A 57671-nucleotide genomic window follows, 5' to 3' on the forward strand; every position below is an offset into this window, starting at 1 on the left:
GTTTATCCAGGGTATATTCCTCAAAATCACGGACCGCAAAAAGGAGATGTTCAAGACCTCCAACGGTAAGTACGTGGCCCCGCAGCCCTTGGAGTCCAAGATTTCGGAGTCGCCGCTGGTGGAGCAGGTGATGGTAGTGGGCGAGGGAGAGAAGTACGCGGCGGCTCTGTTGGTGCCAGCCTTTGCCGAGCTGCGGGCCTGGGCCAAAAGTCACAACCTGCCCACTGACCTCTCCGACGCCGCCCTAGCCGCCCACACCCAGGTGCAGCAGCTCTACGAGCAGCTCGTGCAGCAGGCCAACGCGGCCTTCGCCCAGTGGGAGCAAATCAAGAAAGTAGCCCTGATACCCACCCTCTGGAGCGTAGAGTCGGGTGAGCTGACGCCCACTATGAAAGTGAAGCGCAAAATCGTGAGTCAGAATAATCAGCAGCGGATCGAGTCGCTGTTTCGGTAGGGCTAGTCAAACCGTTGTCCTTCCGAGCGGAGCGAAGAATCTGGGTCAATCTACTGTTAGGCTAGCCCAGATTCCTCGCTCCGCTCGGAAGGACAATGCCCTTCTTTCGACCCTCGATATAGGCGAATGAATATCTTGCGGATTGTAAATCTTTCTGCCCCGGCGGATGTTATTAAAGCGTACCAGACAGCACTCCCATCATGCGCAAAGACCTGTTTAACTTCGGTCCGGCTCTCGGTTACTTCTTCCGCAAGCCCGATCCTACCCGCCACACCAATTTCAACCTGCGCACCATGCACTTCATCAATAAGCTGAGCATGGCCATGTTCCTGGTGGGCTTTATCATTCTGCTCTACCGCTGGTTTCTCCGCTAGTTGCCAGCCTTTCTACTAGAAGACCGCCCGGCTCCTCTCTCCAGCCCGGCGGTCTTTTTTGCGTGGATGCGTTTACTTAGCGGCCATGAACATTGAAGACTTCCGCGACTACTGCCTGCTGAAAGCCGGCGTCACCGAAGAAACCCCCTTTGGGCCTGACACGCTGGTATTTAAAGTAGGAGGCAAGGTGTTCGCTCTTACCGACATCAATACCTTCGGCAGCATTAACCTGAAGTGTGACCCGGAGCGAGCCCAGGAACTGCGCGAGCAGCACGACTACGTGCTACCTGGTTTCCACATGAATAAGAAGCACTGGAATACCGTGCTCATGGGTACAGGCATTCCCGGCCGGCAGTTGCGCGAGCTGATTGATCATTCCTACGACTTGGTCCGCGCTTCCCTACCCCGGAAACAGCGAGAGGAGCTGGCCGCTGCTGAGCAGGAAGGGGAGTCGTCTTCGGAAATATAGATAGGAAGAAAGATTAGTGCCATCCTGAGCGTAGCGAAGGACCTTACCACGTCTGCATGAGGCGAAAGGCGACCTGTTCTGGCGTGATAAGGTCCTTCGCTGCGCTCAGGATGACAGGTGGGCTTGGTATTGATTATAACAAGTGCCTACTGCTTTTTCGTGAGCTTTTCAGCTTGCTCAAAACCTTGCTGTAACTATTGTGGTTACAGCTATATAGTTGCCCCGCCGCGCGGTAGCAATTACCAAGGCGAAGATGCCGCTTACCATCCATCATGCAGATTAGCAGCCGTTTCTCCGTCGCCGTACACGTTCTTTCCCTGCTGGCCTTGCAGCAGGAAGATGACGTATTGCTGACCTCAGAACGGATGGCGGGGAGCGTGAATACCAACCCCGTTGTGATACGGCGCTTACTAGGGCAGCTCAAAAAGGCGGGGCTGGTGGAAGTGCGTCCTGCTTCGGGCGGCACCTTCCTGACGCGCCAACCGGCGGCCATTTCTCTGCTCGATGTGTACCGGGCGGTAGAGGTAGTAGGGGAAGGACAGCTGTTCAGCGTTCATGACAAGCCCCTGCAGGCCTGCTTGGTAGGCCGCAATATTCAGTCGGCGCTCGATGCTACCCTGCAGCGCGCTCAAAACGCGCTGGAACAGGTATTGGCCGGTGTCACCCTGCAACAAGTCACCACCGAAATCATGTCGCAGGAAAACCTGAAAAATTAAATTTTTTTGCCCTGAACTGTAACAATGATAGTTACAGCCAGTTTCCGTTTCTCACTTCACTTACCTACCCCATGAAAATTGCCCTCATTGGTGCTACCGGCTTTGTTGGTCCGAAACTGCTGCGCGAAGCCCTCAACCGCGGTCATCAGGTAACGGCCATCGTGCGCGACCCCGCCAAACTCACCGAGCAACACGAAAACCTGACGGTAGTAACCGGCGACGTAAACCAGGTGGACGAGCTGGCCCAGCAGCTGGCCGGCCACGACGTAGTGCTAAGCTCCTTTAACGCTGGCTGGACCAACCCCAACCTGTACGAGGATTTCCTGCAGGGCTCCCGCAACATTCAAGCGGCCACCGAAAAATCGGGGGTGAAGCGCCTGATAGCCATTGGCGGCGCGGGCAGCCTCTACATCAACGGCCAGCAGTTGGTGGATGGCCCGGAGTTTCCGGCCAACATCAAGCCCGGCGCCACCGCCGCCCGCGACTACCTCACCGAGCTCAAGCAGAACGATACGCTGGACTGGACGTTCTTCAGCCCCGCCATTGAGATGCACCAGGGTATCACCACGGGCCGCACCGGGCACTACCGCCTCGGCACTGAAAGCCCCGTCTTCAACGAAGAAGGCCGCAGCGTCCTCTCCGCTGAAGACCTGGCCATTGCCCTCCTCGACGAGGTAGAACACCCCAAGCACATCCGCCAACGCTTCACGGCGGCGTATTAGAAACTAAAGCTAGAAAGTTAGTTCCCCTCCTCAGATGAGGAGGGGTTAGGGGTGGTTGATGAATGGTCGAACGATACTAGAGCTAGAAGCTAAATAACGTTCAACGAGTAGTCAACCACCCCTAACCCCTCCTCATCTGAGGAGGGGAACTAACTTTCTAGCTCTAGCTAGAAACTAAAAGGCCCACCAGAGAAATCCGGCAGGCCTTTGTTTTAACCAATGAGGGTAGGGGTTACACTACCACGTTCACCATGCGGCCGGGCACTACAATTACCTTCTTGGCTTCTTTGCCTTCGGCGTAGCGGGCCAAAATGTCGGTGGCACGTACGGCTGCCTCTATTTCGGCGGCGGTAGCGGTGGCCGGGAATTGCAGCTGCTCGCGCACCTTGCCGTTGATGGCTACCGGGTAGTTCACGGTATCTTCCACCAAGTATTCCTCCCGGAACTCGGGGTAGGAAGCCGAGCTGATGGAGCCAGCTTCATGACCGAGCTTCTGCCACAGCTCCTCGGCCAAGTGCGGGGCGTAGGGAGAAATGAGCACCACTAGCGGCTCGAGAACGGCGCGGTTGTGCGTGTTCAGGGCCGTCAGCTCGTTCACTGTAATCATCAGGGCGCTGACGGTGGTGTTGAACGAGAACTTCTCGATGTCTTCTTCTACCTTCTTGATGGCCTTGTGCAAGGCCTTCAGCTCAGCAGGTTTCGGCGTTTCGTCGGTTACGGCGAAGTCGCCATCCTGGGGGTGGTAGAGGCGCCAGAGCTTCTTGAGGAAGCCCGCTACCCCGCTCATGCCATTGGTATTCCAGGGCTTGAACTGTTCCAGCGGCCCGAGGAACATCTCGTACAAGCGCAGCGCATCGGCCCCGAACTTCTCAATGAGCGTGTCCGGATTCACCACGTTATACTTCGACTTCGACATCTTCTCGACTTCAACACCGCATACATAGGCGCCGTTGTCCTCAAGAATAAACTCCGCGTTGGCGTACTCCTCGCGCCAGTTTTTGAAAGCGTTAATGTCGAGTACGTCGTTCTCCACGATGTTCACGTCCACATGCAAAGCGGTGGTTTCATACTGATCTTTTTTGCCTAGTGTCACGAACGTGTTGGTGCCGTTGATGCGATACACGAAGTTCGAGCGGCCCAGAATCATGCCTTGGTTGATGAGCTTTTGGAAGGGCTCATGAGCGGTTACCAGGCCGAGGTCTTTGAGGAAGAGGTGCCAGAAGCGGGAGTAGAGCAAGTGGCCCGTAGCATGCTCTGCACCACCGAGATATAGATCTACTTGCTGCCAGTATTGCTCAGCCTCCTGGCCCACGAAACGCTCGTTATTCTGTGGGTCCATGTAACGCAGGAAGTACCAGGAGGAGCCAGCCCAGCCGGGCATGGTGCTCAGCTCGTAGTCGTACTGGCCCTTGTACTTCCAGTCCTTGGCGCGGGCCAGGGGCGGCTCGCCGGTTTCGGTAGGCTTGTACTCATCGATTTCCGGGAGCACCAGGGGTAGGTCGGCCTCGGCCACGCCGTAGGCCACACCGTCCTTGTAGTAGATTGGGATGGGCTCGCCCCAGTAGCGCTGGCGGCCGAAGATGGCGTCGCGGAGGCGGAAGTTCACCTTGCCTTTGCCGATGCCGCTCTCTTCCAGCTGCTGAATCAGGGTTTGCGTAGCTTCCTTGTAGCCCATGCCCTGAATAAGGCCGTGCAGGTAGGTGCCTTCCTTGGTCGGGTCGGCCTGCTCCTCAATCTGCTGCTGATCCACTACCTGCACGATGGGCAGGTGGAAGTGCTTGGCAAACACGTAGTCGCGCTGGTCGCCGCTGGGCACGGCCATCACGGCGCCGGTGCCGTAGCCGGCCAGCACATAATCGGCAATCCAGATCTGGATGGGCTCGTTGGTGAAGGGATTCAGGGCGTACGCGCCGGTAAAAGCGCCCGATACGGTTTTAGTATCGGCCATCCGGTCGCGCTCCGAGCGACGCTTCGTAGCGTCGATGTATTCCTGAATAGTAGCTTGCTGCTCAGGGGTAGTCAACTCGGCAACCAGCTCGTGCTCCGGCGCCAGCACCAGGAAGGTAGCGCCGTAAATGGTGTCCACGCGGGTGGTGTACACCTTGATCTGCGCCTGCTCGTGGCCCTGCACCGCGAAGGTTACCTCGGCCCCGATGCTCTTGCCAATCCAGTTGCGCTGCATTTCCTTTACCGCCTCGGGCCAGTCGATGGTATCGAGGCCCTGGAGCAAACGGTCGGCGTAGGCCGTGATGCGCAGGTTCCACTGCGGCATTAACCGACGTTCCACGGGGAACCCGCCGCGCTCCGAGAGGCCATCTTTCACCTCATCATTGCTGAGCACCGTGCCCAGGCCGGCGCACCAGTTCACGTAGGTGTCTGACTGGTAGGCGAGTCGGTAGGAGTGGACGGCCTGGAGCTTCTGCTTTTCGTTAAATAGCTGCCACTGGCCCGCCGTGAAAACCTGCCGCTCTTCCTCGTCGCCGGCCGCGCGAATTTCCTCGCTGCCCGATTCGGCAAACCGCTTCGTAAGCTCCGAAATCGGCTCGGCACGGTCAGTGTCGAGGTTATACCAGCTATTGAACAGCTTGAGGAAAATCCACTGCGTCCATTTGTAGTAGCTGGGGTCAGAGGTGCGCACCTCCCGGCTCCAGTCGTAGCTGAACCCCAGGGAGTTAAGCTGCCGGATGTAGGTGTCGATGTTCTGCTCGGTGGTAATAGCAGGGTGCTGACCGGTCTGGATGGCGTACTGCTCGGCGGGCAGGCCAAACGAGTCGAAGCCCATGGGATGCAGCACGTTAAAGCCCTGCAGGCGCTTGTAGCGCGACACAATATCGGAGGCGATGTACCCTAGTGGGTGGCCTACGTGCAGCCCTGCCCCGGAGGGGTAGGGGAACATATCCAGTACGTAGTATTTGGGCTTATCCGGCTGGTTTTCAGCCTTAAAGGTATTGTGCTCTTTCCAGTGGGCTTGCCACTTCTTCTCGATATCCTGGGGATGGTAACCGGGCATGATGTACAGCTTCGTTGTAGCCGGCGAAAATACGGGCAATTGGCGGGAATGGCTAATGCTGTTCCATACCGGGCTCAGCTGCGGGTTCTCCCAGGGGTAGGAAACGGACTGGACCGGGGTAGTGGCGCTATTATGAGAGCTGTTCGTTACAACCCGGCAGTGGTGTAGCCTAGTACGGCCGTTTCGCCGGTGTCGGACAGGACGAAAGATTCGCTGCTAGGAGCCATTTCGTAGCGCATCACCACGTCGGTTTCAAAGGCAATAAAATACCGGCACAGCAGGTCCAGTGCCCGCGACTGCCAGGAGGTAGTATCTAAGTACACCTCCAGTTCGGCGGTCGAGAGGTGAAGCAAGCGGATTTCCAGCGCCGGCAGGGTTTCCTGGTAGCCCCCGCTCAGCACGAAGTCGCGGCCCAGCTCGCCAAAGCCGAGGGTTGCGCCCTGGCTCGTTGAACCCGCAGGTAAGGCTTCGGGGGCGAAATGCAGCGGGGCCACCGGGCGCAGGCGCACGGGCACGCCCAGAATGCTTTCAAATACTTGCTGGGTGCGGGGCAGGTCGCCGACAATCCGGTGGGCCAGGGGTAGCAGGTAGAGCAGGGTGGCAATATGCTGAGCAGGAAACGTACGGTCCAGCTCCCAGAAGCGCGCCAGTACCTCATTATACCACTGCCCCGAAATACTGGTCATGTAGTGCCGCTCTTCTTCCTCCAGCAGCACCCGGAAGCGGTAGAACTCCTGCTCAAAAGGCGCGAAAAAGCGGCGCGTAGCCTTTTCGCGGCGGCGTTGGGCCTGAATATCTTCCACCATGCTGCGCACGCCGTGCTGGTTGGGGTTGCCAGGCTGGTGAAACAGCTGCTGGGGTAAAGCGTCGTAGAGGCCTTCGCGGTGTACCTCCACCACGGTTTTAGGGTCTTGCCACCGCTCGGCCTGCTCCTCGCTTACCGTACCAATATCAGCCCGGTAGCGGCGGGCAAACAGGCTCACCGGCCGGATAATGAAGTCATTGAAGCGGTAGCCATGGGCCAGCAAATCGCCGAGGACTACCTCCAGGCGCAGATCAAACCCTTGGCGACGCAGCTGCTGCAGGAGGACCACGGGTGTAGCAGTTGGGGCCGAAGCAGGGGGTAGGGCGGCACGAATCAATCGAGTATCAAAATGAAATACATCCGCGCTGGGGTTTGGCATACTATCTTTTTTCTGACAACTTACAATCGATTGGCTAGTACTGAAAAAGCCGGAACCAACGCTCTGATTCTCTTAACTCAGGTAAGCGGAGTACGTTAATCAGGCTTTCAGGTCGTCAATATTATACAATCGGCCAGAAGTTCGGGCGGCATTCTTTCCGCGCCGGCTTTCTCCCCGACCTCATCCTTATCCATTACCCATAGTAGCACAAATGCTGAATAGTAACCCCCAAGCACAGGCCCGCAGCGCGGCAGGCAATCTGCTGTCGAATGCACGCTCGAGCCTGCAGCAGAACCCTACCTTCATCAGCGTTTTTCTGTATCTGCTGGGCAGCTTGCTGTTGTTTGCCCTGATGGGGGCCGGAGCCGTTTACAGCCCGTTTTCCTACAAAGTCACTTTCCTGCTGGTGCAGGCGGTTTCCTTGCTGCTCGGAACCCTTCACCTGTTTGCGCAGCGCCGCTGGCTTGCCTGGTTTGACGAGGACAACTGGGTGCACGGCACCGTTATGACGGTGCTGGCCTGGATGGCCGGAGCCCTGGGCATAGCTCTGCTGGTCTGGGTACCCAACCTGGAAGACCGCACTCCGCCCACAGCCTTTATTACGGCCACGCTGGCCGCCGTTATTCCGTACTTCTTCCACGAGGCGTACCGGGCCTGGAACCGGATTCCGATGAAGTACTACAAGCTCTGGCACTACCAGGCCAACGCGCAGGGCCCCGATCTGGCGCGCATGGATCTGAGCAACTTTATGGTGCTGCACTTCTGGATGTCGCGCCGCTTTGGGGAGTCGCTCTACCACGATTTTTCGTCGAAGGCGCCGTATGAAATGCACCTGGGCGACCTGTTCCACATCTTCCTGACCGACTACAACGCTCTGAAGCCCGATCAGTCGCTGCAGTACCTGGATGAGCAGGGGCAGCCGTTTGGGTGGATTTTCTACGCCAAGCAGGCCTGGTGGAAGCCCCGCCGCTACCTCGACCCCGACTATAGCTTCCGCGACAACTTCCTGAAGCAGGGCGACATTATCGTGGCCCGGCGCGTGCCCCGCTAGGCTCGGCCTGGTTCCGCCGCCGCTTGCCTAACTTGCCCCGCTCTCTATCCTTCCTTTCTGTTTTACTATGCTACCCGAAATCAAGCACTACCCCGTGAACTGGGTTGATGGGATGAAAATATCCCGCCGTCATTTCACCGAGCTTGAACAGTTTACCACCGAGCACCTCCGCGACGCTACCGCCGTGGGGCTTAGCGCCCACCGCTACGGCCTGCTCCCCGCCAATAGCCACGGGCTGCCTTCCCTGGAATTGCTGTTGAACGTAAATCAGCAGCAGGAAATACAGGCTAGGTTGCTGTACTGCCGGGCCATTACGGCCGGCGGCGCCCGCATTGAAATTACCAGTGCCAACGAGCCCCTGACCCTGCACACCAGCCTGGCTCAGCTGCTGCAGGACTTTAACCTGACCGCTACGGAGCAGCTGCGTTTCAGTGTCGTCGTATCCGTAAACCCCTACGTGCGCGTGCCCATGGGGCAGCCGGCGGTAGAGGAGGTGCCGCCCCGGCACCCCTACACCCGCCCGGAGTACCAGCTTAGCATTGTGCCTACCCAGCAGGTGAATACGTCGGCGGTCAGCTCGTTTCATCTGGTGATAGGGGAGCTGCTCTACGCCGAAGGAGCGCTGCGCGTGGTGGCGGGCTACATTCCGCCCAGCACGGCCCTGTCCAGCCACCCCGACCTGCTGAAGTGGCTACACCAGCTGGAGCATGTGCTGCAGGAGGTGGAAACGGACGCCTTCAAAGTCATTCATAAAGTGAAGCTGCGCGCCGATAAAAAAAGCGCCCTCAGCGAGCATGTGCATTTCCTGGCCGAGCGTACCGTGTTTGCTTTGGCTCAGCACCTGACCAGCTTCTCGCTGAGTGCCGCCGAGCAGCCGCCGATTTATCTGCTGGATGCCCTGATGCGGATGGGCAAGCAGGTGAAAACCACCCTGGAGTGCCTGACGGAAGCTGAGCGGGAAGAGCTACTGAAATACATCGAGCAATGGTCGGAAACGGTGCCGGCCATCCTGCTCAACGCCTTGCAGGGGGTAGTCACCATGCGCTACGACCATCACCGCGTGCACGAGCACCTGGCCCAGCACTTGTCGCTCTGGCAGCTGCTGGCTACTATTTTTCGGCAGCTCACCCAGCTGGAGTACATCGGTAAGAACAAGGAAGGCTGGAAAACCTTCATCAACGAAAACCCCGTGGCCCCGGCCGTTGCGCCGGAAAAGCCCGTTTCGCGGTGGAATCCTTTCTAAGCTCTCTGGCCCGTTAGCCCGCCCCCTCGCATGAAACCCCTCAACCACGCCGAACGCAATACCCGCCTCTGGAAATTCGCGCTGTTTTACGTGCTGGCCCTGGCCCTGCCCCTGGTAGCCTCCTACTACCTGTTCTCCGACGGCTCCATTGCCGAAGAAAACCAAAAGCTGAAGCGAGAATTGGAGCGCACCCGCGACGAGCAGCACAAGCTGCTGGTACAGCTGGATACCCTTACCTCGCACCTGCAGCGCATTGAATTGACCGACCGCCAGCTGCGTACGGAAAGCAACGACCTGGTAGTGGGCGACCTGAACAAGCGCACCCAGGACTACCTCAACGCCATTGCCGTAACCCTGAGCGAGCTGCGCCGCGACTCCACCCAGATGCAGTTCCTGACCAACAAGCGCCTGGCTCACAACATCCTGCGCGACTTCGACCTGTTCCGCAGCAACCGCAGTACCGTTGATTTCCTGCGCCAGTCCCTGGATAAAAAGGGCATTGACGTGTCGGGCAAGGAAGAAATGGCTGCCGAGCTGGCGCAAACCAAGCAGCTGCTGGCTACCTACCAGGCGGCCGCCGCCAACCGGCCGGCCCCAGTGATGATGGGTGGCGGGGGGGGAGGCAGCGGCTCCGGCGGCGGAGGTGGGGGTAGCGCCCGCGCGGCCGACCTGCAGCGCCGCCTGCAGGAGAGCCTCACGCAAGTAGCGCTGCTCTCCGACCAGGTAAACTTTGCCAATGCCGACTGCCTGCGCCTGCGGTCAGCGGGCATGAGCAAAGAGCAGCGCAAGGAAATGCTGGAACAGTCGCGGAAGGGGTTTGTGGCTATTCTGCAGAACCCCAGCTCCGAGGATATGAAAGCCAGCGTGGAGAAGATGATTGACTCCATTGACAAGGAGCTGGGCCGCAAACGGGGCATTTTTGGCTATAAATAGCCCGACCGTTCCGACCTGCCGCTACCCCCAGAACAACCGCGCATGAGCAACGAGTATTACCGCCTGCCGCTGAATTTCGAGGACTTGCTGCAGCGCCAGCCTTTGGCCCGCTGCTCGGTGCAGGAGTCCATTGCCCAGCACCTGTACCTGATGCTGACCACCCACTTCGGCGAATCACGATTTGACCCGGGCTTTGGCTGCGTGGTGTGGCAGCAGGATTTCGAGGCCATGACCAACATGCGCTGGAAAGACAACGTGCAGCGCTCCGTGGAGCAACTGGTGGCCGACCGTGAGCCGCGCCTGGAGCAAGTGAAGGTGCTCGTGGGCATTGAGGATTTTGAGCTGAAAGGCGTCAATCAGCGCATCCGGAAAAGGCTGGAGGTGACCGTGCGCGCCGTGCTGCGCCGCACCAACGAGCCCTTTGCCTTCCGGGCCAGCCTGTTTGTGGCGCCGCTCTCCGTTGTATAGAAAGAAGCTCTGCTTCTAGTTTGCTACCTGCTCGTTATGCACCCATCCGAGGATTTTACTAAAGCCGGAATTAAAAGTCGCCTGACCCAGAAAGCGGCCGAAATGTGGGGCTACAGCGAGGCAGATCTGGATGGTTTTGACCCCCTGGTGCAGCTGCTGCTGGAAGCCTGCGCCGTAGAGCTGGAAAAAATCGGGCAGGAAATCAATAACACCCAGTACCGGCTAGTAGAGCGCCTGGCGGGCCTGCTGAACCCCGATGTAATAGATGCGCCCCGGCCCGCCCACGCCATTGCGCAGGCCTCGCCCCGGGAGCCCGTATTGCAACTGCCCGCCGACGCGCAATTTGCTTTTCAGCGGCCCGTGCTGGGGCGCTCGGCCAGTGCTTCGGCCACCTTCTTTTCGCCTCTGCAGCAGACGCGCCTGGTGGATGGGGCCGTGCGCTACCTCGCCACCGACGACCACGTGTGGCGGGTGGAGCAAGTAGGGCAGAAGCGGCCCCTGGCCGCGGCCACCCGCCCCGAGCCCGCCGAGCACCGCCGCCTCTGGATAGGGTTGGAGCTCACCCCCGAGGTAGCATCCCTGGCCGACCTGTCCTTTTACTTCGACTGGCTGAACGAGCCCCGCCGTGAGGCCTACCTGACCTACCTGCCCGGCGAAACGTGGCTGTTGGGTGGGCTTCCGCTGAACGCAGCCCAGGGCCTGCGGGCGGCCGCCCCAGATGCGGAGCCCTTGCTTCACCAGGAGTATGATTTTCTGCAGCGGGTAGAAGAACAGGTCCGGCAGCTGTATGCGCCGGGCTTTGTGCGGATGCAGTCGGGTCCGGGCACCGAGCTGCAGTTATATCTGCGCGAAACCTTCCCGGCGGCCCTGGCCGCTCGCTTTGCCCCGGAAGTGCTGGAAACGCTGACGCAGCCGCTGATCTGGCTGGAGGTGCGCTTCTCGCACGCCCTACCCCCCGAAGCGCTGGCAACCGTTACCTGCGGAGTCAACTGCTTTCCGGTGCTGAACCGCCGGCTCAACAAGCAGCTATTCCGTTTGCAACCCGCCCTGAACATCTTTCCGCTGGCCTCCGAGGAAGCGTTTCTGGCCATCAAGGAGATATACAGCCTGCGCAACGTCGTATTCCGCTCTACCACCCTCAGCACGCTTGACGAGCACGACACCGACACCTACACCCTGCGGTACGGGGCGGGGCGGTTTGATGCGCGCTCGGGCAAGGAGGCTCTGCTGGAATTGTTGGAGCTGCTTCGCGACGAAAGCCGCGCCTTCACAGCCACCGGCACCGATTTCGTGGCCAACACCCTGCGGGAACTCAACCAAAGTCTGGCCCGGCTGGAAGAACGCATGGGCCAAGCCGACATCGGGCAAACCGGCGACCCGGCTCCTTACGTCATGCTTCGCCCCCGCGACGCCACCGACAGCGTGTACCTGGAATACTGGTCGAGCGACGGGGAGGCTGGCAACCGCATTCCCAACGGCAGCCTTCTGCAGGTGTACGATGGGCACTATGTGGATGCCGTGCAGTTAGTAACTACTACCACCGGGGGGCGGGAACGGCCCCGGCCCGAGGAACGGGTTTTCGCCTTGCGCAGAAACCTGCTCAGCCGCAACCGCATCGTTACGCTGGAGGACATCCGGGCCGCTTGCTGGGCCGAGCTGGGCAGCCAGCTCGGCCAGGTGCACATCGAGAAAGGCTTCCGCACGGGCGGCTCGCCCACGGCCGGTTTTGTGCGCTGCATCCGGGTGCAGCTGACTCCCGCAGCTACCAGCCGCATGTCGGGGCCGGAGTGGCAGCGCGCCGCCCACGAGCTACAGGTGCTGCTAGCCAGCCAATCGGCCATGAACCTGCCCTACGAGGTGAGTTTACTGCCCGCGGCGGGGTAGTAAAGTCAGCGACAGACAACAAGCGAAATCAGCCGCCGGGCCGTTACAACAACGGTGGCCCAACGGCTGATTTCGCTTTGTTGGAAAAGCGGTGGTTATTAAATGCTTCAAGCCAAGAGCTTGCCTCCGGTAATGGCAGCCACCGGGCTAGCCGATTGACTCGGCTACGCTGGGCTGTTCTGCGGGTTCTTCGGAGGCTTCAATCTGCCAGGTGAGGTCTTCGGCGTCCGGCAGCTTATCCAGCGAGATGACGGAGCCTTTGCCTACCTCGCCGGCAATAATCATCCGGGAAATGGGGCGGCGGAGCTGCTGCCGAATGACGCCTTTGATGGGGCGGGCTCCGTAGCGCGGCGTAAAGCCCAGCAGGGCCAGGTAGCTGCGGGCTTCGGGCGTGAGCTCCAGCGTAATGCCCTGGCGCTTGAGCTGCTCCTGCAGGGGGCGCAGGTGAATGTCGAAGATCTGGACCACGTTTTCCTCCGAAATCGGCGCGAAGGGCACTATTTCCGTGAGGCGGGCCAGAAACTCGGGACGGAAGTAGCGGCTCATGGTTTCCATGAGCGTGCTGGTAGCCGGTATCTGCCCCGCGCCAAACGACTGGATAATCTGCTCACTGCCAATGTTGGAGGTGAACAGGATGACGGCATTCGAAAAGTCACCTTCCCGCCCCAGCCGGTCGTGCAGGCGGCCTTCGTCCAGAATCTGCAGGAAGATGTCGAACACCGAGCTATGGGCCTTCTCGATTTCATCAAAGAGCACCACCGAGTACGGCTTCTCCCGAATTTTATTGACCAGCAAACCGCCTTCCTCGTAGCCCACGTAGCCGGGAGGGGCTCCGTAAAGCAGGGCCGCCGAGTGCTCTTCCTTGAACTCCGACATATCAAAACGAATCAGGAAGGACTCGTCGTTGAACAGGAAGTCGGCCAAAGACTTAGCCAGCTCGGTTTTGCCCGTGCCGGTAGGGCCCAGCAGGAAAAAGGAGCCAATGGGTTGCCCGGCCTTCGTGAGGCCGGAGCGCGACTCCAGAATGGCCTCGCACAGGGCCTTCACGGCATGGTTTTGGCCTACTACGCGCTGCTGCAGGGTTTGGTCCATGTTCAGCAGCTTGTCCCGCTCATTGCTCTGCAGCTTGCCCAGCGGAATACCCGTTTTGCCCGACACAACGGCGGCAATATCCGTCCGCTCCACCCGGTCCTTCTTGGTGCCTGAAAGGTTTACCACGGCTGCCAGCAATTCCCGCACGTAGGCTTCCAGGGCTTCAGCAGTTTCCAAAGCCTCGGGCTGCTGTTCCTGGTCGAGCTGATTGAGCCATAGGTGACTAACCTGGTTCTGCACCTGATAGAGAAACCAGCGCAGCTCTTTCAGGTAATCGGGGGCTGTAAGCTCGGGCTGCCGGGCCACCAAGGTGTCGAAATCCTGCTGGAGCTGCCGCAGCTCGGCGCTGGCATGCTCGTCCAGCATCCGGATAGCGGCCATGGTGCGGTCCACCAGATCAATGGCCGAGTCGGGTAGCTGCCGGTCTTTGAGGTAGCGTTTGGCCAGGCGCACGGCCTCGGCCACCGTGCCTTCGCCTACCTGCAGGCCGTGGTGAGCAGCGTAGTAGGGTAGCACACTTTCCACCATGCGCTCGGCCACCACCATGCTCGGCTCTTCCACCCGCAGCACATCGAAGCGGCGGTTGAAGGCCTCATCGGCCTCCATGTATTGGCGGTACTCGTCGTTGGTAGTGGCCCCAATTACCGTGATTTCGCCGCGGGCCAGCTCCGGCTTCAGCAGCTGGGCTATGCCCGCGCCCGCTGAGCCTTTGGGGTCAAGCAGCACATGGATTTCGTCGATAAAGAGGATGGCCCGGTGGTACTGCTTGATTTCGCTCAGTACGCTTTTAATGCGGTCCTCTACCTCGCCTTTGTACGACGCTCCCGCCACCAGCGTACCCAGGTCCAGCTCAAACAGCGCTACCTGCTGCAGGTGGCCAGGCACTTTCTTCTGCACAATCTGCTGGGCAAAGCCTTCCACCAGCGCCGATTTTCCTACCCCCGGCTCGCCTACCAGCAGTACGTTAGGCTTGGTGCGCCGCCCCAGAATCTCGGCCATTTGCCGCGTTTCCCGGTCACGCCCCACAATGGGGTCCAGCTTTCCGCTTTCCGCCTGAGTTGTTTTGTTGACGCAGTACGTGGCCAGGGCGCCAGCCTTACCGGTGGGGGTACGGTCTGAGAGGGGGGTAGTAGCCTGCCCATCAGCGCCTACGGCTACCGGCTGCAAGCTGGCCGGCTCGGCCGCTTCCATCACTTCACGCTGGGTGAGGGGGAGGGATTTTAGCTGCTCGGGCGTGTACACCAGGCCCGGCCGCAGCACAGCGGCCAAGGCGCACAGCGGGTCCGTTTCTTCTTTGGAGAGCTGCAGCGCTACTAAGTCAGCTACTTCCAGAATGGCCTTTATTTCCTTGTCGGCACCGGGCAGCTCCGGGGGGCGCACGGCTTTCGGCAGGCTTTCCAGTCGTACTTCGGCCCATTCGCGCAGGTAGTGAATATCCTTGCCCAGCTCCACCGCCAGCCACGAAGCCAACCCTATTTCATTGTGGAGCAGGGCCGTAAATAGGTGAGAGGCGGCGTAGTATTCGTGCCGATATTCGTGGGCTACTGCCTGAGCGATATGCAGCGCGCGCTTTAACTCATCGGTGTAAGACATTACTAGAAAGCAGGATAAAAGGAAAGATAGAGTGGCCTTAAAGCAAGCAAGGCCAGGGGCTGGCATATAACCGGCGCGGTAAGGTAGGAGAATATCCGTATTGGCAGGTAATTCGATGTAAATACATGGTTTTTCTTTTACATAATAGCATCTTGCCAATAGGCTAGCATATAGGATTTTGTATATTATTTAATTGAGATTTGTGTGTTTTATTTTAGGTAGTTTTTCAAATTCCTGTACCTTACGGCCGGAAAAGCACGTAAAGCTTTCTGCCAATACCCTGATACAGGTTGGTTTAGCTTAAACACTACAACGTATGTTTAATTACGGAATAGGAGGGCAGGAGCGGAAGCAGGATGGTGCCCAGGAGTCCATTTCAGATATTCCATTGAACCGCACCCTGCTGGTGCAAAAGCTCACCTCTGATCCACCGCTGCGCGCCCAGATTGTAGAAGGCCTGCGTACTCCCGAAGCTGTATTTGCCCACTTCAAGCCCTCCGTAGAAGTAGAGTTTGACCGGGAAGATGGCTCTACCGTAACGGAGAACCTGCAATTCGAGTCGCTCGGCGACTTCGGCAAGAAAGGCATCATCAACCAGAGCAATTTTCTGCAGGACCTGAGCACGCAGACCGACGATCTGCAGAAGCTGCTACGGCAGCTAAAGTCCAACAAAATCTTGAAATCGGCGCTGGAAACCCCTGAAACCAAGGCCGCCTTCCTGGCGGCCATTCAGGCCATGATCAGCGAGCTGGACTAGCTGGCCCGGATTATTGTATCCGCTCGCCCTATTCGCTCATCATCCGATAGAAATTCCCCTCTATGGCAACCGAACAAAACGCTTCTTCTGCTACCCACTCACGGGAGCGGGAGCTTGCCCCTCGTCTTGAAGAAAACGCCCAGGCTTTAGCCAAATTTGGCGGTTTCGATTTGCTGGAAACTACCATCGATGGCGCTTCCAACCTCAACCCTGAGAAAAAGGCTCGCAAAAAGATTTTCCTGACGGAAGACAGCAAAAAGGCCGACCGCCAGCAGCTGAAAAAGCGCTTGGCCCTCTGGCACGAGATGCTGAGCAAGGCCGATTCCGTAGCCGACGCCGTGCAGCAATGCGAGGATCAGGTAGAGTCTTCTACCAACCAGCTGACGGATAACCTGCGCAAGGCCATTGAGGCCACGCACGATATGGAGCAGTCGTACCGCTCCGTGGCGCTGTTCTACCGCAACACCGATCAGGACGAGGTGAAGAACATTTCCATCCTGAACGCGGATAAAGACCAGCTGCAGGACCTGGACAATACCACCTTTATTGATGCGGTGTCCAATGAGTTGGAACAGAATTACGACCGCCTCGATCTGCGCGACAACTACTCGCTGCTGGTAGTGCCCGGTTACCTGGGTTCCAACAAGGTGATTGATAAGTGGGCCAAGATTGCGCACAAAAACAAGGTGATGATGGTCACCGATTTTGAGCACTACGACACCCCCGACGACGTAATTGAGCTGTTTGAGGAAGCTAACCTGACGGGCGCCGAGGCACACAAGTCCAACATCATCATGGCTTGTAACTGGCTGGTAGGACGGGGCAAGCTGGAGGAGGTAGGCGAGGAGGAAGACCTGTTCGTACCCCCATCCTCGGCGCTGGCTGGGCGCATTTACAGCACCCTGGCTTCCCAGGTAACGGCCGGGCGCAAGCACGGTACTTTGAATGAAGTAGATGGTGTCCGATTCCCGCTCCGTAAAAGCGAAATTGCCAACCTCGAAAAGCTGGGCCTGGTGCCCATGGTGAACGAGTACGGCCGGGTTATGGCCTTCTCCGCCAAAACCCTCTTCAACGGCGACAACATCGGCCTGCAGACCTACTCCGTGGTTCGGGTATTCGACTACGTAACTAAGGTGCTGATTGACTTCCTGAACCGCCGCGCCTTCGAAAACTGGGACCACAACATGCGCATGGACATCCAGAGCCAGGTAGTGCGCTTCCTGGATGGCATTGCCGGCCCTGGTAAGCTGATTGAGAAGTTCTCCATCAAGAAGTTTGAGCGGGACCCTAACCAGAAGGACCGCATCCTGCTCGACATCCACATGGTACCCTACTTCCCGGCCAAAACCTTCCTGGTGTCGCTGGACGGCACCAAAGGCGATGACCCCAACGACCCTAACCGCGACTGGAACGCTGAATACAAGCAGCAATAGCCTGGGTTGCGGCTGAGTAACACCTGCTCAAGCTAGATAGCAGTAAAAGAGTACCGTATTTTTCATTCCCTTCCTTTCATTTTTAACCCCTTACACATTTTATTATGGCCTCATTCAGTGCATTCTTTAACGCCGCTGGCAGCGGTGACTGCGAAGTAGTAAGCTGCAGCTACTCCTTCGATCAAGCCATCGATGACAAAGGGCGTCCTTCGTCAAAGGTGCAGGGCGGCACTATTAAAGTGACAATTGTTTCAACCGACAGCGCTTCGCTGACGAGCTGGATGCTGGACCCCTACAAACGCGAAAGCGGCAAAATCACCTTCAAGCGCATTGACCAGGACTCCACCCTGAAGGAAATCTCCTTCGAGGAAGCCTACTGCGTAAGCTACGCCGAGCACTTTGATGCCCGCGGCGCTGACACTAACACTTCTATGACCCTGAGCCTAACCATTTCGGCTAACAAGATCAACGCCAATGGCGCTGTACTAGACAACAAATGGGTATAACCACTCCTTAGATTGGTTAAAAAGCCTCTGCAGCATAGTTTGCAGAGGCTTTTTGCTTGTTCCAGGTTTCCTACCAAAGTAAGAATGACGCCACGCGCTTTACCTATTGTTTTCACCTTGAACGGGCCTGCTGGCCGCAAGACACTAAGCAAATGAGCTTAGTTGTCAATCAGAAGTTGCGTGGTTGTGCGAATATGGCGTTTGCCACTAATCTCAACGTTCTAGAGGCAACGGCTCAAATATCAAAGGCAGCTTTGCGTAGCCAGGGCCTAACATTGATTTAACCGCCTCATCATTCTCACACCTTTCCACAAAGTCATACAAATTTGGAGCTCCGTAGCGGATTCCTCCCATGCGTGCTGCGAGCACATAGATAGGCAGTTCATCATCGGAGCTGCGGTGAGCTAAGTCCCAGACCAGATATTCGCCATTCTCACTCGTGGCAAAGGGAACCAGTGACTGCTCAATCCCTTCATAGCCATCAGGTTCAAGTAAGAAAGGATCATGCTCCATTTCCTCGTAAAAGCTATCCATTGCCTGTTTGATGCAAGGGCTACGAATGGTCCATGAATCGGGATGTTGGCCGAGAGGAACATAGATCAGAAACAGGCCGCAGAGCCTTCCCCAGCCCAAGTGGGTAGCAAAGTCGATATAGGAGGGCGGGAAGCCTTTGCCGTCGGTGAACCGATGCGCTGTTAGGTAAGCATTATCAAATTGTGTAATAGATTTCTTTCTTAGCCTGTCGAAAATAGACATAGGAGCTTCTTTTTAAACTCAGTAGTAGTGCCACTGCTGCCCGTTGAGCAGGGTTTTGCTCACCAAGCTGCCTTCGACATCATCGTGGTAGCGCGTGCCATTGGCCTGACGTAATTGTCCGCCTTTGCTGTTCAGCGTGCGGAATAAGTTGCCAATGGCTAATCGCACTTTCATGCCTTTCAACCAAACCTCGTGTGCACCATCAATGATGCGTTCTTCCATCAGCTTGTTGAACTGATTACCCTTAAGAATATTCTGCACATACTTTACTCCAGCACGAGCCAGATCGGCGAAGCACACGGTGGCATTATGGACGACGAACATCCACCAGCTGACAAGGTAGGTGTGCCAGTCGGCTACCTCGAAGTTGTAGACTGTGGTAGGCTGTTCGGTGTGGTGGCTGACCTCGCTCACGGGCATGGTCAGCCCGTCGGAGCGCAGCACGGCGTCGCCCACCACCAACTCGCCGGCTACTTTCCAGGCGCCATTGGCCCAGAACGGGTGCTCGGGTGTAGCCTGCACCACATCCGCACCCAGGCGCAACTCTACCAGCGCATCTGACTCGCGCTGCATCGTGTGCACGACGGGCTTGAGAGCTAAGTCCCCTGTTTGCTCGTGCCAGGACCAGACCAAGTCGCCCGTTTTGATGTCCTCGATGTTTTTGTAGCCCCCCTCCACGGCCACGGGCGTACCGGCCGGGAAGCAGGCTGTCACGCAGATACGCGGGATTTTGGCGGCAAAGGAGCGTACGCCCGCTTTGAGTCCATTCTTGAGAGCGGCACTCTTCAGGGCCAGGGCGGCCATCTGCTTTTTGGCCAGGCCGGCGGCTACCTTGGCGCCGGCTTTCAGAGCGGTGCGCACGCCGGCCTTGGCCCCCATCATGGCGGCCGTGGCCGTGCCGAAGGTCAGCACCCCCGCCGCCACTGAGGCTACGTCCCAGACTAGGACGGAACTAGGGTAAAGGGCTTTTTACAAGCCTAGATCGCCTCATCTATTAGTGGTACAATAGAGCCCTGATCACCCCAACGTTTTAGTTCAATTACCCCTGCATAATCTCCTAGCTCGGGATAGGGCTCCCAATTAGGAGTTATATCAACAGAGTGTGTTGCCGTTTGTTGACTACGGTAACGTTGACCATCAGCTTTCTCATACTCGCGATTGACCGTTAAATGGCCTTGGAATGTGAAGATGTATTGTGTGTCAGCTATACTTTCTGCGGGTGTACACCAAGTTTCATCAGCATACTCAAAGTAATGTAAACTCTGCAAAAACAACTTGTCGTGCTCAGTCCCTAAGAAGGTATAGATCAAGTACTCACGGTTATAGCCATCTAAAAAACTAACAATAACATTGCCCTCATTGAGAATGACGTTAGCATAAGATTGCCCAGTCGCAGTGAGCCGCACATAAACATGATAAAGTAGACGATGTTGATGAGCATAAGCAGCCCATGTATCAAGTGCTGATAAGTGTACATCAAGCTCTTTACGCGGCAACTCATCTTCGTAACTAGTACGATAGAAATCTAACGTATCAGTTATGTTCATCATTTCACCATATGCGTCATTCCACATATGTAAATCGTAAGTGTACTGTTTCATTGAAAAAATGAAAAGAAAATAAAATTAGCGCTCCTATCAAGGTTTCTCCCACCAACGAAGCATAGTATCAGTAATATCATCTACTGATTCAATTGTTACTCGCTTCTTTTTAGCGTATTCTAGAATTTCTTTTGGTATAGGCTGCTCCTGTTTAGGAACCTGTAATACATATTTTCCTTTTAGCTTCTCTGAACCAGCTCGCTCAGCATTTTGTACTTCTGAGCCTGCTTTATATTTCTTAGTTATTTCGTCGATGTACTTCTTGGCAGTGGTTTCGGTAACTTCAGCTAGTTGGGTAGCCTTACGCGAAATAATCTTCTTATTTGGAATGTAAGTATCTAATCGCACTTTCATGCCTTTCAACCAAACCTCGTGTGCACCATCAATGATGCGTTCTTCCATCAGCTTGTTGAACTGATTACCCTTAAGAATATTCTGCACATACTTTACTCCAGCACGAGCTAGATCGGCGAAGCACACGGTGGCATTATGGACGACGAACATCCACCAGCTGACGAGGTAGGTGTGCCAGTCGGCTACCTCGAAGTTGTAGACTGTGGTAGGCTGTTCGGTGTGGTGGCTGACCTCGCTCACGGGCATGGTCAGCCCGTCGGAGCGCAGCACGGCGTCGCCCACCACCAACTCGCCGGCTACTTTCCAGGCGCCATTGGCCCAGAACGGGTGCTCGGGTGTAGCCTGCACCACATCCGCACCCAGGCGCAGCTGCACCAGTGCATCCGACTCGCGCTGCATCATGTGGCCGTGCCGAAGCTCAGTACCCCGCCGTGATTGAGATACTACACGGGGTACAGCTTAAAAGCTATACAAGCCAGCTAGGAATTGCTTCCGTAGGACGAGGAAATAGCTTTAGGTCTTTTTTGTAAATCGCAAGCGGCAAGGGTTCCTCAAAGGCAGGAATATCTGAGTAATTATAGGCTGTCAGCGGCTTGTTATTCTGAGTGTATTCAATACTTATAGTATACCATGCTCCTTTGTTAGGATGATAAGTTAATTCACGTAACTTTTCTATGAAATTACCTATATTGTTATTTTTAGTATCCTCATTGATATAGTCTAAATCAAATGTTTCAAATTCTATTCTGGTTTCTGTATTTTGTAGAACATACCATGATTTTACTTCAGTAATAGATCCTACAATGTAACCCTCTATATAAATAGAGCTCCAATTATTTTCAGGTGCCAATGCTTTTGTAATCCGAAAAATTTGCTCTAGGCAGAAATTGATTTCCTGTTTTTCGTGCATGTCCATCAGTTGGTGCGTTCTTCTAAAGAATTTATAAATTCGTTGAAGGAATTTGCTATTGCTGTCAAATTACCAAAGTAGTCGCTACCGTTTTCCTCGGCTTCCTCCTCGTGCCACCATAACGCTATAAGGCCTTTATTTTTGTCAAACAAAGACATTATATAAATATTGCCTCCAGAATCAGTTCCAATTGGCATATACCAAGAGGGAATACGGCCTGCGTATACATCAATGGCTTGAAATAAACTAGCCCATTCAGGCTCTTCTATCATGCCATATAACCAGTTAACATCGGTATTAACTTCAGGTTGTTGGTTAGGTATTGGGCGCCCACCGTTATGGTGTAGAAGAAAGTCTTTGTAGTCGTCCGGAAGTAGAATTTCATTGGCTTCTTCAAAATCAACAATATCCTTTGGGTTGACTGGCCCAAACAAATTACTTTTTTCTATTTGCATACAAGCTTTGATTAGCGGTAACCTGTGCTTTTTGTTATGTCGCGGTAGAGTTGAGCACCCCCCGAATGTCGTGCTGCTTGATGGGCATCAGTTCGCACTAATTGCATTTCATTGTAAAGCTTTTTCCCTTTTTTGTTAACAACCTCTGTATGATGCCAAGTGTGGTCGGGGGGGGTGGTCTTATGACCGGCTAATCTATTAGCTTCTGCAAAGTCGTCGCTGTATTTACCAGTCATCTCAATAGTAACACTGTTCTTACCTGGTCCATTATAAAGATAGCTACTGAAATCAGGGTAACCATTTTTCTTTACAGGTATCTTGAAGCCCTTAGCTTTAGCAATTGGATTTAATTTCCCACGGTACTTACTATTCGTAATAATTTTTCCACCTGCCGTTTTAAGAGACTTTAATGTTTTGCTGAGACAAACAGTAGCATTATGCACAACGAACATCCACCAGCTGACAAGGTAGGTGTGCCAGTCGGCTACCTCGAAGTTGTAGACTGTGGTAGGCTGTTCGGTGTGGTGGCTGACCTCGCTCACGGGCATGGTCAGCCCGTCGGAGCGCAGCACGGCGTCGCCCACCACCAGCTCGCCGGCTACTTTCCAGGTGCCATTGGCCCAGAACGGGTGCTCGGGTGTAGCCTGCACCACATCTGCACCCAGGCGCAGCTGCACCAGTGCATCGCTCTGCCGGCTCATCGTGTGCAGCACCGGCTTGAGGGCCAGATCCCCCGTTTCTTCGTGCCAGGACCAGACCAAGTCGCCCGTTTTGATGTCCTCGATGTTTTTGTAGCCCCCCTCCACGGCCACGGGCGTACCGGCCGGGAAGCAGGCTGTCACGCAGATACGCGGGATTTTGGCGGCAAAGGAGCGTACGCCCGCTTTGAGTCCATTCTTGAGAGCGGCACTCTTCAGGGCCAGGGCGGCCATCTGCTTTTTGGCCAGGCCGGCGGCTACCTTGGCGCCGGCTTTCAGAGCGGTGCGCACGCCGGCCTTGGCCCCCATCATGGCGGCCGTGGCCGTGCCGAAGGTCAGCACCCCCGCTGCTACTGAGGCCACGTCCCAGACCAAGAAGGCCGCGTTCAGGGCCACGCCCATTTTGTCGCCGGTTTGGGCGGCATGGATTAGGTCCCGGCCCGAACCCCACAGCGGAATCATGCCCTCCAGCAGGCCGGCCTCGCCCACCGAGTTCTTTTCCAGCTCTGCCTGTTTGAGAGCTTCGTCGGCCTCTTCCCGGGTTTCCTTAATCTGCTGGCTCATCTCGGGCGGCATCGGTAATTGGCCCGAGGTCAGAAACTCAATTTTGCCTTGCCCCAAAGGGCAGTTGATGCAGGATCGGAACAGAAGCGTTTCGGCCCCACCTACTTTGGCCGGATACGTGTCCTGCCAAAGGGTGGGAGCGGGTACGCATGGCACGGGTGTACCCCCGGCCTGCTGCGTGAGCTTTTTGCAGATGATGAAGGAGGGAATATTGGCGATTGGCACCTTGTCTAGCGCGTTCCCGGCTTGTAGCCCCGCAATTTTACTGGTGCGCGGCGTGGTCTGGAAGGGCATTGGTACCATGCCCTCACTGCACTGGAGTAAGGCCCCGGTAGTTATATATTCGAGCGGATGCGGCATAAACGACGATTAGAAGTAACGCACGAATTCGACCAAATTAAATAATATCGGTATCCTGAGACTTGATCTTTGCCTGGGCACTGGCGTTGATCGTCAGGTTATTGCGGAAATCAGCGGTCAGGTCTTCGGCTACCATGTCCAGCGCCATTTTAGCCTCTAAGGCTACTGCTTCCTCCTGAGCCGTGACCATTACGTTCTTCTTAGCCGTGAGGGTAATATTATTGCCGGCGGTTAGGGTAATATCCTTTTGCGCATTCAGAAGAATATCTCCGCCTGCCGTAAGGCTGATCGGGCCGTTGCTCTTAATGTTCACGCTACCGTCGCCGTTGAAGCCAACCTCAATAGCGGTGCCCTTGTTGTTGGAGTTGGAAATGACGATTTTCTGCTGGCCGGCCGTGTCGGTCATCACAAACTTGTTGCCCCCGGCAGTCTGCAGGCCCTTCAGGTTGTTCTGAGGGTTGGTGTACTTGGCGCCCTGCTTATTGCTGGGGTGGAAGAGGTTGCCCAGAATCAGGGGCTGCTCGGCGCGGTTATGCTCGTAGCCAACTAATACCTGCGACCCTACCTCCGGAGTAAACAGCTGGCCCTTCCCGTCGCCGGAGTAGGGCGTGCTGATGCGTACCCAGTCGCTTTCGGCGTCGGCGGGTTTCTCTACGGGCCAGTAGTAGCGCACGCGCACCCGGCCCAGTCGCTCGGGGTCCTGCAAATCAAATACTTCGGCCAGTTCGGGATGACCCACGGGCTGAGCGCGGTAGGGGCCCAGGGGCGGGTGCTCCGAGGACCACGGCACGGCCTCAAACATGTTGGTGTAGTTGCCCAGCTCATCCACCGTATGCACAATGGACGTGATAAAGTACTTGCCAAACGACTCCTCGCTTTCCACGTAGCTGCCCAGCCCTACCCCCGAGGCGTTGATGACACTACCGAGCTGCATGTCGGGGTTTTCGCCCCAGCCGTTGCAGCTTACCAGGTTGGTAGCGTGCTGCGACTTATAGCGGGCGGCTACCTGCTCGGCGGTGGCCTGGCTGTCGAGGGCTACCACTGAGGGTAGTTGCATGGGGTTCGGGAACAGTCGCTCCGACTCCGAGAGAGCAAAACTGGCTAACGGGTTCTGCCCCAGCCAGCTCACGCTTTGCGAGGCTGACGAGGACTTTAGGGTCTTGTGCTGCTGCAGGTTGTACTGCGACACGACAAAGGCCGAGTGGCGCAGCGAGATGTTCAGGTTAAAAGAGGCGCGCACCCCGTCGCTGATAAAGTCGATTTCCTTGCCCGCGGGCCGGCCCAGCTGCAGCTGCTTGCCATCGTAATAAAACCACTCGCCGTACTGGGCGGCCAGGCGGTGCAGAAAGGCAAAGTTGCTTTCGTCGTACTGCGCCAGGTAGGGAATGGGGGCCGTGTGCTTGGGCTGGGCGCGCAGGCCCAGCAGGTCGGCGGGGTAGGGCTGCAGCACTTTCTTGAAAATGGCCGCCAAACCTTGCTTCAGGAACGTGCGGCGCACGGGAGCGTCTTCCAGCAGGTAGGTGGGGCTGTAGCCCTGCACCTGAAACGAGCCGGTCAGGTCGCCCTGGTTGCCTACCTCTATCTGCGTGACAATGCCCTGGAAGGCGAAGTCGAAGTCGGTTTTGCCGCCGTTGCCCAAAGCGCCCAGCAAATCGTCGGCGGTGCCGAACGAAATGGTGATGCTCTTGCCGCACAGCTCCTTGTGCGCCTTCGAGAGGAAGGTGCCCGTGTTGCCCTCCAGCCGATCAAAGGGGATGTTCAGGCTGAAATGATGGTGCCCGAACAAGGATTGACTAATGGATAAGCTGGTAAACTCCAGAATTTCTTTACCCCCAATCTGAATGCGGGTATCTACCTGTAGTGCCATATACGTGAGAAAGGAATGTGCAACAACTAGCGTTAGGTGGAGGGTAGGGTTATGCTGATATCAGGGTTGAGCTCGTGCGCTGGCGGAGTTAGTTGCCCTGGAAAATACGCGTACAAAGTAATGTGGATAAGGAATACTATTGTTCATAGGCTGACAGCATAATGCTGTGAATCATTGATGAATCGGGGTAGTTGGGGGCAGGCATGGTGGCTCTAATCTGCACTTGCCTTCCCTTAGCAGAGGGGTGATAGTCAAATAAGACAGGGTGCCTCTGCCAGCGAGCATCTTTTACTTCCATAACCGGACCTGCCTTACCCTGCCCGAACACGTGCCGTAGATTTCCCAAGGCTGTTAGCTGATCTGGCGGAGCAGGATAAACCTTTTTGTTTTGCGCCGTATCAGAGCTAGGAGCAGGGTGATAGGCTGAGATGAATACAGTTTCAGGTTGCTGCTCTTGGTTCATATATACCTGTACTGTATAATCAGATAAAACTATAGTAAAGAAACTATTGTCTGAATGTGAGATAGTTCCATTGCCATACTGGCGGCTTTTGGGCGTAGTAAAACGCGCCCTACGGGCCATCTGATGGGCATAGTGGATTACTGCCTGCACTGGGGTGGGGTGAGGTGGTTTGGAAAGGACAATGTTTTTTGAATCGGATGTAGGACCGCAACTGAATACACCACCTAGAAGCAGGGCTATTCCGGTGAAGACGCACAGGGTGCGAACGATGGTCTCCCGGTATGTTGCGGGTTCTAGTCGTCTCTGTTGTGCTTTTGGAAACAGTTGGTGTAGCATAGCAGCTGCTTTATTTCTCTACCGAGATAGAATGCACCATGGCGGAGTCGGAATACTCAGGAGTAAACATCATGGCCCGAATTCTGGCTTCCCGACCACCGGGGGCAAGCAAGTAGCTGAACTCCACTGGATAGCGCCGCCATTCTTCCTGCCGTCTGAGTACGGCTGGTTTGATCTGGCCTTCGCCGAAAACACGGCGCAGTTCCCCTAACCGAACTAATCTCTCTGGTTCAGGGAGGGAGGCTACCTCCGGGGCCTCTGCCTGTGGGTCTTTACGCGCCGTGATGTAAACGGATTCTAGCTGTTGCTCGGCATTCAGGATGGCCGTGACGGTGCAAGTACCCGGAGTGAGGATGTACATGGTGCTGTCTGAGTTCAGGCTAGGCAAGGTGTCGCCGCCATAAAAACGACTAGCAGGAGTGGTCAGACGGGTTCCTTTCGCTATTTGGACAGCATAGTGCCCTACCACCTCTACTACGCTGGGAGTGCGTTCCGGAGTAGGTGAAGTAGCCTTAGCAGTAGCTGGTTCCCTTTTTTCAGTGCAGCCCAGCCCCAGGCAAAGACTCAGCACCAGCGCCCCGTTCCCTAAGCTGACAAGGATTTTCTGCATAAGCCCGCTACTTCTTGACCACATTGTACAAGGCTATTTTCTTGGCCCCCGGGAAAAAATGAATTTCCTGCCCGACACTGCCCTCTGGCTTTTCGAAGCCTCGGGGAACCAAGGTGACGGCATAGTCATGAATCTGGAGAGTGGCGCCCACTTTCAGGATGCCTTTTTTGACCCAATCCTGCACGACATTGGGAACCATATGCACGCACCCATGCGACGTGCCCGGCTGCATAGTTACTTTCCGGTGCAACTCGCGGTTGAGCACGTTTACCATTTCGTAGTAAGAGGTTGTGTGCAGAAAATCACTTAGCAACTCCTCCTTTTTTACGCCACGCTTCGGGTTGCTGTCCAGCTTCCGGTTTCCATTGTAGTCAACGAAATACTTGATGGCTACTTGTCCGAAGTCATTCAGCATCCAGTACTTGGGCAGTGCTCCGCCCCAACTTCCGGGCAGAAACTCTTTTTCGCCCATACCGAATTGCCGTTTCAGCCAGCTGCTCATGCTCGCGTATTCCCGCTCAAGCTCCTTTCTGGCTCCGGCCGGGTCAGTCAGAAAATCGTCGCGCCAGCTTCGGAGGGTATGTAAATGCACCCAGCGGCCATTGATCTGGACTTCCACGTACTTCTTGGCATCCAGCCGAATGGGGGCTCCCCAGGGAATAACGGAGTAGCGCCATTTAGAGCTACTGACGTGTGGCCCAACGCTACCGATAACAAACCGGCCGTGCCGGGTGGAAGTATAGTCTTTACCCGGTGCATAAGGAGCGCCGGCCGGGCCGCCTTCGGCATCAAAAACGGTTCCGGGAATAAGGGTGAAGCTATACATAGGATGCAAGGTCTAGCGTAAATTACTGGTTGATTGCCCTTTTACAAGAAAACCACTTACCCGTTGGCCTCAACTGGCCTCCCAAGCGGCGCATACCACCTTGCCCGCACAGCCGGGGGTAGGGAACCAGGCCACTGCACCGGCGAGGAACTGCACTGCATTCAATACAGTAATGCGCTTCTGCAAAGAGGCAACTGGACAAATCATAGGAAATATCAATAATATGGTAGCCCGCCAAGATAGAAAACTTTGCCGTATGGGCTTCGCCCACACCACCCTAAGGGCCTGATCTTCTCCAGTGCCAAAGCAAGGATAAACCAAGGGTAGTGCTCGGCAAACCGGCTTTTTAGCTCGCTAAGCGGATTTTGCTGCCACTTCTGCCGTCGGCGGCTAAGCCAGCGGGGCAGGGCGTATAAAATTGCGGTAGTGGCGGCCGGCACACGGGTATGGGGTGGGGTTTCGGCAGCCGGAAAGCAGCCGCGCAAGAATTTGACGGCCCGCGCTTGTTACAAGGCCCGGCCGTCCCAGGTGCCCTCGGTGCGCACCACCTGAAACCGGGCGAACAGCTCCTCGCCGTACCAGTTCTCCTGTCGGGTGAGCTTGATGACCTGCTTGTGCTTTTCGCTGCGGTAGGCGTAGTCCTGCATGGCCTGCTGCGATTCCCAGAGGCTGAACGTGGCCTGCCGTACTACCGGCAGCTCGCCCAGCCCAATGGCGGCCTGCACGCCGGGCGCGTGGGCCACGGTGGCGCTGGTAGGAGCCACGTAGCGCCAGAAGCGGGGCGTTTTCTGCCACCGGATAGAGGCGCGGGTGAGCACCGCCACGGGGCCGGAGGGTTCGGCGGTTTCGGAGGGGTAGGCGAAGGGGTTCTGCCCATCCCACAGGCCGTGCGACTTCAGGGGAGCTAACTCGGCGGTCCAGATTTCGGCGGTGCGCTGCCGGTACTGCTGCCACAAGGGGTGCTCGGCAAAGAAGCGGGCGGCCGCTGCTTCCGATTCCCACACGGCCATGAAACCGTAGCGCCGCAGGTTGGGCAGCGCTCCGAAGCCGCCGGCCCCGCTCCCGAGCAGCTTCTGAAACCGCAGGCCTGCTACCCGTTGCAGCGGCCGCTGGGCGGTGCCCATCTGCGCAAATCCCCAGCGTTTCTGGTCGGGCCGCAGGGTAAGAATGGAAAGGGTAGTAAGCACGATGAAAGGGGATAATAAGGACTCTGAACCCTCTGCGCAAGCCTCCGCGCTCCTCTGCTGGAACCGACGCCGGCACGAAACAACAAAAAAGGCCGGAATTGCTTCCGGCCTTTGCCATGCTAGAGGGGGTAGCCCTTCTAGCTTGGGGTTACTTTAGCGTGCTCGTCGCCGGTGGGCTGGTACCGCTCACCGGTCGCCACGGCCTTCACGTAGCCGAAAGCCCGCACCAGCACGCTGCTGGGCTGGTCCCAATACTCGCCCCGGTCGATGCTGATTTTCAGCAGGGCAATGTTGGGGTCCTCGGGGCCTTTCGGGAACCAGGCCCGCAGGCCCTCGCTCCACAGCTCCTTGATCTTGGCCTGATCGGTGACAATAGAAGCCGTGCCGGAAATGGACACGTAGAGGTTGTCGTCGGGCTTGGAGTAGCCCAGGTTTACGTGCTGGTCTTTGCGCACCTCGTAAATCTTGGCCGAATCTTTCTCAGTGAAAAACCACAGAATGCCATCGGCCTCGGGCTTGTGCGTGTACATGGGACGGCTATGCAGGCCACCTTCCGCGTCGGCGGTGGTCAGCATGGCAATCTTGATATCCTGGATTCGTTCGATCAGCTTGGTCACGTCGTGACTTTGGGCAACTTGCTCAGCCATTATGGTCAGGTTTTGGTTTTGGTAGAGTAGGATGGTTCAGGAAATACGCGCCCCGCGCCCGAAGGTTCAGTTGTGCCATCTTTGCCCATCGTACACCTGCCCATGAACTTCCTGGCCCATCTGCTGCTTTCCGGCTCGCCGGCTACTACCCCTCATTACGCCGACATCGTGGTGGGCAACTTCGCCGCCGAGGCCGTGCGTGGCCGGGCCGGTCTGCTGGCCTACCCCGAAACCGTGCAGCAAGGCATTCGGCTCCACCGCTTTATCGACTCCTTCACCGATGCCCACCCGGCCGTGCGCCGCACCACGGCCCGCCTGCGCGCGGCGGGCCTAGGCAAGTGGGCCGGGGTAGTAGCCGACGTAGGTTACGACCACCTGCTGGCCCGCGACTTCGCCCGCTACCACCCCGATGCGGCCGAACCCCTGCCGATTTTTGCCCAGCGTATGTACGCCCTGCTCCACCTTCGCCGCCAGGAGCTGCCCGAGCGCCTGCAGGAAATGCTGCACTACATGCGCCTTCATAATTGGCTGACCGGCTACGCCCACCCCGCCGGCCTGGAGCGGGCCTTGTTGGGCCTTTCGCGCCGGGTGCCCGCCGCGGCCGTGCTGGTTACCGGCGGTGCCGCGTTTCTGGCGGAGCTACCCACGTATGAGCAGGATTTCCGGGAGTTCTGGCCGGAGCTGCGGGTGGGGGTAGCGGCGGTTATTAGGACAGAGAAGGGCTAGCAGGCTACCGGCTTCAACTGCATTGAGCGTCAAATATCCTTCTGTCAATGGCGAAAAATAGGTGGATTGGCCCGGTTACAATACTCTATTGGCACAGTCCAGACCTCTGGTACAAGGTTTCCAGAACCTCCCTCTGATATACGCTGCTGGGCATCGGCTCCAAACCAAACGGCAACATGGCTAGCCTCTGGCGTATCCTCATTCGGTTCAATACCGACAACTACCCCAATCAATCCGTCCAGTTCAATGAAATTTCCAACCGCAACCTCATGAATTTCCATATTACAGATATAGCGCATTCGTATTGACTCCCCAGCTTTTGTCCTTGTTAGCCCGCAACACCTGAATAATCCGTCGCTTGTCGAATGCATCAGGATTTAGATAGCCAGTCCAGAAATCTGTGATGTTGTTATCCTTGACCTCGAAGAGAAGAACGCGCTCAGAAAGACCGAAGCCGCCTAAATAGTAGGTCATCAGAACAGTTTGATTGCCGATACCTAAATAAAGCAGCTGACGGTTCGGCCGCTCTTCTACTATGTTATCAGTGGCATTGAATGGTTGGCCATAGTCGGCTATAGTAAAGCTGCCGTGCTGATTTAAGAACGACTGAATAATAGGCGGAATATCACGCGTTTTTCGACTCTCTATCAAGCTGTCCTGCTCAATTTGTAGAAGCAGTTTGTCTAGATTTCTGTTGGTTAGAATAGCAAGTGTATCAATAAGAAACGTTTTTGTTGACGTTGCCGCAGGATGTTGACTTGGCGCTGGGGTAGCAGGCTTGGTAGCTGTATCGGCTACTTTCTTCGATTTATCATGGCAGGCTGAGAGTAGAATCAAGCCCCCTATAATCACAGCGCAGTGCTGGCGCATAGAACAAATATGAAATGTGAACAACAAAAAACGGGGCCAAGCGGCCCCGTTTTTACTATCAGAATGTTGACAACGGCCTAGTGATGGTGGCCGCCTTCGCCGTGGACGTGGCCGTGGTCGAGCTCTTCGCGGGTGGCGTCGCGGACGGCGGCTACTTTGCCGTCGAAGTGCATGACCATGCCGGCGAGGGGGTGGTTGAAGTCCATCTTCACCGAGTCGGCGCCGATGTCGACTACTTTGCCTTGCATGTGGTGGCCCTGGTTGTCGGCCATGGGCAGGAAGTTGCCGACTTGCAGCATTTCCTCGTCAATCTGCCCGTCGATTTCGAATACGTTTTTCGGGATGTCTACTACGGCTTGCTGGTCGTAGTCACCGTAGGCTTGCTCGGGGGTGAGGGAGAAGCTGAACGATTCGCCGGCTTGCTTGCCATCGAGCTGACGCTCGAACTCCTCGGGCAGACCGCTCTGGCCGAACAGGAACACCATCGGCGCGTCTTCCTCGGCCGATTCTACGAGGACTTTCTCTTGATTTTCGTCGGTTACGCTCAGGTCGTAGGTGATGGTAACGACTTTGTTTTCGCTGATTTGGGCCATACTTCGGGTGGACAAGGACGTCCGGGGCTGGAAGTGGAGAATTGGGTTTCGGTAGGCTAGTTACGGAAATAGCCCGGAATTGTCGGCGCCGGGGTGGGGTAGTCTGCGTTTTCCTGGGTAGCAGGCCGCTTTGTAAAATTATGGCATCGGTTAACTGCCGGGCAGCGGCCCCGTTAAGCTGGAGCAGAAAACTGCCTTCTACTCTGCGCCTTGCGCCTGCTCCTGGTCCTATGAACTCTTCCCTCACTACGCTGCTGCTGGGCGGCGCACTGCTGGCCGGCTGCCAGCAAAACCAGCCCAAAGCCGAGCAGCCCGCTGCCACCCAGCCCGGCGACTCCACCGCCACCCACGTGCCGCCCGCCGCCGATACGGTGGCCACCATCGGGCAGCCCCAGCTGCTCTACACCCTTGACGAGGCCCACAACACCCCCGACGGGCTGGCCCTGGCTCCGGATGGCACCATCATCCTCTCCGTGCCTAATCTGGCCAACAACGCCTACCCCGCCGTGCTCCTGAAAATGACCGGCGACTCGCTGGCGCCCTACCTCACCAATCTGCCCGTGGAGCCCACCACCCAAAAGGCGGCGCCCATGGACCTGGCCTTCGGGCCCGACGGGAATCTATACTACGCCGAAAACCAGTATGAAAACAGCAAGGATTTCAAATCCAGGCTGATGCGGGTGCGGGTGGAAAACGGCAAGCCCGGCAAGGTGGAGACGGTAGTTGATAAGTTTGGCCTGGCCAACGCGGTGGTCTGGAAGGGCAACACCCTGTACGTGACCGACAGCCAATGGGACCTGCCCGGCAACGACAAGGGTAGCGCCATCTTCCGCTTTACCCTGGCCGAACTCAGCAAGGGCCCGATTCATCTGCAACCCAAAACCAAGGATCCGCACGTGCTGGCCTTGTTCACAACAACGGTCAACGAAACCAACGTGGACAACGGCGCCGACGGCCTCGACTACGACAGCCAGGGCCGCCTGTACACCGGCTCCTTCGGCGACGGGAAGTTCTACCGCGTCACGCTCAAACCCGATGGCACCCTGGCCTCGCAGGAAACCCTCCCGCTCACCGGCAAGCAGATTCCCTGCATCGATGGGCTGGTGATTGACCGCAAAACCGACAAAGCCTACGTCTGCAACTCCCGCCAGAATGCTATTGAAGTCATCGACCTGAAAACGCTGGCCGTGACGACGCTGGCCCAGAACGGCGACACCGACGGCCGCGACGGCCTGCTGGATCAGCCCGCCGAAGTGTTGCTTAAAGGCCAGCGCCTCTACGTGTCGGACTTCGACAAGCCCGAGCGTAACTTCGTGAATACTCGCTCCGACGCCCCACACACCATGTCGTATATCAGCCTGAAGTAAAAATCTGTCATCCTGACGAAGGAAGGACCTTTACCAGGTGTAATTACTCGTGGTAAAGGTCCTTCCTTCGTCAGGATGACAGGAGTATGGTGGGTATTACCGCACCTCCTCGCGCCACACGGCCACGAAGGGCTCCTGCTCGCCGATGCGGTAGGCGCAACGCATGACGTTGGTGTTGCTCTCGATGGCCACATTGCCGTCTTTGTCGATGGCAATGAAGCCTTTGTCGCCCTGCAGGTCTTCGGCGCGAAGCTGCACAGCTTCGCGGCAGGCTTCGGGGGCAGCAAGGCCACGGTACTTTACCAGGGCATACACCTCGTGGGCCAGGGCCCCGCGCAGGATTACTTCGCCGTCGCCGGTGCAGGATACAGCGCAGGCCTCGTTGGCCGCATAGGAGCCGCCCCCGATGATGGGCGAGTCGCCGACGCGGCCCTTGAGCTGCCCTTCGATGCCGCCGGTGCTGGTAGCTACAGCCAGGTTGCCATCCTGGTCGAGGGCCACGGCGCCTACCGTGTCGTGCTCCTGGGGCTGTTTTTCCTCATCCTGGATGATTTCCAGCCACTCCTGGCGGGCTTTTTCCGTTTCGAAGTAGTGCACGGCTTCCATGGTCAGGCCATGCTGCAGGGCAAACTCCACGGCCCCTTCATCGGAAATGTGCACGTGCTGGCATCGTTCCATCACGGCGCGGGCTAGGCTAACGGGGTTTTTCACGTACCGGACGCTGTTTACGGCCCCGGCCCGCAGGGTGCGGCCGTCCATAATGGAGGCGTCCATTTCTACCTCGCCCTGCTTATTGAGGCTGCTACCCCGACCGGCGTTGAAATGCTCGTTGTTTTCCATGCTGCACACGGCGGCCTCCACCGCCTCAACGGCCGAGCCCCCCCGGTGCAGAATTTCCCAGCCGGCCTGCAGGGCCTCCCGCAGCCCCTGGCGAATGGCGGCTTCCAGGTCCGGGGTCATTTTGGCGGGGTCCATCGTGACGGCGCCGCCGTGAATGACAATAGTGTAGGTTTTCATAGACAGGGAAGGGGGTAGGGTGGTAGCCGTGGTACGCACAAAAAAAAGCCCCGTTCATGGTGAACAGGGCTTTTCCGTGTTAGTACGGGGCGCGGGAAAAATACGGAGGTAGGCGGTGAAGTAGTGAGTCGGTGAAGTGGCAAGTAGGGATGTCATTGCGAGAAGGCACGACGAAGCAATCCGTCTTCTGCGTGTAATAAATCCTCTAAACTGACAAGCCCTTGACGCTAGGACAGTCGTCAAGGGCTTGTCAATTCTTAAGGGGTAGTGCTACGAGAAGAACGGATTGCTTCGTCGTGCCTCCTCGCAATGACAACTCGCCACTGCACTCACTCACCATCTCACCGCTTACTGCAGCTCCCAGGCGGTGCGGTAGGCTCCTATGCTTTCTACGTAGTCGAGGAAGGCTTTGTAGAAGGGGTGGGAGCCCAGGGTGCTGGAGTCGCCGACGATGAGCAGCTTGCGGCGGGCGCGGGTCATGCCCACGTTCATGCGGCGGATGTCGGAGAGGAAGCCGATTTCGCCCTGCGCATTACTCCGGGTGAGGCTGATGGCAATGATGTCGCGCTCCTGGCCTTGGAAGGCATCCACGGTGCCGATGCTGAGCATGCGGTGCTCCAGCAGGCCGGTCAGCTCGTCGTTGTCTTCTACCGCATCCTTGAGGTAGTTGATTTGGGCGCGGTAGGGGGCAATGACGCCGATGGTAAGCAGGTCCTCGGTGTGGTCGGCGGCGTCGTAGGGCTCCAGCAGCTGGGCCAGGCGCTTCAAGAGCAGGTCGGCTTCCTCAGGGTTGGCAATGGAGCGGCTCTCGTCGATGCCCAGCTCCTGGAAGCCGAAGCCAGCGGTGTCCAGAAACTCCACGGCCATATCGGGGGCGAAGCGCAGGTCGTAGTCGGGCAGGTCGGCGTGGGCTACGCTGGGGGCGGCTTTCAGCCGGCCCTCGTAGAACTGCTCCGAGCTGAATTCCATAATCTGCTCGTGCATGCGGTACTGTACTTCCAGCATGCGGGCCGTTTCGGGCTGGCGGCGGATACACTTCTCGAATAAGGTTTCGCGCAGACCCTGGGCCGCGGCCTTCTCGCTTTTCACGGTGGGCGGCAGCTGCTGATGGTCGCCGGCCAGCACTACGCGGTTGGCCTTGGTAATCGGAATCCAGCAGCCCGGCTCCAGGGCCTGGGCGGCCTCGTCAATGAACACGGTTTCGTAGGTGAGGTGACGGATGGCGCGGTTGCTGGCTCCCACCAGGGTGCACGTAATTACCTGCACCTGCTCCAAGAGGTCCTCCGTGATGTAGCGCTCCAGCTGGTCCGACTCCTGCAACAGCAGGTGGGCCTGCTCCTTAAGCTGGCGGCGCTCCTCGCGCTCCTCCCAACCGAAGTGGCGCTTGAACTTGCCAGCCTGCTCGCGGTACTGCTCGGCGGTCTGGCGCATGCTTTTCAGCTCGGGGTAGCTCTTGTGGGCCATAATCTGTGCATCCAGGGTGTGCTCCAGCAAGAGGTCCGATACCCGCGAGGGGTTGCCCATGCGGATGACGTTCACGCCGCGCTCGGCCAGCTTTTCGGTGAGCAAATCCACGGCCGTGTTGGAGGGGGCGCATACCAGCACCCGCCGCTCCCGCCGGATGGTTTCCAGAATGGCCTGCACCAGCGTGGTGGTTTTGCCGGTGCCGGGCGGGCCGTGAATAATGGCTACGTCCTGGGCTGCCAGCACGTGGCGCACGGCCGCCAGCTGGCTTTCGTTCAGGGGGGAGGGGTAGTACAGGGTGGCTTCCGACTCGGGTTTGTAGCGGGCCGGCTTGGCACCGAGCAGCACGTCGCGCAGCTCGGCCAGGCGGCTTTCATAGGCCCCCATGACCTTGCCCAGGGCGTACTCCATCTCGCGGTAGCTGACCTCGTCAAAGGTTAGGTCCACGCCCAGTTTGCCTTCCTCCACCCAGTCGGGCAGGTCTTCCTTGGTGGTGGCCAGTAGGATTTTGTTGCGCTTCACGCTGGTAATCACGCCCGAGAGGGTGGGGCGGTCGGTGGCGGCGCGGCCGGGAATATTCCCGAACAGGGCCGCATTCTTGCCCACCTGGAATAGGTGCAGCCCCCCGGCTCCGGCCGGGCGCTCCAGCTCCAGCACGAGCTTGCCACCGAAGCCAATGTCCTCGGAGGTGATTTTGACCGGGTACCAGGTCAGGCCCCGCTTCTGGCGCTCGGCAATGGTGGCCTGGGCGCTTTTGATTTTGAATTGTTCGAGGTCCTCCTGCTGCTCGAGCTTCATGAGGGCCTGTACCTTACGCAGCTCTTTTTCCAGCGCGTACGGGTCAGTATAGGTAGGTTGTTCAGCCAACTTTTAGGGTTCTTATGCGAATCGTTGGTAACAACGAAATCGGGGAAAAGGTGGCCGAAGGTCGGGAGGAATTTAACTTTAGCGGACCAAGATGAGTCTGTCTTCTATGAAGCCGTATAATCTTTTAGTCGCTATTAGTTGGCTGATGGTATCTGCCTGTACTCATACCCTACACCATAGTAATGCTGTTACGGCAATACCCCATACATGCACATTCTCAGAACTGCAGGAACCGATGCAGATTAAATTCGATGAGTTTGAAAAGCAAATCAGTGCTTTTGAAGCGAGTCAATTTCCACTAGATATACTGGTAGTCGAGATACGCCCTGGACGGGCTGATAATGAACTTAAGCGCTTAATCATTTCTCCAACCGGAGCTTCGTTGTTAGCAGTAAGGCACAACGTTCAGGATAGTATTTTCTTAGAGGGTAGCAGAGTGGACACTACTACGTTAAGAATGAATGTGACTGGTCATTATATGATAGATAGTAATTCTCCATTCGCTCATACACCTACCATATGTACGTTGGTGAAACGATACGGAAGAACTGTATACACGTCAGGCGTTGCGTCCTCGAACCTTTCCTGCCTTCCTGATTCAACCAAGCAGAGAATTCAACCGGGAATTTATTTAGCTCGTTGGCTACTACAATTGCACTAGTTAGCTTACTAGTTGAAGCCGTTAATTATAGCATAGCCTAGAACCTGCGTGTAGCTCTTCTGTATCTTTCCATCCGGGCCGAATACGAGCAGGTATAGTATTGACTGATTGAAGGCAGAAATCCAGCAGGGGAGCCAGCAGCAAAGTGGAAACTAAAAACAGCCTCATAAGCAACAGGTTGGGCTGTAGGCAGTAGGAAGGAACGTAACTACTGTTTAGTGAACTCCCCGATGTGCCAGAGAATCCCGGACGGGTCGTGCACGAAGCCTTCCTTGCCCCAGACCTCCTGCCGGATGGGCAGCACCCGCACGCCCGGGTACTGGCCGGGTAAATCCAGGGCCGTCAGCTCCTGCCAGTACTGCTCCACATCGTCTACTTCCAGAAAGAGCATGGTATTGCCGACCCAGTCTGGCACGTAGTAATCCTGCAGGTAAAAGCCCACGCCTTGCAGCGCGAAGTATGACATGGTCGGTGACACTACCGTTTCCGTGAAGCCGAGGGTGCGGTAGAAGCTGCGCGACACGGCAAAATCCTTGGCCCCGATGAAAGGCCGGAGGGAGCGGATTGGCGGAGGCATGTGGTTGGGAAAGGTTTGGCGCAAGCAAGGGGGGAGTAGTGGAAGGCAATATGGCGGTTATCCGCTACACCTGATTACCCGCCGGCCGCCGGGAAACGGGCGCAAGAAACCACTGTGGCTGCGCTTGCTTTCCATGGGTTTCGGCGTACTTGCCGCCTCACGCCATCTATCCCTACCATGCCCTACCACCCCAACCCCGCCCGCTACGCCACCATGCAGTACCGCCGCTGCGGCCGCAGCGGCCTGAAGCTGCCGGCCGTGTCGCTCGGCCTCTGGCACAACTTCGGCGACGTGGACGTGCTCCAGAACTTCCGGGCTACCCTGCGCCGGGCCTTCGACAGCGGCGTCACCCACTTTGACCTGGCTAACAACTACGGCCCGCCTCCCGGCTCGGCGGAAACCAATTTCGGCCGCATTCTGAAAGAGGATTTCCGCGGCTACCGCGACGAGCTCATCATCTCCACCAAGGCCGGCTACCACATGTGGGAAGGGCCCTACGGGGAGTGGGGCTCACGTAAATATCTCATTTCCAGCCTCGACCAAAGCCTTAAGCGCATGCGGCTGGAGTACGTGGACATTTTCTATTCCCACCGCCCCGACCCCGATACGCCCCTGGAAGAAACCATGGGCGCCCTCGACCAGGTAGTGCGCCAGGGCAAGGCCCTATACGTGGGCATCAGCAATTACCAGCCCGCGGAGGCCGCCGAGGCCATGCGGATTTTGCGCGAACTGGGCACGCCCTGCCTGATTCACCAGCCCAAGTACTCCATGTTTGAGCGGTGGGTGGAAGACGGCCTGCTGGACTTGCTGGGTGCGGAAGGGATAGGGTGCATCCCGTTTTCGCCCCTGGCCCAGGGCCTGCTCACGGATAAGTACCTGCACGGCATCCCCGACGATTCGCGCGTGGCCAAGGGGGTAGGCTTCCTCACCGAAACCCAGCTCACCCCCGGGCGCCTGGGTCAAGTGCAGCAGCTCAACGCCCTGGCCCAGGAGCGCGGCCAAAGCTTAGCCCAGATGGCCCTGAGCTGGATTCTGCGCGACGAGCGGGTAACGTCCGTACTCATCGGGGCCAGCAAACCCGACCAGCTTTCTGACTCCCTGCGCTGCCTGGATAACCTGCAATTCAGCGCGGAAGAGTTAGGGCGAATTGAGGGAATTCTGCGAGGGTAGAAAGCAGAATGCTTCAGCTAAAGCATCTCTACTGCCTCGTTGCGGTTCACTAGCCCAGGGTTTTAACCCTGGGCTATGGAGCGGTTATCGTTCTGCCATCAGCAGTTAGCCAGGGGTAGAGATGCTGCGCGGGGCTCAGCATGACACATGCTAATGACGTCATCAAGTGGCCGAAAGAGCCAGCAGATCAGCGGCTGAGCTGCTGCAGGGTGTTGCCGTCGGGGTCGCCGTGGAAAAACTTGTCTAGTACTTGCTCAAAGACCGGGTCGGCGTGGGGCAGGCAGGAAAACAGGGTCATGGAGGACTTGAGCTTCACGTCATCGGGGCTGCCGAAGATGGCGGTGGCGTTGGTGCCGGGCAGGGCGAGCAGGGCCCGGGATATTTCCAGCAGGCGCGGTCCGAGCACGGGGTGCTGCAGGTAGGCCTCCGCTTCGGCGCGGTCCTGAATGGCGTAGAACTTCGACGTTTCGCTGAAGCCCAGGCCCCGGATTTGCGGGAAGATATACCACATCCAGTGGCTGCGCTTGCGGCCATTTTTTATTTCAGCCAACGCCACCGGGTAATCCGTGCGCTGGGCGTCCAGAAAGCGTTGCAAATCGTTTTGAGAGGCCATGCTTTTGCGGTTATAGAGTACACGTTTTCTGGGGTGTACGCGCCTGCGGCCGGCAGCGCCGTGGCGGGCGGCAGGTTTGGTGGCGGTGGAGAGGTAGGAAGCTGAAGCGTGAGGCTAGAGCTGTGTACGGTTTTGTAATGCCGTCATGTCGAGCTTGCCGAGACATCTCGCTCGAATCGTTGAATCACCGGCCCAACGTCAGCACGCGAGATGTCTCGGCAAGCTCGACATGACGTTTATTCGTTTATCGTTCAGTTACCTCTATAGACTTACCAGCCTCAAAGCAGGTAGGGTGGTTTAATCTGCGTCGTCGCCGGTAGGTTGCGGGCCGGTGGGGTTGGCTTGGAGGGCGGCTTTGTGCTGGCGCCAGTCGGGCATGAACTGGTCCATCAGGCCCCAGAAACGGGCGTTGTGCAGACGCTCGTGCAGGTGCACCAGCTCGTGCACCACCACGTAGGCGAGGCAGCCCGGAGGCTTTTTGGCTAGTTCCAGACTCAGCCAGATGCGGCGGGCCCCGATGTTGCAGGTACCCCAGCGGGTGCGCATCTGCTTCACGCCCCAGGCCTCGGTCCGCACGCCCACAATCGGCTCCCAGTGAGCTAGCAACACCGGAATCTGCTCTTTCAGGCGGGCGCGGTACCAGGCGTTGAGCGCGGCCGCCCGCTCCTCAGCGGTAGCCGATTCCGCTATGTGCAGATCCAGGTGCTCGTCGGTGAGAACCACGCGGGGGCGACTGGTGGTGGCATGCACGCGGAGCTCGTAGGGGCGGCCCTGGTAGTAGTGCGGTTCGCCGGCGCTGTAGGTTTGGGCGGCCGGCGGGGGTAGGGCGGCGAACCGCGCCTGGTGCTTCTGAATCCAGGCCTGGCGGGACAGCACAAACTCCCGTAGGGTTTCCTCGGGCAGGCGCAAGGGAACGGCCACCCGCACCCGGCCCGCCGGCGGATACACTGTTACGCGCATGGTCCGGATGGCCTTGCGCACTACTTCCACGGATAGCCCGCCAATCTGGATAGTCTTACTCATGTAAACACGACGGCCGGGCCCAGTATAGGCGGCCCTACCATTGCGCAAGGTACGCACGCGGCCGCAGCCCATCTAGCGAGTTGCGGGGACCTTACCAGCTCATCACGGTGGCACCGTTGCGCGCATCTATTTCCCGGATCTGACGCTGCTGGTGCACGGTTACGGTAATTTCCATGGAGCCCGTGCCCACTTCCAGTGAAAGAATATGGCCGCCCACGGTGGCAAACGTTTTGTCGGCGGCTACGCCGTGCAGGTGCAGGGCCGGCTTGTTATCTTTCCAGGCGATGCTGCCGGTGAGGCTGGCCATTTCCACGTCGCGGAAGGCTTTGGGGTCGTAGGTTTTGGTTTGGGCGTTCCAGAAGCCGAACGTGGGGTGCCCAAACCCAATGCCGGCCAGGCTGGCCCCCGGAATCTTCTCCCGCGTGGTCAGCTGCTCCAGCTCCTGCAGCACATTGTCGCCCTGGCGCAGCACTAGCAGAAAGCCCGTGGGCGTGCGCACGTACTTGGGCGCGGCGGGCTTGGGCGCCGATTGTCCGGCGGCCGCGTGCGCCAGCAGGCTCGCGCCGAGGGCGAGGATCGAGAGAAGGAAACGGTTCATGGCGGGGAAGGGGGTAGGGTTGAGGGCGAAAGAAGGGGTAGGCCTATGGGGGTAGCCATCAGACGCTGGCGGCCACGAAAAGCCCGGTTCATGCAAAAGCTACCGTAGTGCTTTGTACGAACCGGGCCTGAGGTTACCATGGCGGCTTACTCGGAATCCGAAGAGCTGCCGCCGAGGTTTTCCAGCTCGGCCATATCGTCGAGGGTAAGGGACAGGGACGCGGCCTGCACGTTTTCTTCCAGGTGTTTCACCTTGGAGGTGCCCGGAATCAGCAGAATGTTGGGGGAGCGGTGCAGCAGCCAGCTCAGGGCCACCTGCTGCTTGCTGGCGTTATACTTCTGCCCAATTTTGGTCAGCTTGTTGAGGGCCTCCTCATTGCCGCCGGCCAAAGGGTACCACGGAATAAAGGCCAGGCCGTTTTTCTCGCAGAAGTTCAGCTCGGCCTCCCACTTGCGGTTGTCCACGCTGTACATGTTCTGCACCGACACCACTTTCACGTATTGCTGGGCCTGCTGAATCTGCTCCACGGTTACCTCCGAGAGGCCGATGTGCTTCACCAAGCCTTCTTCCTGCACCTGCTGCAGAAACTCCAGGGTTTGCTCAAACGGCACTTCGGGGTCAACGCGGTGAAGCTGGTAGAGGTCAATCTGATCAAGCTTGAGGCGCTGCAGACTGCCCTCCAGGGCCTGGCGCAGGTGGTTGGGGCTGGCATCAATGGGCCACTGGTTAGGACCGGTGCGCAGCAGTCCGCCTTTGGTACCAATAATCAGTCCCGACTTATAGGGGTGCAGGGCTTCGGCAATCAGCTCCTCCGATACGTTCGGGCCGTAGCTGTCGGCGGTGTCAATGAAGTTGATGCCTAGCTCCACGGCCCGTTGCAGCACCCGGATGGCCTCGTCGTGGTCCTGGGGCGGCCCCCAGATGCCGTCGCCGGTGATGCGCATGGCCCCGTAGCCCATGCGGTTAATGGTCAAATCGCCGCCCAGACGGAAGGTAGCAGCGGGAGCAGTGGAAGTAGCCATAGGACAGGTGGTTGGTAGTGGATGCAGAAAATACGCGGGGCAGGCCGTCGGTGTTGAGGCATGCCCCAGATTCTGTTGGCCCAGTGTTCTCCCGAAAGACCCTATAGTTCAGCTTGCTAAGAAGGCTAACTCCTCTGCTTCAACACGGGGTAGTACCCGTATCTGCGTTTATTTTTCGTGTGCTACCGGGGCGCAGATAACTGTAGCCGCTCTAGGGCTCGGGCCAACTCAGCGTCTTGGCCCAGCCGGATGTTTTGCCGAGTAGGAACAACCAAAATGTCTGGCGCAATGCCCTTGCCCTGATACCCTACCCCCCGATGCATAACCCGCCGCCCCGTCCAGCTGAGCAGGTAGGCGCGGCCCACGGCCGCAAAGTTCATTTCCCCGTTTGTGCCGCCGGTAGGCTGGCCCACCAAAAGCCCCAGGTGGTGCCGGCGCACCAGTTCCGCAATGGTTTCGCCGTAGCTGTAAGTGTGGGGGCCCACCAAGAAGGCCTTTGAAGCCGGGAGAAGCGGCAGTTGCGGCGCCTGGGCCCGGGTGGTAGCTCCGCGAAAAGTGACATGGTAGAAATTGGGTTTCCGAAGCACCGGGGTAGCCGTGCTGTCGGGCAGAAGGGGCTGAGGGGAGAAGTGGGGTAGTATCCGCAGCAAATCGTAGGTAGGGCGCTGGCGGATATCCACTACCAAGGCCCGCGCCGCCTGCAGTTGGGGCAAGGCCCGCCGGAAATCGGCGTAGCGCAGTCGGGCGGCATCCAGGTAAAAGCAGCCGGGCGTTACCTCCCGCACCGGCGGCAACTGGTGGTACAGGCTGCCCTGCACCGTTTTGAAAGCGAGGGAATAAGAATACGAAGCCCCTGAGCTGTCCTGCAAGGTTAGGTTCGCGGTGGGCGCTATAGCTGCCAGTTCAGATAGCAGGGCTTCGGTGGCTACTTGCCGGGCCACTACGGGGCTGGTGGCCGGAATGGAACCCTCAAGCTCCGTCAGAAGCTCAGCTACGGGGCGGCCGCTGACTTGTGTTACCACCGTGCCCGGTGCTAACGCCGGCCGCAGCCGTTGGGGCGACTGGCGCACTACCACTTGCCCTTCGACCCAGGCGAGCTGCAGGGCCCAGGGCGGTGGCACAATGGAGAGGCCGGTGCGGGTTTTGGGGCTCATGCGCACATGGCGGTCGGGCAAGCGGGCCAGTAGAACCCGGCAGGCCTGCAAAAGCTGCGCTTGGGTAGTCGTGTTAGCGGCTTGTTGCAACGCCAGGGCTAGGGCGGCCTCCCACTGCGCCTCGGCCAGCACCTCGCGGTAGGGGTAGAAGTGCTGAATAATGTTCCAGGTGAGCATCACGGTAGCCAGCCGGTGGGAGGACTCAGATGGCATAAGCCGCCGGACCCGGTGCCCCAACTGGCGCTGCAGTGGCTGTCGGTATTGGGTTTGAGTCAGTATAAGGGGTAGCACCAGGCGCACAGAATCGGTGAGGGCGGCTACGTACTGGTGCTGACCACCGGGAAACAGGCTGTCCACCACCGTCTTTGGTTCCTCTCGGATAGCACTGGCGTAGGGCAAAGCGGCCAGCTGCATCATCACCCGCACTACTGGCAGGCCGGTTTTATCGAGTCCTAGCCCATGGTGCTCCCAGAAGTAGTAGGTAGTGGCAGCCAGTAAAAGCGCCGCCGGAACCGGTACGGCCTCGGGCGCTACCTGGATGCGTACCTCCGGAGCCAGGGGCAGAAGCAGGCTGGCGAGGGTGCGGGCCAGGGCGGCATCGGTAGGGGCCCGGCGCACAACCGGAATGCTGCGCACCAGCACGGCTTCCCAGCTCAGGCGCGCCGTGTAGCGGTTGGGGTAGAAGTACTTCACGTCGCCCACTAACTTGGTCAGGGCCGTGAGGTTGCGGGTTTCGCGGGGCGAGAGGGGTAGCGGGGACGGAGCCGCGGTGGCCACAAGCGGCACCAGCGCCAGCAGCAGGCAGATAGAGCGTAGCAAGAATAAATAAACCGGGGTAGTGAGGCCCCGAAAAGAGCCTTACTACCCCGGTAAGGTTGCACTAACGATAAGGATGCCCAATGTAGCCCGGCAGCTTTCCTGCCTTCACTGGCAAACGAAAGGCTTCCGCCGGCGCCTACCGTTGAGGCTCCGCGGCCGGCGCGGGCGTCCAGCCGCCTCCAAGCCCGCGGTAGAGGTCAATGAGCAGCAGGAACTGCTGGCGGCGCGTTTGGGTCAGGTTTAGTTCGGCATCCAGCACGCTGCGCTGGGCAGTTACTACCTCCAGGTAGGAGGCATAGTTGGCCTTGTAGAGGTCATCAGAGACGCTTACGGCTTTGTTCAGGGCTTCTACTTCCTGCTGCTGTAAGTCAAACATGCGCTGGTAGTTGCCAATGCCGCGCAGACTGGTACCTACTTCCTCGAAGCCGGTTTGCACGGCTTTCTGGTAGTCGTTGTAAGCAATCTGCTGCTCGGCGGCCGAGCGGCGCAGGTCGGCTTTCAGGCCGTTGCGGTTGAGCAGGGGCGCGCTCAGGCCGGCCAGGAGCCCGTAGGCCAAAGAGCCAGGCGAGTTAAACAGTACCGAGGCGCGGTAGGCATTCACGCCAATGAATGGGGTAAGCGTGAGTGAAGGCAGGAAGGCAGCCCGGGCCGCCGACACATCGGCGCGGGCGGCTACCAGCTCCAGCTCGGCCTGCTGCACATCGGGGCGGCGCAGGAGCATGGAAGCCGGCAGACCAACCTGCACCTGAGCGGGTAGGGGCTGCTGCAAGATGGGCAGGCCCCGAGCAATGCGCTGGGGGTAGCGGCCCAGCAGACGGTTTAGCTCGTTTTCGGTGGCGGCAATGCGCTGCTGGGCCTCGGCTTCCAGGCTGCGGGTGCGCAGCAATTGGGCCGTGAACTGCTGTACGGCCAGCTCGTTGGCGCGGCCGGCCTGTTTCTGCACCTTTACAATTTCCAGGGCCCGCTCCTGCAGGCGCTGGTTTTTGTTGAGTACGGCCAGCTCGTTATCCAGCCCTAGTAGGTTGAAATACAGCCGCGCCACCTCAGCCACTAAGGACGTTTCCACCAGGTGCCGGCCCTTTTCAGAGGCCAGTACCCGCAAGTAAGCGGCCTGTCGGCGCTGGCGCAACTTACCCCAAAGGTCCAGCTCCCAAGAGCTGCGTAGGCCCAGAAAGAAATCGGGGGTAGGGTTCGGAATGCGCTGCCTACCCTCAATATTGGGCGAAAGGTTGGTGTCGTAATTACCGATACCGTTGAGGGTGTAATCACCGAATTTCTCCACGCCGGCGCTGGCCACCCCGTTCACGGTGGGCAGCAGGGCCCCGCGCTGCACCTGCAGGTTGGCCCGCGCAATTTCAATACGCTGAATGGCCGTGCGCAAATCGGGGTTGGCTTGCAGGGCCGTATCAATGAGCCCCACCAGGTTCCGGTCCCCGAAAAACTGCCGCCAGGGCTGGTCGGCCACGGAAGCGGAATCAGAGGTAGCAGCGGTGGCTGGGAAGGCGGCTGGCATGGTGGCCGCCGCGGGCTGCACGGTGGGCGCTGCTACCCGGCAACTGGCCGCCAGGGCCAATGCAGCCAGGGCCGGTAGTACGCGGTGAGTAAAAGGACGTATCGGGTTTGAAGAGGTCATGGGGCTAGCAGGGCTAGAGCTAAAAGCTAGAGTTAGTTTCCCTCCTCAGTTGAGCAGGGAAGCTATGTTCTTTAAGCCGTTAGGCGTGGGCAGGTTCCAGAGTTTCGGTGGGTTCGGCGAGCTGCTTGCGCTTCTTTTCCTTCTTGTCTCGGCCGGCGAACAGCACGTAGAGGCCCGGAATCAGAATCACTCCGAACAGGGTGCCGATGAACATGCCGCCCGCGGCGGCGGTGCCGATGGAGCGGTTACCCAGGGCGCCCGCGCCGGTAGCAATGGTTAGCGGAATCAGGCCGGCAATGAAGGCGAAGCTCGTCATCAGGATGGGGCGCAGGCGGGAATAGCCGCCCTGCACGGCCGCTTCCAGCGCCGAGAGTCCTTCTTTGCGCTTGAGCACCGCAAACTCAATGATGAGGATGGCGTTTTTGCCCAGCAGACCAATGAGCATAACCAGCGAAACCTGGGCGTAGATGTTGTTTTCCAGGCCCAGCAGCTTCAGGAATAGGAAGGCTCCGAAGATGCCCGTTGGCAGGCTTAGGATAACCGGCAGGGGTAGCAGGAAGCTTTCGTACTGGGCCGCCAGCAGCAAGTACACGAACAAGAGCACCACGGCAAACACGTAAATGGCCTGGTCGCCGCTCAGGATTTGCTCCCGGGTCATGCCGCTCCACTCGTAGCTGTAGCCGCGGGGCAACTCCTTGGCCGCTACCTCTTCAATGGTCTTAATCACGTCGCCCGACGAGAAACCGGGGGCCGCGTCGCCGTTGAGCATGGCCGAGGTGTACATGTTGTAGCGGGTGAGCTGCTCGGGGCCGTACACGCGCTCCAGGCGCACGAAGCTGGAGTAAGGTACCATCTCGTTCCGGTCGTTTTTCACGTACATCTTCAGCACGTCTTCGGGGCTGGTGCGGTAGCCGGGGGCGGCCTGCACCATCACCTTATACATCTGCCCGAAGCGGATAAAGTTGGAGGCGTAGAAGGAGCCCATCAGGGTTTGGAGGGTGCTCATGGCCTTGTCCACGGTCACGCCTTTCTTGGCCGCCTGGTCCTGATCGACGTGGATAAGGTACTGGGGGAAGCTGGCATCGAAGCCGGTGAAGGCCCCGCCCACGGCCGGGGTGTTGGTGAGGGCCGTGATGAACTTCTCGGCTACCTGGGCCGTGGCGGGCAGGTCGCCGCGGCCGGTTTTGTCGAGCAGGCGCAGCTCGAAGCCGCTGGAGTTACCGAAGCCCGGCACGGTAGGCGGCGGGAAAAACTGAATGTCGGCGTCGTTGATGTGCTTGGTTTGCTCGTTGAGCTGGGCAATCAGGTCGGTTACCGATTCCTTGCGGTCGTCCCAGGTCTTGAGGTTAATCATGCCCATGCCATAGGAGGCGCCGGCTACCTCGTTCATGAGGCTGTACCCCGCCAGGGTCGAAACCGATTCCACCGGGCCCAGCTTGGCCGCTACCTTCTGAATTTCGTCGAGCACTTTCTCAGTCCGCTCCACGGTAGCGCCGGGCGGGGTGGTCACGTTCACGTAAATCATGCCCTGGTCCTCGGTTGGGATAAAGCCGGCGGGCAGCACGGAGTTCACGCCCCAGGTAGCCAGGCAGAAGCCAAGGAGCAAGCCAATGGTGATGATGCGGCGGTTGGCCACCGTGCGCACCAGCCACTGGTAGCGGGTGGCCAGGGCCTCGTAGCGGCGGTTGAAGCCAGCAAAGAACCGGTCCATCAGCCCTTGCTTTTTGGTTTCGCCGTGCGCTACCGGCTTGAGCAGCAGGGCGCACAGGGCCGGCGTCAGGGTCAGGGCATTCACCCCCGAAATGACGATGGAAATAGCCAGCGTGAGCGAGAACTGGCGGTAGAACACGCCCACCGGACCTTCCATGAACGACACCGGCACGAATACCGCCGACATTACCAGGGTAATGGCCACAATGGCGCCCCCGATTTCCGACATGGCTTCCATGGTAGCATCCATGGCGGAAAGGTGCTTCTCGTGCATTTTGGCGTGCACGGCTTCCACTACCACAATGGCGTTATCGACCACAATACCAATGGCCAGCACCAGGGCAAACAGCGTGAGCAGGTTGATGGAGAAGCCTAGCAGCTGCATGAAAAACAGCGTACCGATAAGGGCCACCGGCACCGCCAGGGCCGGAATCAGCGTGGAGCGCCAATCCTGCAAAAACAGGTACACGACCACGAACACCAGCAGAAAGGCTTCTACCAGGGTGCGCATTACCTCATGAATGGAGGCATCGAGGAAGCGCGACACGTCGTAGGCCACGTTGTAGGTCATGCCGGGCGGGAAGGACGTTTGCTTCAGCTCGGCCATGCGCTCCTTCACCTGCTTGATTACATCCGAAGCGTTGGAGCCGGGGCGCTGCTTGAGCATGATGGCCGCCGAGGGCTTGCCGTCAATCTTGGATACCATGCCGTAGCTGAGCACGTCGAACTTCACCTGGGCCACGTCCTTAAGGCGCAGCACCGAGCCGTCGGGGTTGGCACGCAGTACAATGTCCTCGTACTGCTTGGGCTCGAAGAGCTTGCCGGTGTAGCGCAGCACGTACTGCAGCATCTGGGCGTCCTGGCCCGAGCTTTCCCCCGATTTACCCGGGGCCGCCTCCACGTTCTGGGCCCGGATGGCTTCCACCACTTCCTCGGCCGACACGTTGTAGGCCACCATGCGGTCGGGCTGCAGCCACACGCGCATGGAGTACTCGCGCTGACCCATGATTTCGGCAAAGCCTACCCCGTTGATGCGCTTGAGCTCCTGCAGCACGTTGATGTCGGCGAAGTTGTAGATGAACTTCTCGTTCACCTTCGGGTCTTCGCTCATCACGTTGAGGTAGAGCAGCATACTGTTCACCTCTTTCTCGGTACTCACCCCCGCCCGGATTACCTCCTCCGGCAACTCATCAATAATAGTTTGCACCCGGTTCTGCACGTTCACGGCCGCCAGGTCGGGGTCGGTTCCTACCTGGAAAAACACGGTAATCACCGTCAGGCCGCTGTTACTACTCACCGACGACATGTAGGTCATGCCCGGCACCCCGTTGATGGCGCGTTCCAGCGGCGTGGCTACGGCCTTGGCGCACACCTCGGCATTGGCGCCAGTGTAGCGAGCCGTTACCGTCACCGAAGGCGGCACGATATCGGGGAACTGGGTAATGGGCAGCGAAAACAAGGCCAGCCCACCCAGGAAGGTGATAAACAAGGAAATCACCAGCGAGAGAACCGGCCGGCGAATGAAGAGTGCGAGCATAGGTTGGGAGGTATCGGGAGGGTAGGAAGGAGGTAGGGAGCGGGGCTTGCCCCCGCCCGCCGTTCGCGCCTCAAAAACGATTCGGAGGTAGTGGGCAGGCGGCGGGCGGGGGCAAGCCCCGCTCCCTACCGGGCTTCTTCAATCAACTCATCCAGGGCCACGGGCTGGGGCTTGATGATGGCACCGTCGCGCAGGTCCTGCACGCCTTCGTACACGATGTTGTCGCCGCTTTTCAGGCCGGTTTTCACCACGTAGAAGTCGGAGAGGCGGGTTTGGGGCTGGAAGGCGTGCTGCTTCACGCGGCCCTGCTTATCCACCATGAACACGTAGTTCTTGTCCTGAATCTCGAACACCGATTTTTGGGGTACCAGCACGGCATCTTCCACGGTATTGCTCAGGCGCACCTTGCCGCTGGCCCCGTGGCGCAGGAGCTGCTGGGGGTTGTCGAAGCGGGCGCGAAAGGCAATGGAGCCGGTGTTGGCCTGAAACTGGCTTTCCACGGTTTCCACCTTGCCCTGCACGGAGTAGATGGAGCCGTCGGCGAGCAGCAGGTGGGCCACGTTGGTGCGCCGGGCCGAGTCGCGCTTGCTTTTCTTGACGTATTCCAGGTACTCCGCCTCCGACACGTTGAAGTAGGCAAACACCGCGTGGATGTCCGAAACGGTGGTAAGCAGGGTGCCGTCCTCAATCACGCTGCCCATTTTCAGCGGAATCCGGTTGATGACGCCATCAAACGGGGCCCGCACCAGGGTGTAGGAGAGGTGCAGGGCGGCGTTGGCCGCCGTGGACTGGGCCTGCTGAATCTCGGCCTGGGCGGCGTGGTACTTGGCCTGGGCCACTTCCAGCTCCGTCTTGGAAATGATGTTTTTGTCGGTGAGCAGCTTTACCCGTTCCAGCTCCAGGCGGGCCACGCGGGCGGCGGCCTGGGCGCTGCTCAGGGCCGCTTTGGCCCGGCTCAGGCGGCTTTTGTACTCCGTGTCGTTGATGCGGAACAGGGGCTGGCCTTTGCGCACGGCCTGGCCCTCATCTACGTAAATCTGCTCCAGAAAGCCCTCCAGCCGCGCCCGGATTTCCACGTTGCGCACCGCCTGAATATCGGCCACGTAGTCGTGGGTCAGGATGGTGTCGCGGGCCGTGAGCTGGGTGGTGGGCAAGGTCGGCGGAGCCTCCGCTTTGGTAGTTTCGGCCTGGGTATTGGCGCCACAGCCCACAAGGGCAGCCGAGGCCAGCGGGAGCAGCAGCCAGCAGAGAGGTTTCAGGAGGGCAGAAGGCATAGGAAGGGGCTGAGGAAAAACGCAGGTAGAGAGCTTACCCGGCAAAACTCACCCGCCGGTATTAAAGCGAGGTGAGGCGGAGATTAAAAAATATTAAAAGCTAAAGTTTTACACGTAAGCTGTGCGGCAGGCGTCTTCGCCGCGCCGGCAGGCCTCGGTGCATACCCGGTGGTAGTCGGTGGCAAACTGGGTGCACTCGTTGGCACAGGCCCGGCAGAGCTCGGCGCACTCGCGCAGCAGGTACACGGCGTGCTCCGCCTCGCGGGCCACGAAGGCAGCGGCCAGGCGGCACAAATCGGCGCAGTCGCGGCTGAGCTGGAGGCTGCGGAGCTGGTGGGGGGTAGCGGCCAGATTGGTTAGGCCGAGGGCGGCGCAGTTGTCGCAGGCGGCGGCGCAGAGGGACAGGGCGTTGAGGACGTGTTGTTGGCGAGGAAGCATGAAGCAGAACGAAATGCAAAAAGCCGCTCAGGAGCGGCTAACGGGCCCAGTCAGGGCCTGTTCAGAGCAGAAGCAGTTGAAAGAGAATCAGGCGTAGAGGGGTGGCCCGCCCGGCACTCGGCCAGCGCGCGGCGCACCTGCTGGAGCTCTACCTCCGTAACCAGCTCGGGCAGTTGCGAGTCCAGCTGGTAATCGGCCGCCGGGTATTCCGGCCCCTGAAATAACAGGTAGAGGTTCAGGCCCGTGGAGAGCAGCAGCGTACCCAGCAGCAGCCAGAACAGCAGCCGGTTACGCGAGGCGGAAGATGAAACGGGAAGTCCAGCCATGGCGCAAAGCACCCCCGGCGAGATTAAAACGGTATGAGAAACGAATTAGAAGATGTTAGAAGGCGGCGGCCTGAAGTAAAAACCGCGCCGCCTGGCCGCCGCCCTACCCCCGCCCGCGCCGCAACTGCGCAAGATCCGGATTGAACCGGGCCCGAGGGGTAGGTACTTTTGCCGGATACCCTCCAACCGCTGCCCGCTATGTCTTCTGCCCAAGCCGATCTGGATTACGCCCGCGTGGAGCAGGCCATTGCCTACATTGCCCGGCACTTCACCGCCCACCCGACCCTGAACGAAATTGCCGCCCACGTTCACCTGAGTCCGTTTCACTTTACCCGCCTGTTCACGCGCTGGGCCGGTACCAGCCCCCAGCGGTTTCTGCGCTTTCTGACCAAGGAATACGCCCGGCAGGTGCTCCTGGAATCCGGCGACGCGCTAACTGCTACCTGCCAGGCCGGCTTTTCCAGCCCCAGCCGCTTCCACGACCTGTTTGTGACCTACGAGGCCCTGACGCCGGCCGAGTACCGCGCCCAGGCCGCCGGCCTGACCATCCGTTACGGCTTCCACCCCACGCCTTTCGGGGAGTGCCTGCTCAGCCTCACCGACCGGGGCATCTGCGGCCTCACGTTTCAGGCAGTGTCAGAGCGGGAAGCCGCGCTAACCCAGCTTCGCCTCAACTGGCCCCGCGCCACCCTGCAACTTGGGGAGGCGGAAACCAGCGCCGTAGCCCGGCAGCTATTTGCTACGGAGCCTACCGCAAAGCACTCTTTCTCAGTTCTATTGAAAGGCACCAACTTTCAGATTAAAGTGTGGGAGGCCCTGCTGCGGATTCCGGCGGGTGGGCTGGTTTCTTACCGCGACGTGGCCGCGGCCGTTGGGCAGCCACGGGCCAGCCAGGCGGTAGGCGGCGCGGTAGGGGCCAACCCCATCGGGTACCTGATTCCGTGCCATCGGGTGATTCAGCAGCACGGCGGCCCCGGCGGCTACCGGTGGGGCCTGGCCCGCAAGCAGGCGCTGCTGGGCTGGGAGGCGGCCCGCCGGGAGGCCCTGCACGGGCAGGCTGTGCCAGAGCTTGCGCTGGAATAAGCCTACCTCGACGCATCCTCGGCAGCCGGGAGCTGCACGGTGGCGGTGGTGCCCTTGTTCACTTCTGAGTGCAGCTCGATGCGGCCGCCGTGCAGGAGCACAATTTTGCGCGTCATGGGCAGGCCGATGCCGTAGCCGGGCGCGTTGGTATCGGTGCCGGCCCGGTAGAGGGGCTCGTAGATGCGGGCCAGCTCGTGGGGCTCCATGCCGATGCCCTGGTCCGTGACGCGCACCTGCACGGTTTCCGGGGAGAGGTAGCCCAGCTCTACCTGTACCTCCTGGTGCGAGTATTTGCAGGCATTGTCCAGCAGGTTGAGCAGGGCGGTGGTGAGCAGCTGGGCGTTGCCGCGCACCATAAACATGTCTTCTACCTCGGGCGGGAGCAGGCCGAAGTGAAGCTTGAGCGCCCGGCCGGGGTAGCGGGCCTGGCACGAGGTCATGGCCTGGGTCAGGCACTCATCCAGCCGCACCGGGTCGCGGCGCAGGGAGGCATCCGTCACCTTAGCCAGGCTGAGCAGCCCGTTGGTCAGCTCAATGAGCTTCTTGATTTCCTCGGTGGCCGAACTGATGCTGCGCTTGGCTTCCGCCAGGTCGGTATCGTAAGTGTAGGCCGTTTCCAGCGTGCCCAGCACCGAGGCCAGGGGCGTGCGCAGCTCGTGAGAAGCGTTGCTCAGAAAGCTTTTCTGCGACTCAAACGCCTGCTCCACGCCGCCCAGCATGTGGTTGAAGGTGCGCGCCAGCTGGGCAATTTCGTCGGTGCCGTTACCCTCGTCCACCCGCGCATTCAGGCGCGAAGCCGTGATGCGCTCCACCTGCCCGATGATGCGCGAAATCGGCTTCAACGACTCTTCCGCGAAGTACCAGCCGGCCAGAATAATGAGCACCAGCGCCCCCAGGTTGGCGGCCAGCAGAATCAGGCCCAGCTTTTCCAGCTGCCGGTGCCCGAAGTCGTCGTGGCCGGCCGCGAAAATCCAGTACGGCTGCCCGTTGCGCTCATAATACAGCCCAATGGATTCCAGCGGCCCATCCCTGAACTGTACCGGCCGGTTGGGCCGGATCCGCTCCAGGTAGTAGGAATTGAGCTTCTGGCTGAGGCCATCGGCACTGGTGTAGATGAGGTGCTGGCCGGGGCCGTAGATGCTGACCTGCTCGTGGGGCACCGTGAACAGGTCGCGCCGGTGCATGGTGCGCAGCAGCTCGTGGTTCAGGCTGTCGTGGCGCACCAGCACGCGGGCCGTCATGGTAGCCTTGCCCGCCAGGCGGTTGATAAAGCGCTGCTCCCGGTTAGTGGCCTGAAAAGAGTAGATAAAAATGGAAAAGCACAGCTGAATGCCCACTACCAGCAGGGTAAAGCGCAGAATCAGCTTGTTGCGGATGAGCATGGGAGAAAGTGAATGAGTAAGTAAGTGAGTGATGTTATAAAATGTCTGTCATCCTGAGCGGGAGCGAAGGACCTTATCACGCGAGAACAGTGGTCATCGTAGTGTAATGAGGTCCTTCGTCGCCGCCTCATACGCGGAATGCTCAGGATGCCAGGTGGGAGTCGTTAGGTCAGGAGGACGAAAACTCACTCAATCACTCATTCGCTCATTCACCACCTCCTACCCCTCGCGCAGCACGTAGCCCATGCCCACCACCGTGTGAATCAGCTTGGTATCGTAGCCCTTATCCAGCTTCTTGCGCAGGTAGCTCACGTACACGTCGATGACGTTGGTGTTCGTGTCGAAGTTGAGCTCCCAGACCTTCTCGGCAATATCCACGCGGGAAATGATTTTGCCCCGGTTCAGCAGCAGGTATTCCAGTAGGGCGTATTCCTTGGTGGTTAGGTCGATGCGCTGGCCGGCGCGGGTCACGGTTTTAGAGTCGAGGTTGAGCTCCAGGTCGGCAATGCGGAGCACCTGCTTCACGGCGGCGCCTTCGGTGTGGCGGCGGGTGAGCACCCGCGCCCGCAGCAGCAGTTCCTTAAACTCAAAGGGTTTGACGAGGTAGTCGTCGGCCCCGGCTTCAAAGCCAGTCACCTTATCGTCGAGGCTGTCGAGGGCCGTGAGCAGCAGCACCGGAACGTGGGCATCCTGGGCCCGAATCAGCCGGCACAGCTCGAAGCCGTTTACGTAGGGCAGGTTCACGTCGAGAATAGCTAAATCGTAGCGCTGTTGCTGGGCCAGAGACTGGCCCATGCGCCCATCGAAGGCCACTTCAATTTCGTAGCCCTCGTTCTCGAAGCCTTTTTTTACGAAGGAGGCCAGCTTGGGCTCGTCCTCCACCAAGAGTATTTTCATGCAGTATGCAAGGTAAGGGGTAGCCGCGCGAAGCGGAAACCTAGCAGGTGCTGCTTCCGGCACTTCGCGTTGCTACCCCCATCATACGCATAAAAGGTGGGGTCTGCCGAATCCCTCTTACCGGCTTCAGCAGGCCCCACCTTTTTTAGGTAGTTAATCAACTAACCTCCGTTGATGAATACAAAGAATTAAAGCTAGTTCCCCTCCTCAGAGGAGGAGGGGAACTAGCTCTAGCTGCACAGTTTGCAATTTAGATTAACACGTTACTCGAACTGCGCCAGCGAGGCCACATGGTCTTTGCTGCCATCTGTTACCCAGGCATCAAGCTGAGCAGGGTCCTTCATCTGCTGGCCGCGGCTGCGGGGCACCACCAGGTAGCCACAGCGTACATCTGAGAGAGCCGACATATCACTCCAGAGCTTCTCAATTTGCGCCACGGGGTAGATGTCTTCCTGGCCGTGGCCCCAGCGGTACTTCACGTCCTTGATAGTTACGTAGGTTGGGATGCGCTGGGCTACGCTGCGCACGGCGCGGGCCAGCTGGGCCTCATCGCCCTGTTGCAGATCCTGGCGGGTGAGGCCGAAGAGTTCCAGCAGCGCGTCCACCTGAATCCAGGTGGTCATGGTGTTGTAGTAGCTTAGGCCCAGCTCGTCTTCCTCGTGGGGTTGGGCCAGTCCTTCCAGCAAACGTACCTGACCGTTTACACGGGCTAGTCCACCCCCGCGGTCCTCAATGCGGCGCGGAATTACCTCAAATGTCAGCACGTTGCGCGAGGCCAGGTGGTAGCCCAGGGCCGCGGCGTGCACGTCGGCCCCCAGCGTGTCGATGTTGTGAAGCATGATGGTTTCCACCTGAGGCTGCTCGCGCAGGAGCTGGGCCAGGGTGCCATTCCGCAGCAGGTTCGACACCTCGTACCAGTGGCCCAGGGGCGAGAAGCGTTGGGCGGCAATGTTGTCGACGTAGTCGGTGCCTTCGCCTTTGCCTTTGGCCCAGGCAATCATACTACCCCGCACCGCGTCGCGCACCTTCTGCTTATTCTCGTCGAGGGTTTCCTGGGGCATTTCCTCCCACATAAAGCGCAAATCGCGCTCCGTGGGCACAAACCGCTGCCCAATGCTGCGGCCCGCCGAGAGGTACACCGGCCCCGAGTAGCCAAAGTTGCCGGTAGCGGCCAGCTGCTGGCGAATAGGCTCGTGGGTGAGGTAGCTGGTGGCCACCAGGTGCGGAATCACGGCCTCGTACTGCTCGGCCACGCGGCGGGTTTTGGCTAGGTGAATCTCCAGGAAGCTGCGGTGCACGCCGGCCATTTCTACGAAGGGGTTCAGGGCCTTGATAACGCCCGCGCCCTTAGTCCAGCGGCTGCCTACCCCCGCGGCCAGGCTGAGCACGGCCACCTTGCCCGCCCGGATGGCGGCAGCGCCGGTTTTGGCGTAGTCGGCCAGGGCCTCAAACTGCACGATGTCCTGCGGCTGCACGTCCTCGATGGTGGTTTCGGCGGAGAGGCGGTTGCGCGAGAGGCCGATGCGGCCCTTCTGCAGCTCCTCCCGGATGTCTTCGTGCTGGATGTAATCGAAGCCGTTTTCCTTTTTGATCTGCTCGGCTTTCTCGTTCTCCGTGCTGCGGTTGCCCTGGGCCGTGGGGTCCGATACCTTGAACAGGTTGCTGACAATGGTGCGCAGCAGGGGGTAAGCCAGGTTGTTTTGCTCGCAGTAGGTCGTGAAAAAGTCGATTTCGGCCCGGCGGATGTAGGAAATGGTTTCCGGCTCCTGCTTCACGAGTTGCGAGACGTGAATGGCGTAGTACTGCTCCGGCATCAGGGCCTCCGGGCCCTGGTGCAGGCTGCCCCAGGAGCCGCGCTTATTGATGCTCCAATTATACACCACCGGCTCCATGGCGAAGGGTAGGGCCGCCGACAATTCCTGCTTGGTCTGGCGCAGCAACTCCAGCACCCGCAGCTTGTAGTCCTCGTACTTGTCGGGGTTCACGAACATGCCCATGCCCCCACCCGACATACCGCCCAGCATCAAGAAACCGTAGTAGTCAGCCCCAAACTCCTTCTTGGCCTTGGCAATGAGCTGCTCGGTGAAGTAGGTGGAAGCCCAGGGAATGATGGTTTTAATGGGCCCCTCGAAGTTGCGGGCCGTGTTGGCGCCCAGCTTCTGAATATCTCCCTCTCGGATGGCCGCCAGGATGTTGTCGAACACCTCGTTGGTTTGCTGGCGGGCGGCCCATTCCTGCTCGCCGCGGAGCAGGTATTTCTCGGTCACCATCTCCAGAATGGGGCCCACGTTGGAGGCCATGCCGCCGTGCATGAGCACCAGGGAGTTCATGATTTTCTCCCCGATTTCGGGGTGCACTTCCTCGCCCTCCAGCACCCGGTGGCGGGGTAGCAGCGTGCCCCGACTGATGTCGTACTCCGGGTCGCCGGGCTGGGCAAACGTGCCCTGAATGGCCTTGATGCCCGGCCACACGCCGCCGGAATCCTGCCAGCCGCCGCCCGAGCCGCCAATCCACTCGCCCAGAATAGCCCGCGAAGCCACCAAGCGCCGCTCGCTCTCGTCGAGGCCGCCGGTGAGCTGCCGGGTCTGGCCCGTGGCGCGCATCAGCAGGCTGATAATGGAGCCCAGCAGGTTGGTAGAGACGGCAAAGCGCGAGCCTTTCGGGATGTCGTTGACCTTGGTCACCAGCTCGATGCCCATGCCCGGGGCCACCATGCGGGCCAGAATATCGGGCAGGCTCTGGTTGGTGCCTTCGAAGGAGGGCGGAATCAGGCCCGAGGCAATCACGCCGGCCTTCACCAGGCTCAAGTAGTCGTTGCCGAAGTTGAACAGGTCGGCCAGGTCGTGCACGTCCTTGGTCGTGTTCAGGTCGATGCTGGTCAGGCGCAGCACCGGGTCCGGGATGACGCGCACGTAGGCGTGCAGGGGCGGCAGAATCTCCTTGTCGCGCCCGAACACGCCCAGGTCGATGGACAGGTTGACTACCCGCGCGCCCTCGGGGTAGTCCATGCCCAGAAAGAAAATATCCGACCAGCCGCTGTGCGTCAGGTCCATGCGCACGGAGGTGCTCTCGTGCAGGATGGGGTAGAACAAACTGCCTTCCGGGCGCTGCAAGAGCTGCGGATGAATGCGGATGGGGTGCTCTTCCTGGTGACCGACGCGGAACATCCACTGGTTGCCCTTGCTGGAGCGCACGCTCCGGCGCACTTGGTCGGCGAGGATCTGGAAGGAGAGGTGGTGGTAGCTTTCGGCCAGGGCGCTGAACAGGGTGGCGTTGGGGCCGTGCGCGTCCAGCTCCCGCAGGAAGGTGCTGATGGCGTGCTCAAAG

General features: G+C 58.8%; 51 protein-coding genes (2 of these 51 cut by a window edge). 17 read left to right on the plus strand and 34 right to left on the minus strand.

All coding sequences use genetic code 11. The annotated features are described in order from the left end of the window. The 5 genes from GGU46_RS12020 to GGU46_RS12040 form a co-directional block, all read left to right on the plus strand. Positions 1-454: the 3' portion of an AMP-dependent synthetase/ligase gene (locus GGU46_RS12020; RefSeq protein WP_183403783.1), read on the plus strand. Its footprint begins 1313 nt before the window's first position; the window shows 454 of its 1767 coding nt (coding positions 1314-1767); its start codon lies beyond the left edge, outside the window; the stop codon is at positions 452-454. Positions 455-654: 200 nt separating this feature from the next. After that, complete coding sequence (locus GGU46_RS12025; RefSeq protein ID WP_180754489.1) at positions 655-828, plus strand: DUF6728 family protein; 174 nt, start codon at positions 655-657, stop codon at positions 826-828. A gap of 85 nt (positions 829-913) precedes the next feature. Beyond that, complete coding sequence (locus GGU46_RS12030; protein WP_139921650.1) at positions 914-1297, plus strand: MmcQ/YjbR family DNA-binding protein; 384 nt, start codon at positions 914-916, stop codon at positions 1295-1297. A gap of 272 nt (positions 1298-1569) precedes the next feature. Further along, positions 1570-2013, plus strand: a complete 444-nt coding sequence (locus GGU46_RS12035; protein ID WP_139921652.1) for an Rrf2 family transcriptional regulator — start codon at positions 1570-1572, stop codon at positions 2011-2013. 71 nt (positions 2014-2084) lie between these two features. Further along, positions 2085-2735 carry an NAD(P)-dependent oxidoreductase gene (locus GGU46_RS12040; RefSeq protein WP_139921654.1) on the plus strand — a complete coding sequence of 217 codons (651 nt, stop codon included), beginning with the start codon at positions 2085-2087 and terminating at the stop codon, positions 2733-2735. A gap of 232 nt (positions 2736-2967) precedes the next feature. Here the strand turns inward: GGU46_RS12040 and leuS are convergent, their stop codons facing one another. After that, positions 2968-5745 (minus strand): leucine--tRNA ligase, encoded by a 2778-nt coding sequence (gene leuS / locus GGU46_RS12045; protein WP_183403784.1) that lies wholly within the window; start codon positions 5743-5745, stop codon positions 2968-2970. A gap of 146 nt (positions 5746-5891) precedes the next feature. Further along, complete coding sequence (locus tag GGU46_RS12050) at positions 5892-6887, minus strand: hypothetical protein (RefSeq protein ID WP_183403785.1); 996 nt, start codon at positions 6885-6887, stop codon at positions 5892-5894. Positions 6888-7140: 253 nt separating this feature from the next. Between GGU46_RS12050 and GGU46_RS12055 the strand changes: the two genes are divergently transcribed. The 5 genes from GGU46_RS12055 to GGU46_RS12075 all read left to right on the plus strand — a co-directional run bounded on the left by GGU46_RS12055 (position 7141) and on the right by GGU46_RS12075 (position 12508). Further along, a complete protein-coding gene (locus GGU46_RS12055) occupies positions 7141-7980 on the plus strand; it encodes a TssN family type VI secretion system protein (protein WP_183403786.1) in 840 nt (279 codons plus the stop codon). A gap of 67 nt (positions 7981-8047) precedes the next feature. Continuing rightward, positions 8048-9223 carry a hypothetical protein gene (locus tag GGU46_RS12060; RefSeq protein ID WP_183403787.1) on the plus strand — a complete coding sequence of 392 codons (1176 nt, stop codon included), beginning with the start codon at positions 8048-8050 and terminating at the stop codon, positions 9221-9223. 30 nt (positions 9224-9253) lie between these two features. Further along, positions 9254-10156: a hypothetical protein gene (locus GGU46_RS12065; protein WP_183403788.1), complete on the plus strand. Its 903-nt coding sequence runs from the start codon at positions 9254-9256 to the stop codon at positions 10154-10156. A gap of 42 nt (positions 10157-10198) precedes the next feature. Continuing rightward, positions 10199-10624, plus strand: a complete 426-nt coding sequence (locus GGU46_RS12070) for a GPW/gp25 family protein (protein ID WP_183403789.1) — start codon at positions 10199-10201, stop codon at positions 10622-10624. Between the two features lie 36 nt (positions 10625-10660). Next, a complete protein-coding gene (locus tag GGU46_RS12075; protein ID WP_183403790.1) occupies positions 10661-12508 on the plus strand; it encodes a type VI secretion system baseplate subunit TssF in 1848 nt (615 codons plus the stop codon). Between the two features lie 147 nt (positions 12509-12655). On the opposite strand, the gene GGU46_RS12080 is transcribed toward GGU46_RS12075, so the two are convergent. Next, on the minus strand, positions 12656-15193 hold the full coding sequence (locus GGU46_RS12080; protein WP_183403791.1) for an ATP-dependent Clp protease ATP-binding subunit: 2538 nt from the start codon (positions 15191-15193) through the stop codon (positions 12656-12658). 316 nt (positions 15194-15509) lie between these two features. On the opposite strand from GGU46_RS12080, the gene GGU46_RS12085 reads away from it, so the two are divergent. The 3 genes from GGU46_RS12085 (at position 15510) to tssD (ending at position 17889) form a co-directional block, all read left to right on the plus strand. Continuing rightward, positions 15510-15950 carry a type VI secretion system contractile sheath small subunit gene (locus tag GGU46_RS12085; RefSeq protein ID WP_110980201.1) on the plus strand — a complete coding sequence of 147 codons (441 nt, stop codon included), beginning with the start codon at positions 15510-15512 and terminating at the stop codon, positions 15948-15950. 62 nt (positions 15951-16012) lie between these two features. After that, entirely contained in the window at positions 16013-17383 is a 1371-nt protein-coding gene (locus GGU46_RS12090; protein WP_183403792.1) for a DUF5458 family protein, read from the plus strand. 104 nt (positions 17384-17487) lie between these two features. After that, positions 17488-17889: a type VI secretion system tube protein TssD gene (tssD, locus tag GGU46_RS12095; protein WP_073287881.1), complete on the plus strand. Its 402-nt coding sequence runs from the start codon at positions 17488-17490 to the stop codon at positions 17887-17889. A 213-nt stretch (positions 17890-18102) separates the two neighbouring features. On the opposite strand, the gene GGU46_RS12100 is transcribed toward tssD, so the two are convergent. The 13 genes from GGU46_RS12100 to GGU46_RS12160 form a co-directional block, all read right to left on the minus strand. Beyond that, a complete protein-coding gene (locus tag GGU46_RS12100; protein ID WP_183403793.1) occupies positions 18103-18645 on the minus strand; it encodes an SMI1/KNR4 family protein in 543 nt (180 codons plus the stop codon). Between the two features lie 18 nt (positions 18646-18663). After that, positions 18664-19557, minus strand: a complete 894-nt coding sequence (locus GGU46_RS12105) for a polymorphic toxin-type HINT domain-containing protein (RefSeq protein ID WP_183403794.1) — start codon at positions 19555-19557, stop codon at positions 18664-18666. 65 nt (positions 19558-19622) lie between these two features. Next, entirely contained in the window at positions 19623-20246 is a 624-nt protein-coding gene (locus GGU46_RS12110) for a hypothetical protein (RefSeq protein WP_183403795.1), read from the minus strand. A 36-nt stretch (positions 20247-20282) separates the two neighbouring features. Continuing rightward, positions 20283-21002, minus strand: coding sequence for a polymorphic toxin-type HINT domain-containing protein (locus tag GGU46_RS12115; RefSeq protein WP_183403796.1), 720 nt, complete (start codon positions 21000-21002; stop codon positions 20283-20285). 64 nt (positions 21003-21066) lie between these two features. After that, complete coding sequence (locus GGU46_RS12120) at positions 21067-21510, minus strand: immunity protein YezG family protein (RefSeq protein ID WP_183403797.1); 444 nt, start codon at positions 21508-21510, stop codon at positions 21067-21069. A gap of 5 nt (positions 21511-21515) precedes the next feature. Further along, positions 21516-21965, minus strand: a complete 450-nt coding sequence (locus GGU46_RS12125; protein WP_183403798.1) for an SMI1/KNR4 family protein — start codon at positions 21963-21965, stop codon at positions 21516-21518. An 11-nt stretch (positions 21966-21976) separates the two neighbouring features. Next, the gene (locus tag GGU46_RS12130; RefSeq protein ID WP_262890942.1) at positions 21977-23587 is read right to left on the minus strand and encodes a polymorphic toxin-type HINT domain-containing protein; all 1611 of its coding nucleotides are present in this window, start codon (positions 23585-23587) and stop codon (positions 21977-21979) included. 37 nt (positions 23588-23624) lie between these two features. Further along, positions 23625-25454: a type VI secretion system Vgr family protein gene (locus GGU46_RS12135; protein WP_183403800.1), complete on the minus strand. Its 1830-nt coding sequence runs from the start codon at positions 25452-25454 to the stop codon at positions 23625-23627. A gap of 136 nt (positions 25455-25590) precedes the next feature. Continuing rightward, the gene (locus GGU46_RS12140; protein WP_183403801.1) at positions 25591-26253 is read right to left on the minus strand and encodes a hypothetical protein; all 663 of its coding nucleotides are present in this window, start codon (positions 26251-26253) and stop codon (positions 25591-25593) included. A 10-nt stretch (positions 26254-26263) separates the two neighbouring features. Beyond that, entirely contained in the window at positions 26264-26863 is a 600-nt protein-coding gene (locus GGU46_RS12145) for a hypothetical protein (RefSeq protein ID WP_183403802.1), read from the minus strand. A 7-nt stretch (positions 26864-26870) separates the two neighbouring features. After that, positions 26871-27689, minus strand: a complete 819-nt coding sequence (locus GGU46_RS12150) for a hypothetical protein (protein ID WP_183403803.1) — start codon at positions 27687-27689, stop codon at positions 26871-26873. A 506-nt stretch (positions 27690-28195) separates the two neighbouring features. Then, positions 28196-28876 carry a spheroidene monooxygenase gene (locus GGU46_RS12155; RefSeq protein WP_317171910.1) on the minus strand — a complete coding sequence of 227 codons (681 nt, stop codon included), beginning with the start codon at positions 28874-28876 and terminating at the stop codon, positions 28196-28198. Positions 28877-29013: 137 nt separating this feature from the next. Beyond that, positions 29014-29523 (minus strand): pyridoxamine 5'-phosphate oxidase family protein, encoded by a 510-nt coding sequence (locus GGU46_RS12160; protein ID WP_183403804.1) that lies wholly within the window; start codon positions 29521-29523, stop codon positions 29014-29016. An 81-nt stretch (positions 29524-29604) separates the two neighbouring features. Here GGU46_RS12160 and GGU46_RS12165 point away from each other — a divergent pair, with 81 nt between their 5' ends. Beyond that, positions 29605-30249 (plus strand): acyl carrier protein phosphodiesterase, encoded by a 645-nt coding sequence (locus tag GGU46_RS12165; RefSeq protein WP_183403805.1) that lies wholly within the window; start codon positions 29605-29607, stop codon positions 30247-30249. A gap of 282 nt (positions 30250-30531) precedes the next feature. Here GGU46_RS12165 and GGU46_RS12170 read toward each other — a convergent pair whose 3' ends face one another. Both GGU46_RS12170 and GGU46_RS12175 read right to left on the minus strand, forming a co-directional pair. Further along, a complete protein-coding gene (locus GGU46_RS12170) occupies positions 30532-31119 on the minus strand; it encodes a hypothetical protein (protein WP_183403806.1) in 588 nt (195 codons plus the stop codon). 77 nt (positions 31120-31196) lie between these two features. Then, a complete protein-coding gene (locus tag GGU46_RS12175; protein ID WP_183403807.1) occupies positions 31197-31712 on the minus strand; it encodes an FKBP-type peptidyl-prolyl cis-trans isomerase in 516 nt (171 codons plus the stop codon). Positions 31713-31942: 230 nt separating this feature from the next. Between GGU46_RS12175 and GGU46_RS12180 the strand changes: the two genes are divergently transcribed. After that, positions 31943-33079: an SMP-30/gluconolactonase/LRE family protein gene (locus GGU46_RS12180; protein WP_183403808.1), complete on the plus strand. Its 1137-nt coding sequence runs from the start codon at positions 31943-31945 to the stop codon at positions 33077-33079. Between the two features lie 96 nt (positions 33080-33175). On the opposite strand, the gene GGU46_RS12185 is transcribed toward GGU46_RS12180, so the two are convergent. The 3 genes from GGU46_RS12185 to GGU46_RS12195 form a co-directional block, all read right to left on the minus strand. Beyond that, complete coding sequence (locus tag GGU46_RS12185) at positions 33176-34096, minus strand: isoaspartyl peptidase/L-asparaginase family protein (protein ID WP_183403809.1); 921 nt, start codon at positions 34094-34096, stop codon at positions 33176-33178. A 348-nt stretch (positions 34097-34444) separates the two neighbouring features. Further along, the gene (locus GGU46_RS12190; protein WP_183403810.1) at positions 34445-36427 is read right to left on the minus strand and encodes an AAA domain-containing protein; all 1983 of its coding nucleotides are present in this window, start codon (positions 36425-36427) and stop codon (positions 34445-34447) included. Between the two features lie 869 nt (positions 36428-37296). Next, a complete protein-coding gene (locus GGU46_RS12195) occupies positions 37297-37665 on the minus strand; it encodes a VOC family protein (protein WP_183403811.1) in 369 nt (122 codons plus the stop codon). Positions 37666-37842: 177 nt separating this feature from the next. Between GGU46_RS12195 and mgrA the strand changes: the two genes are divergently transcribed. Continuing rightward, the gene (mgrA, locus tag GGU46_RS12200) at positions 37843-38835 is read left to right on the plus strand and encodes an L-glyceraldehyde 3-phosphate reductase (protein ID WP_183403812.1); all 993 of its coding nucleotides are present in this window, start codon (positions 37843-37845) and stop codon (positions 38833-38835) included. 187 nt (positions 38836-39022) lie between these two features. On the opposite strand, the gene GGU46_RS12205 is transcribed toward mgrA, so the two are convergent. The 10 genes from GGU46_RS12205 to GGU46_RS12250 all read right to left on the minus strand — a co-directional run bounded on the left by GGU46_RS12205 (position 39023) and on the right by GGU46_RS12250 (position 50982). Beyond that, positions 39023-39448: a DUF1810 domain-containing protein gene (locus tag GGU46_RS12205; RefSeq protein ID WP_183403813.1), complete on the minus strand. Its 426-nt coding sequence runs from the start codon at positions 39446-39448 to the stop codon at positions 39023-39025. Positions 39449-39745: 297 nt separating this feature from the next. Further along, positions 39746-40471 carry a M48 family metallopeptidase gene (locus GGU46_RS12210; protein WP_183403814.1) on the minus strand — a complete coding sequence of 242 codons (726 nt, stop codon included), beginning with the start codon at positions 40469-40471 and terminating at the stop codon, positions 39746-39748. Positions 40472-40562: 91 nt separating this feature from the next. Further along, positions 40563-41069, minus strand: coding sequence for a PPC domain-containing DNA-binding protein (locus GGU46_RS12215; RefSeq protein WP_183403815.1), 507 nt, complete (start codon positions 41067-41069; stop codon positions 40563-40565). A 146-nt stretch (positions 41070-41215) separates the two neighbouring features. Further along, complete coding sequence (locus tag GGU46_RS12220; RefSeq protein WP_183403816.1) at positions 41216-42091, minus strand: aldo/keto reductase; 876 nt, start codon at positions 42089-42091, stop codon at positions 41216-41218. A 182-nt stretch (positions 42092-42273) separates the two neighbouring features. Further along, positions 42274-44064, minus strand: a complete 1791-nt coding sequence (locus GGU46_RS12225; protein ID WP_183403817.1) for a S41 family peptidase — start codon at positions 44062-44064, stop codon at positions 42274-42276. A gap of 136 nt (positions 44065-44200) precedes the next feature. Next, positions 44201-45697: an efflux transporter outer membrane subunit gene (locus GGU46_RS12230; protein WP_183403818.1), complete on the minus strand. Its 1497-nt coding sequence runs from the start codon at positions 45695-45697 to the stop codon at positions 44201-44203. A gap of 79 nt (positions 45698-45776) precedes the next feature. After that, positions 45777-48944, minus strand: coding sequence for an efflux RND transporter permease subunit (locus GGU46_RS12235; protein WP_183403819.1), 3168 nt, complete (start codon positions 48942-48944; stop codon positions 45777-45779). Positions 48945-49069: 125 nt separating this feature from the next. Beyond that, positions 49070-50218 (minus strand): efflux RND transporter periplasmic adaptor subunit, encoded by a 1149-nt coding sequence (locus GGU46_RS12240; protein ID WP_183403820.1) that lies wholly within the window; start codon positions 50216-50218, stop codon positions 49070-49072. Positions 50219-50326: 108 nt separating this feature from the next. Next, on the minus strand, positions 50327-50656 hold the full coding sequence (locus tag GGU46_RS12245) for a four-helix bundle copper-binding protein (RefSeq protein ID WP_183403821.1): 330 nt from the start codon (positions 50654-50656) through the stop codon (positions 50327-50329). A 50-nt stretch (positions 50657-50706) separates the two neighbouring features. After that, the gene (locus tag GGU46_RS12250) at positions 50707-50982 is read right to left on the minus strand and encodes a hypothetical protein (RefSeq protein WP_183403822.1); all 276 of its coding nucleotides are present in this window, start codon (positions 50980-50982) and stop codon (positions 50707-50709) included. Positions 50983-51180: 198 nt separating this feature from the next. Between GGU46_RS12250 and GGU46_RS12255 the strand changes: the two genes are divergently transcribed. Continuing rightward, on the plus strand, positions 51181-52065 hold the full coding sequence (locus tag GGU46_RS12255) for a methylated-DNA--[protein]-cysteine S-methyltransferase (RefSeq protein ID WP_183403823.1): 885 nt from the start codon (positions 51181-51183) through the stop codon (positions 52063-52065). Between the two features lie 2 nt (positions 52066-52067). Here GGU46_RS12255 and GGU46_RS12260 read toward each other — a convergent pair whose 3' ends face one another. From GGU46_RS12260 to GGU46_RS12270, 3 genes are all read right to left on the minus strand, one after another. Beyond that, entirely contained in the window at positions 52068-53447 is a 1380-nt protein-coding gene (locus tag GGU46_RS12260; protein ID WP_183403824.1) for a sensor histidine kinase, read from the minus strand. Positions 53448-53666: 219 nt separating this feature from the next. Further along, positions 53667-54344, minus strand: coding sequence for a response regulator (locus GGU46_RS12265; RefSeq protein ID WP_183403825.1), 678 nt, complete (start codon positions 54342-54344; stop codon positions 53667-53669). Between the two features lie 263 nt (positions 54345-54607). Beyond that, positions 54608-57671, minus strand: partial view of a UTP--glucose-1-phosphate uridylyltransferase gene (locus tag GGU46_RS12270; RefSeq protein WP_183403826.1) — the 3' portion only. The gene runs 272 nt beyond the window's last position; the window shows 3064 of its 3336 coding nt (coding positions 273-3336); the start codon falls outside the window, past its right edge; its stop codon occupies positions 54608-54610.

The organism is Hymenobacter latericoloratus (genome assembly GCF_014199535.1).
Classification (GTDB): domain Bacteria; phylum Bacteroidota; class Bacteroidia; order Cytophagales; family Hymenobacteraceae; genus Hymenobacter; species Hymenobacter latericoloratus.

What these genes read in the sequence shown, in the direction of transcription:
- GGU46_RS12215 (WP_183403815.1), bottom strand. Translation starts at nt 41,069, where the DNA reads ATGAACCGTTTCCTTCTCTCGATCCTCGCCCTCGGCGCGAGCCTGCTG.
- GGU46_RS12260 (WP_183403824.1), bottom strand. Translation starts at nt 53,447, where the DNA reads ATGCTCATCCGCAACAAGCTGATTCTGCGCTTTACCCTGCTGGTAGTG.
- GGU46_RS12100 (WP_183403793.1), bottom strand. Translation starts at nt 18,645, where the DNA reads ATGTCTATTTTCGACAGGCTAAGAAAGAAATCTATTACACAATTTGAT.
- GGU46_RS12175 (WP_183403807.1), bottom strand. Translation starts at nt 31,712, where the DNA reads ATGGCCCAAATCAGCGAAAACAAAGTCGTTACCATCACCTACGACCTG.
- GGU46_RS12065 (WP_183403788.1), top strand. Translation starts at nt 9,254, where the DNA reads ATGAAACCCCTCAACCACGCCGAACGCAATACCCGCCTCTGGAAATTC.
- leuS (WP_183403784.1), bottom strand. Translation starts at nt 5,745, where the DNA reads ATGCCCGGTTACCATCCCCAGGATATCGAGAAGAAGTGGCAAGCCCAC.
- GGU46_RS12080 (WP_183403791.1), bottom strand. Translation starts at nt 15,193, where the DNA reads ATGTCTTACACCGATGAGTTAAAGCGCGCGCTGCATATCGCTCAGGCA.
- GGU46_RS12090 (WP_183403792.1), top strand. Translation starts at nt 16,013, where the DNA reads ATGGCAACCGAACAAAACGCTTCTTCTGCTACCCACTCACGGGAGCGG.
- GGU46_RS12110 (WP_183403795.1), bottom strand. Translation starts at nt 20,246, where the DNA reads ATGAAACAGTACACTTACGATTTACATATGTGGAATGACGCATATGGT.
- GGU46_RS12145 (WP_183403802.1), bottom strand. Translation starts at nt 26,863, where the DNA reads ATGCAGAAAATCCTTGTCAGCTTAGGGAACGGGGCGCTGGTGCTGAGT.
- GGU46_RS12235 (WP_183403819.1), bottom strand. Translation starts at nt 48,944, where the DNA reads ATGCTCGCACTCTTCATTCGCCGGCCGGTTCTCTCGCTGGTGATTTCC.
- GGU46_RS12245 (WP_183403821.1), bottom strand. Translation starts at nt 50,656, where the DNA reads ATGCTTCCTCGCCAACAACACGTCCTCAACGCCCTGTCCCTCTGCGCC.
- GGU46_RS12230 (WP_183403818.1), bottom strand. Translation starts at nt 45,697, where the DNA reads ATGACCTCTTCAAACCCGATACGTCCTTTTACTCACCGCGTACTACCG.
- GGU46_RS12255 (WP_183403823.1), top strand. Translation starts at nt 51,181, where the DNA reads ATGTCTTCTGCCCAAGCCGATCTGGATTACGCCCGCGTGGAGCAGGCC.
- GGU46_RS12265 (WP_183403825.1), bottom strand. Translation starts at nt 54,344, where the DNA reads ATGAAAATACTCTTGGTGGAGGACGAGCCCAAGCTGGCCTCCTTCGTA.
- GGU46_RS12250 (WP_183403822.1), bottom strand. Translation starts at nt 50,982, where the DNA reads ATGGCTGGACTTCCCGTTTCATCTTCCGCCTCGCGTAACCGGCTGCTG.
- GGU46_RS12025 (WP_180754489.1), top strand. Translation starts at nt 655, where the DNA reads ATGCGCAAAGACCTGTTTAACTTCGGTCCGGCTCTCGGTTACTTCTTC.
- GGU46_RS12140 (WP_183403801.1), bottom strand. Translation starts at nt 26,253, where the DNA reads ATGCTACACCAACTGTTTCCAAAAGCACAACAGAGACGACTAGAACCC.
- tssD (WP_073287881.1), top strand. Translation starts at nt 17,488, where the DNA reads ATGGCCTCATTCAGTGCATTCTTTAACGCCGCTGGCAGCGGTGACTGC.
- GGU46_RS12120 (WP_183403797.1), bottom strand. Translation starts at nt 21,510, where the DNA reads ATGCACGAAAAACAGGAAATCAATTTCTGCCTAGAGCAAATTTTTCGG.
- GGU46_RS12150 (WP_183403803.1), bottom strand. Translation starts at nt 27,689, where the DNA reads ATGTATAGCTTCACCCTTATTCCCGGAACCGTTTTTGATGCCGAAGGC.
- GGU46_RS12055 (WP_183403786.1), top strand. Translation starts at nt 7,141, where the DNA reads ATGCTGAATAGTAACCCCCAAGCACAGGCCCGCAGCGCGGCAGGCAAT.
- GGU46_RS12240 (WP_183403820.1), bottom strand. Translation starts at nt 50,218, where the DNA reads ATGCCTTCTGCCCTCCTGAAACCTCTCTGCTGGCTGCTGCTCCCGCTG.
- GGU46_RS12195 (WP_183403811.1), bottom strand. Translation starts at nt 37,665, where the DNA reads ATGCCTCCGCCAATCCGCTCCCTCCGGCCTTTCATCGGGGCCAAGGAT.
- GGU46_RS12125 (WP_183403798.1), bottom strand. Translation starts at nt 21,965, where the DNA reads ATGCAAATAGAAAAAAGTAATTTGTTTGGGCCAGTCAACCCAAAGGAT.
- GGU46_RS12205 (WP_183403813.1), bottom strand. Translation starts at nt 39,448, where the DNA reads ATGGCCTCTCAAAACGATTTGCAACGCTTTCTGGACGCCCAGCGCACG.
- GGU46_RS12040 (WP_139921654.1), top strand. Translation starts at nt 2,085, where the DNA reads ATGAAAATTGCCCTCATTGGTGCTACCGGCTTTGTTGGTCCGAAACTG.
- GGU46_RS12075 (WP_183403790.1), top strand. Translation starts at nt 10,661, where the DNA reads ATGCACCCATCCGAGGATTTTACTAAAGCCGGAATTAAAAGTCGCCTG.
- GGU46_RS12210 (WP_183403814.1), bottom strand. Translation starts at nt 40,471, where the DNA reads ATGAGTAAGACTATCCAGATTGGCGGGCTATCCGTGGAAGTAGTGCGC.
- GGU46_RS12180 (WP_183403808.1), top strand. Translation starts at nt 31,943, where the DNA reads ATGAACTCTTCCCTCACTACGCTGCTGCTGGGCGGCGCACTGCTGGCC.
- GGU46_RS12160 (WP_183403804.1), bottom strand. Translation starts at nt 29,523, where the DNA reads ATGGCTGAGCAAGTTGCCCAAAGTCACGACGTGACCAAGCTGATCGAA.
- GGU46_RS12170 (WP_183403806.1), bottom strand. Translation starts at nt 31,119, where the DNA reads ATGCGCCAGCACTGCGCTGTGATTATAGGGGGCTTGATTCTACTCTCA.
- GGU46_RS12130 (WP_262890942.1), bottom strand. Translation starts at nt 23,587, where the DNA reads ATGCCGCATCCGCTCGAATATATAACTACCGGGGCCTTACTCCAGTGC.
- GGU46_RS12060 (WP_183403787.1), top strand. Translation starts at nt 8,048, where the DNA reads ATGCTACCCGAAATCAAGCACTACCCCGTGAACTGGGTTGATGGGATG.
- GGU46_RS12030 (WP_139921650.1), top strand. Translation starts at nt 914, where the DNA reads ATGAACATTGAAGACTTCCGCGACTACTGCCTGCTGAAAGCCGGCGTC.
- GGU46_RS12085 (WP_110980201.1), top strand. Translation starts at nt 15,510, where the DNA reads ATGTTTAATTACGGAATAGGAGGGCAGGAGCGGAAGCAGGATGGTGCC.
- GGU46_RS12035 (WP_139921652.1), top strand. Translation starts at nt 1,570, where the DNA reads ATGCAGATTAGCAGCCGTTTCTCCGTCGCCGTACACGTTCTTTCCCTG.
- GGU46_RS12070 (WP_183403789.1), top strand. Translation starts at nt 10,199, where the DNA reads ATGAGCAACGAGTATTACCGCCTGCCGCTGAATTTCGAGGACTTGCTG.
- GGU46_RS12115 (WP_183403796.1), bottom strand. Translation starts at nt 21,002, where the DNA reads ATGATGCAGCGCGAGTCGGATGCACTGGTGCAGCTGCGCCTGGGTGCG.
- mgrA (WP_183403812.1), top strand. Translation starts at nt 37,843, where the DNA reads ATGCCCTACCACCCCAACCCCGCCCGCTACGCCACCATGCAGTACCGC.
- GGU46_RS12220 (WP_183403816.1), bottom strand. Translation starts at nt 42,091, where the DNA reads ATGGCTACTTCCACTGCTCCCGCTGCTACCTTCCGTCTGGGCGGCGAT.
- GGU46_RS12135 (WP_183403800.1), bottom strand. Translation starts at nt 25,454, where the DNA reads ATGGCACTACAGGTAGATACCCGCATTCAGATTGGGGGTAAAGAAATT.
- GGU46_RS12185 (WP_183403809.1), bottom strand. Translation starts at nt 34,096, where the DNA reads ATGAAAACCTACACTATTGTCATTCACGGCGGCGCCGTCACGATGGAC.